A 57,643-nucleotide genomic window follows, 5' to 3' on the forward strand; every position below is an offset into this window, starting at 1 on the left:
AACATCCCAAAGTTACAAAGTAAAAGTATAAAAAGAATACCTTCCAAATAAAAAAGCCCTCCAAAATCTGGAAGGCTTTTCTGTTATCTTGAACCTGCAAAAATTATTTTGCGTGTTTAGCGTATTTCGTTTTGAATTTGTCGATACGTCCTGCAGTATCAATCAATTTAGACTTACCTGTGTAGAAAGGGTGAGATGTTCTTGAAATCTCCATTTTTACAACCGGATATTCAACTCCTTCGTGAATGATTGTTTCTTTTGTTTCTGCTGTAGATTTAGTAATGAAAACATCGTCATTTGACATGTCTTTGAAAGCAACTAATCTGTAATTCTCTGGGTGAATTCCTTTTTTCATCTTATTTGATTTTTTATTCAATTGGCTATAAGCTGTTCTGAAGCTTTTCGTATTGAAAAGGTATAAACCTCTTATAACTTTTTAATTTTTAAACTTTTATTGTTTTGAGTCTGCAAATTTACAATTATTTTTTAATCTGCAAATCTTTATTGCTCTTTTTTTTCCGGCATTCCACATTGATTTTTATCCCACTGTAATTACGGATTTCTTATATTTGTAGATTAATTCTTAAAAACAGATAAAATGGGCGAAATTACATCTCCTGCCAAGTCAGCAGTTCAATATGGAGTATTTTTTGGAGTAATTATGGTTTTAGAATTTGTCATCCTGTACATAATCGGGATAGATACTATAACAAATCCAGCGGTCGGGATTGTAATCAACCTGCTTAATTTTTTCGTATTGCCTATTCTGTTCATTACTCTTGCCTGCAATAATTTCAAGAAAAACATAAACAACGGAGTTATTTCTTTTAGCCAATGTCTAAAAGCCGGAGTAACAACTGCTTTCATTGCAGCATTAATTTATGCCATTTTTACGGTTATCTTTAATCTTATTTTTCCGGAATTCACACAGGAAATGCTGGAAAAGACAAGAACAATGATGACAGAAACAAATCCAAACATGTCACAAGAACAGCTGGATATGGCTTTATCATGGTCAGAAAAATTCTCAAGCCCATTTATAGTGGTTCCTTTTACATTGGCCTTTTATTCTTTTGTAGGGTTTATATATTCACTAATTATTGGTGCCATTTTAAAAAACGATAGACCGCAAGGTTATTAATAAATGAATCTATCCATTATTATACCTCTTCTCAACGAAGAAGAGTCCTTAAAAGAATTACAGCAGTGGATTGAAAAAGTCATGACTGCCAATAATTTTTCCTATGAAGTCATATTCATAGATGATGGCAGTACCGATAATTCCTGGTCAATTATTGAAGGACTGTCACAACAAAATCCAAACATAAAGGGAATCCGTTTTTTGAGAAACTACGGAAAATCTCAGGCATTGCATGCCGGCTTTGCCAAAGCTCAGGGCGATGTTATCATAACTATGGATGCCGATTTACAAGACAGTCCGGATGAAATTCCGGAATTGTACTCCATGATTGTTAACCAGAAATACGACCTGGTTTCGGGCTGGAAGAAAAAACGCTTTGACTCAGTCGTATCTAAAAACCTACCGTCAAAATTATTCAATTGGGCCGCACGGAAAACTTCCGGAGTTCAGCTAAACGATTTTAATTGCGGGTTAAAGGCCTACAAAAATGTAGTTGTCAAAAACATAGAGGTCTCCGGCGAAATGCACCGCTATATCCCGGTATTGGCGAAAAACGCCGGGTTTGCGAAAATTGGAGAGAAAATCGTAGTACACCAGGCCCGAAAATACGGCTCTACAAAATTTGGAATGGAGCGGTTCATTAACGGTTTCCTGGATTTGATTACTATCTGGTTTCTTTCCCGCTTTGGAAAAAGACCAATGCACCTGTTTGGCGCCTGGGGCGTCCTAATGTTTATCATCGGGTTCTTATCTGCCGGCTACATCGGATTCATGAAGCTTTACAGATTATATGACAAACAGACCACCATATTAGTTACAGACAACCCGTGGTTTTATATCGCCCTGACGACCATGATTATAGGAACCCAGTTGTTCCTTGCCGGTTTTTTGGGAGAAATCATCCTCAGAACTAAAAATAACGAAGAACGATATAAAGTTTCTAAAGAAATAAATCTTTAAATTTAAAGTTCAATTTAAATTTTAAATCCGAAATGCACATCGAACAGCATATATTAGACAAAGTAAATGTTTGGCTATCGCCAATTTTTGACGAAAAGACACATAAGGAAATTACCGAAATGATGACTTCTTCCCCAAAAGAACTGGAAGAAAGTTTCTATAAGAATCTCGAATTCGGAACCGGAGGCATGAGAGGAATTATGGGTGTGGGAACCAATCGTATCAACAAATACACACTTGGAAAAAACACTCAGGGAATTTCGGATTACATGAAAAAAGTATTTCCCGGTGAACACCTTAAAGTAGCCATTGCTTACGATTGCCGCCATAATAGCGACACGCTTGCAAAAGTTGTAGCCGATGTTTTTTCTGCTAACGGAATCAAAGTATACCTGTTTTCAGAATTACGCCCTACGCCTGAATTGTCTTTCGCCGTAAAACACCTGAAGTGCCATGCCGGTATTGTCCTTACGGCTTCTCATAACCCGCCTGAATACAACGGCTACAAAGTATACTGGCAAGACGGCGGCCAATTGGTTCCGCCTCAAGATGCTGAAATCATACAGGTTATTGAAGACCTGGGTTATGACCAGATTAATTTCCAGGCTAACGAAAAGCTGATTGAATATGTCGATAAAAAAATTGACGAGGCTTTTATCCATTCAACCATTGAAAATGCCAGTTTCAATACGCCTGCCGAAGCTAAAAAGAACCTGAATGTTGTCTATACTTCATTACATGGGACTTCCATAAAATTGATTCCTGAAGTTTTATCAAAAGCAGGCTATACTAATGTCAATATTGTTCCGGAACAGGCCGTTCCAGACGGAAACTTCCCTACCGTAAAGTCTCCAAACCCGGAAGAACCGGAAGCATTGACCATGGCTTTGGCTTTGGCTGACAAGCTGAATGCTGATATTGTTGTGGGAACCGACCCTGATTCTGACCGCCTTGGTGTTGCTGTTCGTGACAATGATGGCAAAATGGTTCTTTTGAACGGAAACCAGACTATGGTACTGATGACTGCCTATCTGTTACAACAATGGGAAAAGGCAGGTAAGATTACCGGAAAAGAATTTATTGGCTCTACTATTGTTTCTACTCCAATGATGCTGGAACTGGCTTCTGCCTATAATGTAGAATGCAAAGTAGGATTAACCGGATTCAAATGGATAGCCAAAATGATTAAGGACTTCCCGAACCAGAAATTTATTGGTGGCGGTGAAGAAAGTTTCGGATTTATGGTGGGCGATGCCGTTCGTGATAAAGATGCTGTTGCAGCCACATTATTGGTTTGCGAAATTGCAGCACAGGCAAAAGTCAATGGAAGTTCACTTTATAAAGAATTACTAAACCTGTATGTAGACTTCGGGTTTTATAAAGAATACCTGATTTCCATCACCAAAAAAGGAATTGAAGGTGCGGCAGAAATCCAGACCATGATGTTTGAATTACGACAAAATCCTTTAAAAGAAATCAACGGCCAAAGAGTGCTGATGGTTGAAGATTACCAGAATTCAACCGCTTTAAATTTATTTACGGGCGAAACCGAAGAATTAAAAGTCCCGAAATCAAACGTTTTGATTTATTATCTGGAAGACGGAACAAAAATATGTGCCAGACCAAGCGGTACGGAGCCTAAAATAAAATTCTATTTCAGCGTAAACGAGCCTTTGGATGCTGTTGAACACGCCAAAGAAGTCGAAAAAAATCTTGACCAAAAAATAAAAAATATTGTTGCTGAAATGCAATTGCAATAATTTCAAGCAAATCCAATTCGATGAGCAATTTTAAAAAAATAATTCCCTTTGTCCTGCCTTATAAAAAATATGCCTATCTGAACATATTTTTTAATATTCTATACGCCCTTTTCAGCACACTGTCATTTATCTCACTGATTCCGATGATGCAGGTACTTTTTGACCAGACAAAGAGAAATACAACCAAGCCGGAATTTGAAAGCATTTTCAAAATAACCGACTACCTTGAAAGCTACATGAGCTATAAAATCACAACATTGACAGACAATCATGGCGTGCAGACTACGCTTGCTTTTATGGTAGCAATTATCATCTCCATATTCCTGCTGAAAAACCTGTTTGATTATCTGGCCATGTTTTTCATCACTTTCCTAAGAAACGGGATTTTAAAGGACATAAGGAATGCCATGTATAAAAAAACACTTGAACTGCCACTTTCTTTTTTCTCCGAAAAACGTAAAGGAGACGTAATTTCAAGAATTTCGGGCGATGTTTATGAAGTACAGACTTCTTTCCTATCCATATTGGAACTCATCGTTAAAGAACCTCTTACGATAGTTTTTACGATTGTGGCCATGTTCACAATAAGCACCAAGCTTACAATATTCGTATTTGTTTTCATCCCTATTTCAGGCTATATCATTTCAATTATTGGTAAACAGCTCAAGAAAAAATCTACCCGTGCACAGGAAGAACAAGGCGTGTTTCTTTCTACGGTAGAAGAAACATTAGGAGGATTAAAAGTCGTGAAAGGCTATAATGCAGAGAAATACTTTAATAATGTTTTTCAGAAATCAACTTCCCGGTTTTTTAATCTGTCCAACAATATAGGTAACAGGCAAAATCTGGCATCTCCTGTAAGTGAATTTATGGGGATTACAGTAATTGCCGTTTTGTTATGGTATGGCGGAAACATGGTGCTTATTGACAAAACATTAGAAGGCGCAGCTTTTATTGCTTATATGGGATTGGCATACAACATCCTTACACCTGCAAAAGCCATTTCTAAAGCTTCCTACAGCATCAAACGAGGAAATGCGGCAGCCGAACGTGTTATGGAAATCCTGGAACAGGAAAATACAATTACGGACATTCCGAATGCAGTAGAAAAAGAATCCTTTGAAGAACATATCGATATAAAAAATATCAACTTCAGGTATGAAGAAGAAAACGTTCTGAAAAACTTTTCTTTAGAGGTACAAAAAGGGCAAACCGTAGCTTTGGTCGGGCAATCCGGCAGCGGAAAAAGTACGATTGCCAATCTTCTGACACGTTTCTATGATGTTCAGGAAGGTGAAATAAAAATTGACGACACCAACATCAAAGATTTAAAATTAAATTCTTTAAGAGGCCTGATGGGCCTGGTGACTCAGGACAGCATCTTATTTAACGATACTATAAAAAACAACATCCTGTTAGGCAAACAGGACGCTACTGATGAAGAAATCATCACCGCCCTGAAAATTGCCAATGCCTACGAATTCGTAAAAGACCTGCCAAACGGCATCAATACAAACGTGGGAGACAGCGGTAACAAATTGTCTGGCGGACAAAAACAACGATTGAGCATAGCACGTGCTGTCCTGAAAAATCCGCCAATCATGATTCTGGACGAAGCAACTTCTGCTTTGGATACAGAAAGCGAAAGACTGGTTCAGGTAGCCCTGGAAAATATGATGCAGAACAGGACATCGATTGTTATTGCCCATAGATTGTCAACCATCCAAAAAGCAGACAAAATTGTGGTAATGCAAAAAGGTGAAATCGTAGAACAGGGAAACCACGACGAATTGCTTGCCAGAAACGGAGTGTATAAAAAACTCGTAATGATGCAATCATTCGAATAAAAAGCCAAAAACATGTATCAGAACAATCCAAATATCAGTCTTCCGGAAAATCTCGACACCGTAGTCTGGAAATATTTGGATTTGTCAAAATTCCTCGACCTTCTTTTATCGAGAAAGCTCTTCATGTCACGGTCGGATAAATTTGAAGACCAGTATGAAGGTACATTCAGCGAACCAACTTTTGAAGAAATCCGGAAGATTTCAGAGAACAATCCGGAGTTTTTGGATGCCTACAAAACACAGCGAAAGAATGTGGTCATTAGCAGCTGGCATATCAATGAATACGAGTCTTTTGCCATGTGGCAGATTTTCACCCAAAACAGTGAAGGACTTGCAATACAATCTACTATTCGAAGAATACAGGAATCTTTGCATTTAGAGAAACAATATGTTCAGCATATCGGGGAAGTCAATTACATTGATTACAAAAAAGAATACATTCCTTTTAACGATGACTTCTTCCCTTTTCTCTTCAAGCGAAAAAGTTTCCAATACGAAAGAGAAGTTCGGATTATTTCCAATCTTTCTTCCCACAACCTGACTATAAATGAAGGTGTAAAGATTGATATAGACATCAATAAAATGATTGAAAAGATATACATTCACCCGAAGTCCGAAAACTGGTATAAAAATCTTGTCATCCAATTGGTAGGCCAGCTTGGCTTTGATTTTACTATTGAAAAATCCGATTTGGAAAGCGACATATTAATCTAAAAAAAATCCCCGGACAATTCCGGGGATTTTTTTAGGCTCCGTTTCCGTTTCCTATCGGATCGTATTTTTCGGTTTTCCAGTCCGGAGAAAGCAGCTCTACATAATAGTAATGTACTGCATCGTTCTTATCAAAGGCTCCGTTCTTATTAATATCTTCTATGGTTCTGTAATAAAGCCTGTTCTGGGCTTCAACTATATTCCAATCAATCAGTTCCTGGTAATCTTCAGAAAGTTTCTGGAAATGCTTGCCGTTAATTTCGCTGATGTAAAGACATTTGATATCGTTTGCATCTAATTTTCCATCCTTATTCGTATCCATATCGACTAACGAATACACCAGAATCTGCTTTTTGGTTTTATCAGAAATCGTGTTCAGGAAAGTCACGGTCTGCATCTGTATTTTTTTATCCGTTAGCGGTTTCAGCGCTGTAGAATCGATATGCTGGAATTTCAGGTTTTCAAAATATCCCGTAAGCTCAAACCTATTGTAATTGGAAATGGCATAGCTCACTGAATTGGTCTTGCTTGAACCATACGTCCTTGAGTTCCCGTCATACACTCGCACATCGCCAATAGCATGAATAAGGTATTTTGTGCCCTCCATGTGAATTGGAAGGTCGGCAATTTTTATTTGCGAAGAATCCGGCTTGGTCACCACTTTTTCCGGCTTTGAGTCATAAATTACCTTTGGAGTTTCCTCCTTTTCTTTACAACTGGCCAAACAGGCCACTGCCGCTACGAGTATATAGGTTTGAAATTTTCTCATTTCATCAGCTTAAAAGTCATTCAAATATAAAGATAAAACTTCAGAATTTCAATTTATAATCTTGCAGTAAGCTTAACATTGAAAACCCTCGTTGTCATATAGTTCGGAATTCCGTACTGAACCTTAGTATAAACATCTCTCACCCAGGTATTTGTTATCGCGTTTTGGTTATTAAACATGTTGAATATTTCAAAACCAAGCGACAAGTCCTTAAAGCGTTTTAACCAGTGCCCGTCAGGTCTTAACTCATTTTTTTCTGTGAAAACATAAGAAAATCCTACATCTGCCCTGCGGTAATCACGAAGGCGGCTCTGGTATACATACGGGTCAGCATACGAAGGTGAACCACCCGGCAGACCTGTGTTGTACACCAAATTCAGATATAACTTGAGGTTAGGAATATTTTTTACATAATCCTGGAACAGTATCCCAAACTTCAATCTCTGGTCTGTTGGCCTGGCAATATAACCCCGGTTGTTGATGTTTTCTTCCGTTTTCATATATCCGAAGCTGAACCAGGATTCTGTGCCCGGAACAAACTCTCCATTCAATCGAGCATCAAAACCGGCTGCATAGGCTTTGGCATCATTATTTGCACTATAACGAATCCTTACGTTATCAAGCGTATAGGTATTTACATCCGACATCGATTTATAATAGGCCTCTGTAACCAATTTAAACGGTCGTTGCCACATCTGAAAGCTATAGTCGTTGCTCAATACAACATGGATGGACTGCTGTGCCTTAACGTCCGGATTTACTTTTCCGTCAGCACCGCGAAGCTCTCTGTAAAATGGCGGCTGGTGGTACAACCCTCCGGAAAGACGGAACACCATATCGCTATCCCAATCCGGCTTGATGGCAAACTGACCTCTAGGACTGAAAGTTGTTTGGTTTTTTCCATCCAGATTATCACCAGACACTTGCCAGTTATGGGCTCTTACCCCAAAATTATACCATACATCATGGCTTCCGATAAGGCTCTTTTTGCTCCATTGTACATATCCGGAAAGCCTGTCGATTTTTGTAAAGTTCAATGCCCTTACGTTTTGATATGGAACCAATGGACCTGTATACGGAGTATAAGGCTGGTCACGGATTGGCAGGTCAATAACCGGCGGATTTAATGAAAATCCTGCCGAGTCAATCACTTCCCATTCTACTATTCTGTCACGAATGTCTTCACGGGTATATTTGAAACCCCATTCTATTTTATTTTCTTTGATATTGTGGAATCCTTTTACTTCTGCATTCACAATCAGGGCATCCAGGTCATTTCTGGCATGGTTTAACTGCGAACCTATTTCCTGCGTATATACGATATTTCCAAGACTTCCGGAACCAATGTTAGTATCCAATTCTCCAAAGCTGTAATCAGCCTTAATATCAAAATATTCCTGCTCCTGTGTCAGATAGGCCGATGCGATAAATTTCAACGTAAAATCTTCGCTTGCCTTGTAGGTTGTTTTTAAAGCCCCGAAATAGGTTTCATATCTGTCCTTTTCCTGTCCTTCATAAAAAACCAGCAATGCTTTCGGGTCATCAATCGTTCCGAAATTGGTCTGTCTGGTCAGAGGTTCATAGTTATAACGGTTCTGCGAGATATTTCCAAGAAAACTCCATTCCCATTTGTTATTTGGATTGAATGTCACATTGGTTTGTATATCGGCAAAAGTAGGTCTGAAATTCGTTTCCGTTTCCTGGCTGTTTACCAAAAGGCTGTTGTCTCTGTATCGCACTCCGGTAATGGCAGCCCATTTTTGATTTTTAGAAGCCGTTTCTACCATTAAACTTCCACCCAATAAACTTGCTTCAAGAGAAGCTCCAAAACTTTTTGGTCTTCTGTAGGTAATATCCAATACAGAAGATAATTTATCTCCATACTTGGCCTGAAATCCTCCGGCAGAAAAGTCAACATTCTGAATCATGTCGGTATTCGTAAAACTCAAACCTTCCTGCTGACCTGAACGTATCAAAAACGGACGGTACACTTCCACCTCATTTACATACACCAGGTTTTCATCATAGTTTCCTCCTCTTACGTTGTAGCCACTACTCAAATCGCTGTTGTTGTTTACTCCGGGAAGTGTTTTCAAAAGGTTTTCCACACCTGCGTTGGCACCGGGAATTAATTTGATGTCTCTTGGAGAAATATTGGTAATTCCTTCAATTCTTTTTCGGTTATCATAGATTTCAACAACACCAATCATTTCGATTTTTTTGCTCAATACCGGATTGAATTCAAAATCTTCATTAGGCTTCAGCTCAATATCCAAAGAGGCACTTTTGTTTGAAAGGTGGGAGAAAATAATTGTAATTTTTTGATTGGCCGGGACGGTCAGAATATAAAATCCATTTTTATTAGAAGTAGCAGATGTATTCTTATAGCTGATATCCGCATCCTCAACCGGTTGGTTGTTTTCATCTAAAATAACACCCTTAATTCTGGCAGTTTGTGCAAATGCGGCGACGCTTATAAAGAAAAAAAGAACTGCAGCTAAATTTTTTGTTTTCAAATTATACTTTTTTATTGTTGTTGACTTCTAAAAAAATGCGACTCAAAGGTAGCAGAATTTCCCATATTATCAGACACAACTATTTTTAAATCATTTCTTCCTTCGTCAGAAATATTGTCTTCAAAATTATAGGAAAGTTTTCTGGTTTTGTAATCGTATTCCAACAGAATCCATTTTCCGTTCAGATATCCGTTATATTCTGCTATACCGGACATATTATCCGAAATATAGATTTCCAAAAATGGCTGCTTACTAATCCATTTTCCTTCAACAAAATTAGGATTGCTGATTTTGGGAGCAATCGTGTCCTTTGCTAAAACGAATTGCCCTAAATCTTTAGTATATGTTGTAAAAACATTTCCTTTTCTTGTGGTTTTATTAAACCCGAGTCGTTTGCCTTGTTTTGACGCTATAAACATCTTTGACTTATCAGCTTCGGATGAAACCTTATCCTCAAACGTAATGGTCATATTGTTATGTACCGGAACGGTTTCGTTGTGAAGGTACAGTATGGAATCTTTTACATCAAAATCAATATAAAAATCTTCATAGAAAGTACCGGCAGGAATAAAAACCGTTACATTATCCTTAGTATAGCTGTTGTCTTTTCTTGACTTTAAAAGAAACCCGGAACGTTTTTCTTCTTTAGCTACTTTTACCGGCAATGCAGAATATTCAATCGGGATATTGATGACGCTTTTGTTTTTATTAAAATCTGAAACTTCCACCTGAAAATTCTGATACAGGTTTGGAACAACATCAATCATCCCATAGGTATTGTTAGAAGTAATAATACTTAAAAGATAAGGTTCTACCATAAAGAGCTTCTGTACGCGCTGTCCGGTTCTCTTGTATCTTGGATAATCAATCAGCGCGTTAATGTAACGACCTTCGTCAAAAGCAAAAGTATCAAACTGATAGCCGAAGAAAGGTTTTCCATTGCACAAACCTTCCACTTTAAATACGCCATTTTTGTTATAGCTGTTATCAAAAAGGTCATAAGTATTGACACCAAATCCTATTTTTCCTTTAGCCATAAGCTTCTCGGCAATATAACTTCCGTCTTTTTGTTGCGAAAGGTTGATTTCGATAGGTTTTTGTATCTGGTTAACACTGGAACTGTCGCCAATAGGATAAACGACCAGGCTGTTGATAACCGGCGGTTTTGTATCTTTTATCTGTATATCAAATCCAAAAAGCATCGGATTGATTATTTTTTCGGTTTTGGAATCCCGAAATTCAAAATGCAGGTGCGGCCCACCAGAGCCACCGGAATTTCCGGACAATGCAATTATATCACCTTTTTTCACCACAAGCTCATTTTCTGCAGGAAACATTTCTACTTCAAACGATTTTTGTTCATACTGCTTCTTTTTGATATAGGCTTCAATTACAGGAGACGCTTTTTGAAGATGCCCGTAAACCGTGGTATAGCCATTAGGATGTGTGATATATATTGCTTTCCCGTAGCCCCAGGTAGAGATTTTAATACGCGATACGTACCCGTCTGCCGCCGCATATACATTCAATCCTTCTTTTTGCTGTGTTTTAAAATCAAGACCCGTATGAAAGTGATTTCCTCTTAATTCTCCAAAAGTCCCGGATAAATAAAGCGGTATGTCCAAAGGCGAACGGAAATAATCTTTTGGATAGTCATTCTGGCCAAAAATCGAAATTGTAAACAGTAAAAATAACAGGCTAAATCGCATAGTAAAGGTTTTTGCTAATATAAAAAAAAGACTAATTAAACCGGGAAGAAAAACCGAAAATTATAACTCCCTACTTCACAAATTATTACATGAAAAGCTACAGTAAAAAAGAGAATTTAAGGAAAAATATTGCAATATTTAATTAGGAATAGTAACTTTGTAAATTATGTAATGAATATTGACCCCGATGAGTGAAATTGCGCAAATCATTGATACTCTTGAAAGCAGGCTTGAAAAACTTATCGCAAAAATTGAGGGTTTGGAAAAAACATCGCGTGAATTGCAGCAGGAATTGGATAGAGCCGCAGTCGTGATGCAGAAGCAATCGAAAGAGATTGAGACATTAAAAACGCAGCAGGAGACGCTCAGAATGGCGAATTCATTACTAGGCAGTGAAGAAAATAAAAGAGATACAAAGCTTAAGATAAATTCATTAATCCGTGAAATTGATTACTGTATAGCACAGCTTTCTGATTAATAATTATGGACGAAAAGCTTAAAATTAAAATATCAATCGCAGACAGGGTCTATCCTTTAACAGTAGACATGTCACAGGAAGAAGGACTGCGAAGCGCTTCTAAAAAGATTGATATGATGATAAAGCAATTCGAAGAAAATTATGCTGTTCGTGACAAACAGGATGTTTTGGCCATGTGTGCCCTGCAATTCGCATCGCAATTGGAGCAAAAACAGATTGATTCTTCAGCAGACAATGTTGAGGCCAATGAAAGACTGAAAAAGATTAATGACCTGCTAGCAAGTTATCTCGACAAATAAATAAAAAGACGTTCTTTAACATAGACTAAAAATACTGCCTACATTAGTTCATATTTGATAAACTCAACACTAACAAATTAGAATGAGCAAATCGTCGCTACTAAAGCAAGCTGCCCCGAGCAGATCCTTGAACAGCGAGTTAGCTCAAAACTTGTCTTAACGAGTTTATACAAGCAACCTAATGTAGGCTTTTTTTATATATAAACATTCAACAAACATGGACAGTACATTAGTTATAATTATTTCAGGAATCGTAGGCATCGCGGTAGGTTTTGCAGTTGCAAAAATCATGGAGAGGAGCAACGTTTCCAACTTAATAAAAAATGCCAAAAAAGAAGCCGCATCTATTTTAAAGGATGCCAAAGCAGAAGCAGAAACCAACAAACAGCACAAAATACTGCAAGCAAAAGAAAAATTTATTGAACTTAAGGCAGAGCACGAACAGGTGATTCTGGCAAGAGACAAGAAAATAGCAGAAGCAGAAAAAAGAACAAGAGACAAGGAATCTCAGGTTTCTAACGAGTTGGCAAAAACTAAAAAAGCGACAGAAGACCTTGAGGCAAAAATCAACGATTATTCTAACAGAATCGAGACGCTTGAGAAGAGACAGGCCGAAGTAGACCGTCTGCACAAAAGCCAGGTAGAGCAATTGGAAGTTATTTCCGGATTATCTGCCGAAGAAGCCAAAAACCAATTGGTTGAAAGCCTTAGAGCAGAAGCCAAAAGTGGTGCCATGTCTTATATTCAGGAAACCCTTGAAGAGGCTAAGCTTACCGCACAGCAGGAAGCTAAAAAAATCATTATTAATACTATCCAAAGAGTGGGTACAGAAGAAGCGGTGGAAAACTGCGTTTCTGTCTTCAACATTGAGTCTGATGACGTAAAAGGTAGAATTATTGGCCGTGAAGGTAGAAACATCAGGGCTTTGGAAGCTGCTACCGGAGTTGAAATTATTGTTGACGATACTCCAGAAGCCATCATCCTTTCCTGCTTTGACCCTGTTCGTAGAGAAATTGCCCGTTTGGCATTACATAAATTAGTAACCGACGGCCGTATTCACCCGGCAAGAATCGAAGAAGTTGTTGCTAAAACAGCCAAACAGATTGACGATGAAATTATTGAAGTTGGTAAACGTACCGTAATTGACTTAGGAATCCACGGATTGCACCCTGAATTGATTAAAGTTGTAGGTAGAATGAAATACCGTTCTTCTTACGGTCAAAACCTGTTGCAACACTCCCGCGAGGTTTCCAAACTTTGTGGAATCATGGCAGCAGAATTGGGCTTGAACGTAAAACTGGCAAAAAGAGCCGGATTATTACACGATATAGGGAAAGTGCCGGATACGGAAAGCGACCTTCCACACGCTTTATTGGGTATGCAGTGGGCTGAAAAATATGGCGAGAAAGAAGAAGTATGCAATGCTATTGGAGCCCACCACGATGAAATCGAGATGAAATCGCTTCTATCTCCTATCGTTCAGGTTTGTGACGCTATTTCAGGAGCCAGACCTGGAGCAAGAAGACAGGTTCTTGATTCCTACATCCAGAGATTGAAAGACCTTGAAGATATTGCTTACGGTTTCCAGGGAGTAAAGAGTGCTTATGCCATTCAGGCTGGTAGAGAACTTCGTGTTATTGTAGAAAGCGAAAAAGTTTCTGACGATAATGCAGCCAACCTGTCTTTCGACATCTCGCAAAAGATTCAGACAGAAATGACCTATCCGGGACAAGTAAAAATTACGGTTATCAGAGAAACCAGAGCCGTAAATATTGCAAAATAAATACAATCAGACATAAAAAAAGCTCCTCATTTGAGGAGCTTTTTTTATAGTATTTAGTTTAAGAATATTCTGCAGATGTCTTCCAGACAGACAGGCTTCAGGAAATAGTCTTTTATTTCATTAGGAAAATCTTTTGCCTTATCCAAATCAAAAGGACTGTTGGAGGAACTCACCATATAGATTACGGTTTCTTTATTCAGCGAACCTTTTATTTTTCGAAACTCTTCCAGAAACTGCCATCCGTCCATAACCGGCATATTGATATCCAAAAGAATCAAATCCGGGAGTGTAGTACCGTTTTTAGAATTTTCCTTCAGGCCTTCTATCGCATCGTGCCCGTTTTCGAAAAATCTTGAGTTGACTTCAATATTATTTCTCTTCAGTAAATTTTTTAATATAAAATGATAAACTTTATCATCATCAACTACAAAAACATCATTAAACTTTTTCATTAAAATATATTTTAAATGCGGTACCTTCTCCCACTTTACTCTTAACTTCTATTTTACCTCCCATAGCCTCGACCTGATTTTTTGTAATGAAAAGGCCAATTCCTCTGGAATCCGGATGCTGGTGAAATGTTTTATACATTCCAAAAAGCGAATCTTTATATTTTTCTAAATCAATACCAAGCCCGTTGTCAGAAATCGTCAATACCTTTTTACCTTTTTCATAAGTAAGCTGGTAGGTAATTTCCAATCTCCTGTCCGGATGGGAATATTTTATTGCATTGGTTGTAAAATTCAAAAGTATGCTTTCCAGATAAGCCGGATTGTAATTGATTTGAACATCATCCGGAATCAGACTGATAATTTTTACGTCATGTTTGTTTATCTTCTCGCTCAAAACATTTAAAGTTCGTTGAAAAAACTCATAAAGATTTAAGTTTTCGCGAGCAATTTTTATTTCGGTGTGTATGTTGACCAATTCATTCAAATGTTCGATTGTTTGGGTCAAATCGTTAGAAATAGTCCTTAAATGCTGTAAGGTTTCTTCCCTTTCACCGGAATCCTGAATATCATCTACCAAATCCAAAAGCATGGTAAAGTTTCCGGCATGCGAGCGCAGGTTATGCGAAACGATATGGGCAAAATTCAAGAGCCTGCTGTTTTGTTCACTCACAATATCCAGTGTCTTTTTCAGCTCGTCTTCCCTCTCCTTCTGTGAAGAAATATCCGTATGCGTCCCTATAATTCTTAACGGCTTGCCTGATTTGTCGCGTTCAATCACTTTACCACGGTCAAGAATCCATTTATAGGTTCCTTTTCTGCCTTTAACCCTATGCAGGTTTTCGTATACATCTGTTATTCCTTTCAGGTGCATGTCGATATCGGTCAGATATTCTTTCTGGTCGTCAGGATGTACTTTAGAAATGCAATTTTCAAAAGAATTAATTCCTTCGGCTTCATCCAAATCCAAAATCTTCATGGATTGTTCGGAATAGAAAACAGTATTGTTTACCAGATTCCAATCCCAGACACCTCCCATAGAAGCTTCCAGTGCAAATTCAAAGCGTTTTTCTGATAATACTAACCTCAACTCCTGTTCCTTATTTGCCGTTATATCGGTAATGCGGCCATAAAACACAACGCTTCCATCTTTCATGGCTTCCGGTTTGGCTGAACCTTTCAGCCAACGGACTCCTTTTTTTGGAAGCTGAACCCTGTATTCATGGTTCCATCTTGTTAATGTATCCCTTGATTTAAGTACTGATTTTAAAAATCCTTTCACATCCTCTTTAAGAATGCGTTCCGTAATGATCGGACCGGCATCGTGCTCCAGAAAGTCTTTGTCAAAACCATAAATTTCCATGGCGGAATGACTTACAAACGGCATGCTGTAAGTGTTGTCTTTCTCAATTTTAAACTGAAAAATCAAATCCGGGATTTCTCTCAGAAGTTTTTCATAAAATTGATTCGAAGTGTACGATTCATTTGAATTAACGTAATTCTCGAACGCCATTAAGGGTTAACATATTGGTTAGGTGCAACAAAAGTATACACCAAAATGTCAAATCTTCCTTAGAAAAACACAAAATCGTTTAACGGTTATTTTCTTGGATGAAATGCATTCATAACATCGGTAAGATGCCTTCTGTCGAGGTGGACATAGATTTCTGTTGTGGTAATTGATTCATGTCCGAGCATGAGTTGAATGGAACGCAGGTCAGCTCCATTTTCAAGAAGATGTGTGGCAAAAGAATGCCTGAAGGTATGCGGACTGATTGTCTTTTTAAGATTTATTTTTACCGCCAGGTCTTTGATTATCGTAAAAACCATCGCCCGGGTAAGCTGTTTACCTCTCCTGTTAAGAAACAGCGTGTCTTCATGTCCTTTTTGAATATCGAGATGTGACCGTACAGTCGTTTTGTATATGTCGATATATTTTTGTGTAAGATTTCCAATAGGCACGAAACGCTGCTTGTCCCCTTTTCCTTTTACTTTTATAAATCCTTCTTCAAAGAACAAATCGGAAATACGCAGCGATATCAATTCTGAAACCCTAAGACCACAGCCATACAGGGTTTCCAACATGGCGCGGTTTCTTTCGCCCTGGTCTGTATTGAGTTCAATGGCACCAATGATTTTATCTATTTCATCTGTAGACAAAGTATCGGGGAGTTTTCGTCCTATTTTGGGGATTTCCACAAGTTCCATCGGATTATCATTTCTGTAATCTTCAAAAATCATATAATTGAAAAAACTCCTTAATCCGGAAATTATCCTGGCTTGCGAACGGGGATTTATGGTTTTGGAAACTTCATAAATAAATTGCTGTATCGTTTCATCAGAAATCGAAACAGGACTTTCATTTATCTGTTTTTCAGATAAATACAAAACCATTTTTTCAATATCAAAAGTATAATTGTCAATCGTATTCTGTGACAATCCTCTTTCAATTTTCAGGAAAGACTGGAAATTTTTAATGTATGTCGCCCAATTTGCCATGTGTCAAAGTTATGTTAATAGTACTATGCTGGCATAATAAATGTCGTAATTTAACATAAGAACTAACAAAAATAATTTAATTATGAAGCTATTAAAAATTATTTCGACTAATGTGTTATTACTTGCCGGGATGGCAACTTATGCGCAAACTACACAATCTTCAGGTTCATTTAATGAGGCAGGATTTGGAGTAAAAGCCGGTTTAAATTATTCTACAGTTACAAAAGGTGATTTTGACGAAGGCCCTGACGCAAGAACCAGTTTTTATGTGGGTGCCATAGCCGAAATTCCGCTTATTGATGATTCCTTCTCTATCCAGCCGGAGGTGATTTATTCGCGACAAGGTTTTGAAAGGGATTATTCCTTTTTAGGAAACAATTATACTGCTGAGTACCAATTGGACTATATTAATGTTCCTATATTGGCAAAGCTTTATATTGTGAAAGGATTTAGTATCGAAGCCGGTCCGCAGTTCGGATTTAAGATTAACGAAAAAATCGACCTGGACAATAACGATGGAAACGCCGGAGAAGAGCTAGACGAGGTCAATGATTTTGACATGAGTTTGGCAGCCGGGCTTACCTTCCAGTTTGACGGAGGTCTATTCATCAACGGTAGATACAACCATAGTTTTAATGAGGTTATAAAGGATACCGATGCAAAAAATTCCGTATTCCAGGTTGGTTTAGGATTTAAATTTTAATCTGACTCAAATTACAAACAAAACAGCCTTTGGGAAAATTTCTCAAAGGCTGTTTCTTTTGAATGCGGGTACAGTTCTAATAAAGTATTTTTCGGGAAATTCGTATTCCCTCTGTTGTAACAACCTGAACAATCAATACCTGGTCTGTTGGAGGCAGGCTTTTGATTACTTTTTCAGAAGCATTGATTTTCTGTCCGTCAAACAATAATCTTCCCTGAATGTCAAAAACTTTTACTCCTTCTATGGTTGCCGTTCCGGAGGTAACAACAACATCCTTATCTTTTTTATAGATTACGATACTTTCCGGATTAAATTCCGGAATTCCCAAAGCCTCATTTCTGTAAACTATCTGGAATCGGTTTTCAAATGTTCCTATCCCTGTCGTAAAGCTGTAAGGCCCTGATTTGAGATTATGGATTGCGTTCTGAAGATTATCTTTCAAGTAAATATCCTGATTGACAAACAGTCCGTCCAGCATATCCAGGCTGATGGTAAAGGCTCCGGCAATGGTAGTTTTGATTCCCAAATTAACCACATCTGAATTATCAAAAGGAAGTGCACGTCCCTGTATTGCCAGTTTTTGTGAATCGTTTATAGAATAAATAGTAACATGATTACCTCCAAAAAGACTACCGTCAAAACCTCTGTCCAAACCATTGGTAGCACCTTCTATATATCCAACCAGTGTCTGGTTAAAAGCACCCTGATTATTTCTAAGATTGAGCCAGAACCTGTTTTTTTCAATTCCTGAATTGGCAGCATTCCGTTTAACAGGATTCATATTTCTGAAGAATCGGTTGTTTTCATCCTGAATTCGCATATCATTGGTAAATCTTGCGGGAAGATTTCCAAGACCTCTCACAAAAAATGCCTGTCCTGAAGCCAAATGTTTCGTTGGTATAGCTCCGTTGAAGTTATCGCTGATTTCAGGATTTAAAGGGTCAGGAGTTGCCGGTGATGTGGCCACACCTCCGGACAAATTGTAAGTTGCATAGTCATTTGCCGTATAATTATAGGTTTGATCACCCGGAACGGCATTACTTGGCGCTGAATTGTGCGTCCACAAATAGATTGTTCCATCCAATGCAGCAACATTGTTTGCATAAGAAAGAAATTCGTCCAAATCTACTGCTGACGGATACGGATTACCTATCAGATTCCACTTATAATCTGCCGGCAAAGTGCTGGTGTTTCCATAAACCGGAATACTGATATCGCCATTATTCGGCACTCCTTGAAAAATGGCCTCGTATTGTACTGCCGATGTAGTAGAAAAACTCTGTGGCGCTCTTACAATATAACCTTTTGCATCTGTCATGGTTACATTTCCATTCATGTGCGTCACCCATGCCTGGCTGACCGGATTCCAGCTGTAATATTTATCTGCCATTGTTGCTGGCGACAAATTATGCAATGTTTGTCCGGCAACAGGAGAAGACCAATATGTAAAATCAAGTCTTTTTACCGGTTGCGTTCTGCGTTTTGACCTGATGATGCCAATATTGGTATTGGTTGTCCCCGCAGTTTGCAGAAGGCTGGCCGTATCTTCCAATGTGAATGTAGCCGCAGGATTTATTCTCACCTGATTTGCAACAGTAACCGTATTGTCTGCATTAATTACCACATTCCCGCTGTTTACCTGAAGCAGGCATCCTGAAATATCGCCTGTTGAGCTATAATTTCCGTTAAAGATTATCTTTTCGGTTCCGGCTACCGGTGCTGTTCCCGAACTCCAGGATGTCCCGTTCCAAATGTTAGAACTTCCGGAAATAACTGCCGTATCGGTTGCCTGACATCCTGAACCGTTTGTTACAGTGGCTGTAAAGGTTTGGGCTGCATCCGGATAGGCATACACCGTTGCAATATTTCCACCTGTGTAAGGAATTGTTAAAGCGGAATCAGTATACAGTCCGGCAATTGGAGTCCATGCTACAGGGGAAGGAACTGAAGTTCCTGTAATTCTGATATCGTCAACATTCCAGCCATAATTCCAGCCAGAATAATACCTGAAGCGGACTCTAAGGTTAGGCTGATTGATATAGGCCGAAAGGTTAATCGTTACTGTGGCAAAATTTGTCGGACTTCCCTGGTCGCTGGTATAGGTTTGTATTGCTGTCCAGACTCCATCTAAATCACCATCCGTATTGACTTCAATAATAGCCTGGTCCGGAGCCTGATAATTATCATAGTCATAATAATGTCTGAAAGTGAGGGCCAATGAGGTATAATTATAAGTACTGATTGCCGCACTCATAGTTAGTGCATTATTTGAAAAACCATTTAAATCATAAGCAGAGTCAATTGCTCCGAAATTGCTTCCAGAACTTATCGTTTCGTAACTGATGTATTGACTTGGACTTTCCTCAATATACCAGTATCCGTTAGCAGAGGAACCATAATCCTGTAACATCATTAACGTGGATGTTGACACTTCAAAGTCTTCGTAGAAAAGCGTATCTGTAGTTCCGGAATTGCTTCCTGTTGCTACCAGTTCAATTACCCCATCGCACAAACTCGCGGCAGCCGGGGTTACAGATGATGAAGGAGCAGGATATACAAAAGCGTTGACAGGAAATCTCGGACTTTCACAAACGCCGTTATAGGCTGTTACATAATAGGTTTTTGTAACACTTAATGATGGTGTCACAAACGAGCCTGTCGGTGTAACCGCAACCGGGCTTCCGCTGCTAATGTATTCATACCACCTGTATTCTGTAGTTCCGGCTCCACCTGTAGCTGTTAAGGTTACTGTTCCCGGTCCGCAGCTTCTTCCCGGAGTAGCCGTAACCGTATGCGAACATGACTGAATTACGGTAATTAGATAATCTTCTACTTCGCCATTGGCGAATGTAGCCTGGCAAGGATTATTATTTGCATTACGAGATAATTTTATTCTGATTCGGGTTGTACCAAGAGTTGCACCGGCCGGTACTGTAACGGTCAGAGTGTAAGTACCGCTTCCAGATGCGGCAATCGGGCCTGTCACAACTTCACCCGTATCACCAAAATCGCCATCCTGATTCCAATCGGCAAAAAGATAAATACCATCATTAACATGTCCGTTAGCAGTTGTCACTCTAATGGTCGAGGTAGCTGTTCCCTGCATTACAGAAGCAATTGAACCCAACCCTGTATAATTAGCATAGTTTGACTGCGTACTCGTATTTGAAAATCCGCCTGAAACAACCCTGGAAATATATTCATTGTTGCTTGTGGATATGGTTGGGCAATAACAAAGTGTAGTAGACACTGAAAGCGGTGTTGAAATCGTAGTATTGCCGCTACAAGTTATTCTTGCCCTATAATATTTATTGGAAGTCTGGCTAGCTATCTGTGTACTGGATGTACCAAGATTTGTCAACCCTGTAGTAAACGAAGCATTATCTGCACTTTGCCATTGATAGGTTATTCCTGTTCCAGTATAGGTAGTTCCAAGGGACAGTGTAAAATTAGTACCAGAACAAACCGGATTTGCAGAGCTTACAGTTGTTGAAGCTGCAGGGGTACCAGAACATACCGGTGGTGGTGTCCATGTGAAAGTTGTCCCTAATGATGGATAAGTATTATTTCTGGTTCTGCAAGCATGCGTGTTTAGTGTTCCAGCTGTCGTATTATTATACCAATCGAGGCCATTTGTCTGTAAAAGCCTGTTATTGAAATCGCCATTGGTTGCACCTCTCAATCCAACCTGAACATTAAAATTAGTATTGGTCGCGGGAGTACAGTTGCCATATCTCATTTCAACAACGTTGGTGGTTTCATACAATCGTATCTGAAAATTAAAATCTCCATTTATTATACCAGCACTGTATCGCCTCGTATTATTCCATTGAACTACAAATACCCTGTTTGGGCTCGAACCGGTAGTTCCATAAACAATGGTTGAACTGTTGGATGTTAAATCTCCTCCTAAGGCGCTAACAGCTCCTGAATAGGCATTTCCCTGTGAAATAGGATTATAATCTGTCGTTCCGGATGCCGTTCCTCCAAAAGTCACATAACCGTTTGAATTTACAGAACATGAAGTATAGCCAGTTCCGTTAAATGTAAAAGTAAATGGAATAGTTACGGAAGCTACATTATCATCCCAACCTGAAGCATGCACTACAGTTGATGTTGGTAGAGAAGTATAAGTGCCGGACGATTGGGAAAAAGTATAAGCACTAACCTGTCCAAAACTTTCATATGCTGTCAGGAAGACAAACAGCATCAAAACCAGCTGAAGAATTTTTGCACGGGGAATGCTTCCAAATTCATCAATTGATAAATTTTTGTAATTATTTTTCATAGTCTAGGGGTTTAACATCGAAATTTATGATAAAACCAAATTGTTTTAACATAAATTCAGACTACGAAAAGTATTTTATGAATAATGACGACTAACTACATTTCCGTATCGTCGAACTACAATATTTGGTTCCTTGTGTTGATAAGTTTTTTTAATTTTTAAGTAAAAAACAACTAAAAAAAGTAATCTTAATCCTACTTTTTAATAATAAAATCATCCAATCAACACAATAGAGCAATAAAAAGTTATATTTTTAATAAAAAATAAGAGCGATTTTCACGTATGAAAACCGCTCTTACAACCTAACCAACCATTAAAAACAAAAATTAATCTTTCATGTATTTTTTATAATTTTCTGTACTGATTCTTGCTTTCAAATCATGCAACAGGCTGTACAATCCGAAGAAAGTCCTGTTGATGTACAAAAAGTGTTTTGACCCACGATTGCCATTCATTTTTCTAAGCTTTGAATCTTTACTGTATTCTTCGCTAAGCTGCGCCATCTCACCAAAAAAGGCTTCGTCAGAGAAATCAAAAGCATCCGTTTGATAAGGTTTTGTAAACAAACGTAAAAGCCTGTTGAATAGTTCTGAAAAATAGGCTACTTCTTCATCCGTATCATCTTTGCGCAAAATCTCCAGCTCATATAATTTCTCAAGGAAAAGCTTTTGATTATCCATAATTTCAGGTCGGGCCAATTCAAAATACGGTATATAAAAATCTTCCGGAACCTGTTTTATGCAACCAAAATCAATCGCTATCAGGTTTCCTTCCTTATCAATTAAAAAATTACCCGGGTGCGGGTCTGCATGAACCTGTCTTAACTGATGCATCTGGAACATATAAAAGTCCCATAAAGCCTGGCCAATGCTATCGCCTTTTGCTCTGTTTTCATTGTGGGCTACAAATTCAGACAAGTGTTCACCGTCCATCCAATCCATCGTAATAATCTTTTTAGAAGACAATTCCGGATAGTATTTCGGGAATTTCAGATTGGCAATCCCGCTACACGCCTCTGCTATGGCAACACCCTGTTTTAATTCCAGTTCATAATCGGTCTCTTCCAACAGCTTGTTTTCGACTTCCTTAAAATAGCGTTCGGAATCCTTACCCTGAAGGTTAAACATCTTGATAGCAAAAGGCTTGACTATAGCCAAATCAGAGCTAATGCTGTCTGCTACGCCCGGATACTGGATTTTTACAGCCAAATTTTTCCCGTTTTTGGTTGCTTTATGGACTTGTCCAATGCTTGCTGCATTTACAGAATCGGCCGTAAAGGAATCGTATATTTCTTCAGGAAACATGCCCAGGTATTTTTTGAACGTCTTTCTGACCAAGGGTGCTGACAAGGGCGGAACTGAAAATTGTGCCAGTGAAAATTTTTCTACATAAGCCCGAGGCATAATATTTTTATCCATGCTTAGCATTTGGGCTACTTTTAAAGCACTGCCTTTTAAGTTTTTCAATCCGTCATAGATATCTTCGGCATTATTTTCATTCAGCTTTTCTTTTGTCAGGGACGGATTGACAATTTTTTCACCATAATAGGCTATATAATTACCTCCCACCTTAATTCCGGTCTTTACCAGCTGGCCTGCTCTTTCAATTTTATTTACGGGTATTTTATCTAATGTCTTCATCTCGTCCTCAACTTATACTCTTTCTTTCCAAATGAACTTGCCCAGGTCAAACAGGCTTTCCAACGGTGTGGTATCCAAAATATCAAAAGTGGCCTTTACGGCTTTCTCAATCATAATATCCGTTTTCTCAAATCCCTTTGACCTGTCGTCCAGCCAAAACTTCAATATGAATAAGAACTGAAGCCAGGCTCCTTCAGAAAACAAAGGTGTCGTGACTTTTTTAATCTTGCTGTCTTTTTCGGTTTCAGCAGATTTTAATATATCTACGATATAATCCTTAAAATGGTTTCGTAGCGATGTCAATTGTTTGAGATTACGAAGCCCTTCTTTATTATCCTTCAGGGCATAATAGACATACGTCCTGTTTAAGGTTAAGATTTCAAAGAATGTAAAATACAGCGACAATAGCTTGTTTCTGTTTTCATAACCTGCATAATTTGTATCCTTATGTAAGGTATTTATAGTATTTTCAAAAAATTTGACCCAGATTGTTTCTTTCAGTGCATCCAGTGAATTAAAGAAGGAATAAAAATCAGCTTCTTCAACGGAGTTTTCTTTGCAAAAAAGATAGACGTTTTTGGGAGCTTCATTTTTTTCGAGAACAGTATTCATATACATTTCAATTAGCTGGTCGTCATCAATTAGCTGTTTTTTTGACTTTGAATTCTTTGCTGTTGCCATGATAAACCTCTTTTTTAGATTGTACTGTAAAGGTACATTTCAATTATTTCTGAAACATATAAACATCTGTTAAATATCTTTCAAAAAATTTGAACTAAAACTCTAGAAATCACTATTGAGAATTTTGTGTCAATTTGAAAAAGTGAATTTCGGTTGTTTTTTTATTTAGCCGCAGATTAGAGTGATTACACAGATTACAGAAGTTTATGTATAGCGAAAGAGCATCCAAAACTGCGGCTTTGCGGCTTTGCGAGCAATTATTTTTACGCCAAAACGCTAAGAAAATCACCGATTTAAACTTTATTTATAGGCACAAAAAAAGGCCATCTTTTCAGACGGCCTTAGCAACTATATTATTGTATAATTTAGTTTTTCACTTCTTTTTGGGCATCCTGTACCATTTTCTCATTTGCCGTAATTGCAAATTCAACACGACGGTTTTGAGACCTTCCTTCAGGTGTATCGTTTGTAGCGATTGGGTCAGCAATTCCTAAACCTGTAGTATTGAATCGGGAAGCATTGATACCTTTGCTAACCAAATAATTCTTTACAGAAGCTGCTCTTTCACCAGATAATTTCAGGTTATAGTCAGCCGGACCAGTACTGTCTGTATATCCGTATATCTGAATGTTAGTATCAGGATAAGAATTAAACACAGTAACCAGTTTATCCAGATTCGCTTTAGCCGTAGCTGTCAGAGTTGATTTATTAGTATCAAAACGCACCGCATTTTCATTTAATGTCAATTTGATTCCTTCTCCTACTCTTTCTACTTCGGCTCCCGGAAGCGCATTATCAATTTCTCTGGCCTGTTTGTCCATCTTGTTCCCAATAACACCTCCAACGGTTCCACCAACAACACCTCCAAGAACAGCTCCTAAAGCAGTATTACCGCCTTTACCTATATTGTTACCCAAAATACCACCAATTACAGCACCTGCAGCAGCACCAATCCCGGCTCCTTTTTGAGTATTATTCATATTTTTTGCAGACTCACAGCCTGTAAAAAACGTACCTATAGCAAATAAACATGCTAATGAATATATTCCAATTCTTTTCATATCGATTATTGTTTTTGGATTAGTTTACTTTTGTGAATTGATATACAACATCTGTCAGTTTTCCTCCTACGTCAATTTTGTCAATCAACTGGAATGAGTTTTCTGACTGGTTAGCTACGCCTAATACATAACCATCTCTAACTCTTTTTGCTTTTTCACCCGCATCAAGAACTTTTAGGACAAATTGTCCGTCTTTGTTGACAAACCACGTAATTGGTGAGCTAAATGCAGGACATCCCATTTTGGTCAATGCCATTTCTCCCTTGTTATTGTTTGAAATGAATTTCCACGTACTTCCTACAAAACATTGCGAATCAGCAAGCTGAAAGGAATTTACCTTAATGTATTCAGAACCGGGATAACTAACAGAACTGATAACCCAGTTTCCTTTAATTGCAACCTGTGAAGACCTATCCGTCTTTGTGTTAGTTATTGATGAAGTTTTACACGATGCAAATAGTAATGCAAAAACTCCAAATAAGATTAATTTTTTCATAGATTGGTATTTTTAAAGTTTATTTACACTACAAATATACAATGGATTGATTTTGAAATGTTAAAATTTCAATTTTATTATCTTAAAATTAACAATTCAGCCAATTTGTCATTTTAATAATATTTGGTATTCTATTTGAAAATAAAAATACCGAAAATAATTAACAATATTAATATCAATAGTTTATGACAACAGGAAAAATTAATGTTTCGGTAGAAAACATTTTCCCGCTTATCAAAAAGTTCTTATACAGCGACCATGAAATTTTCTTACGTGAGTTGGTTTCCAATGCTACAGACGCTACTTTAAAACTAAAGCATCTTGCTAATATTGGCGAGGCAAAAGTGGAATATGGAAATCCGATTATCGAGGTAAAGGTTGACAAGGATGGCAAGAAAATCCATATTATTGACCAGGGCTTGGGTATGACGGCAGAAGAAGTAGAAAAGTACATCAACCAGGTGGCTTTCTCCGGGGCGGAAGAATTTCTTGAAAAATATAAAGATTCTGCCAAAGATTCAGGAATTATTGGACATTTTGGTCTTGGTTTCTATTCTGCATTTATGGTAGCAGAAAAAGTTGAAATCATTACTAAATCCTATAAAGACGAACCGGCAGCTCATTGGACGTGTGACGGAAGTCCTGAATTTACATTGGAACCATCTGACAAAACTTCACGCGGAACCGAAATCATACTGCATATTGCAGAAGATTCTCTCGAATTTCTTGAAGAAGGAAGAATTTCAGGATTGTTGCAGAAATACAACAAATTTATGCCTGTTCCAATCAAATTCGGAACAAAAACTGAAACGCTTCCAAAACCGGAAAATGCTCCGGATGATTATGTAGCCGAAACTGTTGAAGTGGATAACATCATCAATAATCCGAATCCGGCATGGACCAAACAACCGTCTGACCTTACGGATGAAGATTATAAGAATTTCTACAGAGAATTGTATCCGATGCAGTTTGAAGAACCGCTTTTCAATATCCACTTGAATGTTGATTATCCTTTTAACCTGACCGGTATTCTCTATTTCCCAAAAATGACAGGCGACCTGCAGATACAAAAAGACAAAATCCAACTGTATCAGAATCAGGTTTTCGTAACCGACAATGTAGAAGGAATCGTGCCTGAATTCCTGACCATGCTGAAAGGAGTTATCGATTCTCCGGATATCCCGTTAAACGTTTCACGTTCGTACCTGCAAGCTGATGGTGCCGTGAAAAAGATTTCCAATTACATTACCCGAAAAGTAGCCGACAAGCTAAAATCACTTTTCACTGAAAACCGTGAAGATTTTGAGCAAAAATGGAACGATATCAAAATCGTATTGGAATACGGAATGCTGTCTGAGCCTAAGTTTTACGAAAAAGCAGGCGCATTTGCGTTATATCCAACCGTTGACGGCAAATATTATACGCTGGAGGAATTAAAAGAGAAAACTAAAGAAACGCAAACTGACAAAAACGGTAATCTTATCATTTTATATGCTTCTAACACAGACGCACAGCACAGTTATATAGCCGAAGCTCAGGCTAAAGGCTATGAAGTATTGCTTTTGGATTCGCCAATCATTTCACACCTTATCCAAAAATTGGAGGCCGACAATGAAAAGCTGACATTTGCGCGTGTTGATGCCGACCATATTAATAACCTAATCAAGAAAGAAGAAGAAACGATTTCCAAACTTTCTGATGAGGAAAAAGAAAAGCTTAAAACCGAACTGGAGGGCGTTATTTCGGATAAGAAATATTCTATCCAATTGGAAGCGTTAGACAGCCAGTCGGCGCCATTTGTGATTACACAACCTGAATTTCTTCGCCGTATGAAAGAAATGAGCCAGACCGGAGGTGGCGGTATGTTTGGAATGGGCAACATGCCGGAAATGTACAATCTGGTGGTTAACACCAACCATGAATTGGCTTCCAACATATTGAATTCTAAAGACAAGTCACATCAGGAAGCCTTGGTCAAACAAGCACTTGATTTGGCAAAACTGTCTCAAAACCTGCTAAAAGGAGAAGAACTGACCGCTTTTGTAAAGAGAAGCTTTGAGTTGATTAAGTAAGATTTGAGATTTGAGATTGCAGATTTAAGATTTGAGATTTAAGATTGTGGATTTGAGATTGCAGATTTAAGATTGTGGATTTAAGATTTAAGACTGCAGATTTCTGTTTCTCTGAATTTTCTATCATCTATTGTCTCTTCTCTATCATCTGCCACCTGCTATCTGCTATCTGCCATCTTCCACCTGCTACCTAACTTTAAAAAAACCTGCGAGATTTTTGCAGGTTTTTTTATTAATTCCCTATCAATCAATCAATAATCCATAACAATACCGGCTTCTCTGTCTTTTGAAGCTTTTTATCAAGAACTTTCATAAAATCATCCGATACCGCCGGACAGCCCCAACTCAGGGGTGTATATTTCGGAAAGATTTCCGTATTGGAAATGGCACTCCAGGAATGCAGCACAATTATTCTGTCTACTGCATTGCTGTTTGTTTCTTCCAATCCATGCAACCAATATTTTATCTTGATGCCCCAGGTGCTGGAATCTCTCTTCCCTATCTTGTATTTTCCTTTTGATGAGCAATGGCTGTCTTCTATATTGCTGAATTTCGCCTTCTCCCATTTCGTATCATTTGACTGCTCAACATCACAACTTCCATGTGTCACAAGTTTTTCATCACTAATTTTACCGGTTTTGAAATCATAAATGTAAAATCTGTTTTTACCGGAATGAACACTCAGGTCGACCAGAAAATAATAGTCTTCGTTAAATTTCTCTTTTTTACAAAATGCCTTTGCTTCTTTGTGGAATGTCGCATAATCGCGCTTTTTATTGTTCTTAATAGCAGCAGGTCCTTCACCACAACTAATTAAGTATAAGGACACAAACAGGAGGGTTCTTTGAATCATACTATTCTAATGGATTTTAATACAGCTATTGGCTATTACTTATTAACTATAATCCTGTTAAAATAGTATTATTTAATGACAAAAAAGCATTTGCAAAAAAACTATGCCTTATCTTTGCCCGCTTTTTAAAAATGAAAAAATGTTAGGAAATAGAGTACTAAAAGGAGTTCTTCTTGTAGGCTTAGGCGCTACAAGTTATGGAATGCTGGCCACTTTTGTAAAGATGGCTTATGGCGAAGGCTATACAACAGCCGAAGTCACTTCATCGCAGTTTTTGTTCGGAATTATAGGGATACTTCTCATCAATGCTTTTCAAAAATCGAGAAAAGACAATGTGGTGATTAAAGCCTCCAAAAAGAACATCACCCATTTGATGATTGCCGGTACATCTACCGGGTTGACCAGTATCTTTTATTATCTTGCTGTTCGTTACATTCCTGTTTCTATAGGAATCGTATTGCTTATGCAGACCGTCTGGATGGGTGTTCTTTTAGAAATGTTTCTTGAAAAAAAGCTTCCTTCTGCTACAAAGATTGTTGCGGTTGTTATTGTATTGATTGGTACAGCTTTGGCCACAAACCTTATCAATACTGAAGCAGACTTAGACTGGCGCGGAATTGCCTGGGGATTGATGGCTGCGGCATCTTTTACAACTACTATGTTTACGGCTAACAGAATTGCTGTTGGAATTTCATCGGCACAAAGAAGCCTTTATATGCTTTTAGGAGGCGGAATCATTGTACTTACGTTTGCACTGATTACCCAAAACACACCTTTTGACACGAGCATTTTCTTAAAATGGGGAATCGTACTTTCCCTATTTGGAACTATCATACCTCCAATGCTTTTAAATGCAGGATTTCCGCTTACTGGCATTGGATTAGGTAGTATTGTTTCTTCACTCGAACTTCCTGTTTCCGTGCTTATGGCCTTCTTTCTGCTTCATGAAGAAGTCGTATTTCTGCAATGGGTGGGCATTGTACTTATTATCCTGGCCATTGTCATTATGAATGTCAAATTCAGGAAACAAGAATCTTAATTTTTTTTACACTAATAAGAACTGCCCGGATTTCGGGCAGTTTTTTTTTATTGTTTATCAGATTTCCTGCATTCCAAAAACCTTGCTTTATTTTTAAACGTATACAAAAAAATAATTGCATTACTTTGCATTGTCCTGAAAAGGCGCCCCAAAACAAATAATACCGCAAAATACTAATGGGAAAAATATCTCTAAAAACCACTATTGACATAACCTTCATTGTTATTGTCGCTTCTTTTGCAATTCTTGCCTACTCCATTCACAGCCGCTCACAATCTGTAAAGCAAAACAGGATGATTGTCAACCATACGAGCAACATCAACAGCGTTCTTGAAAAAGTGCTTTCCAGCACTATCGATATCGAAACAGGAGCACGCGGCTATACGATTACCGGAGATGAAAACTATCTGGAAGTATACAACCACGGCCATAAAAATCTTGAAATCTGGATTGACTCACTTCGTTCTATGAACGAAACCGATGAATACCAGAGCAAAAAACTTGATACGTTAGAAAAGCTAATCGAATCAAAGCAAAAAGTGAGCGCTATGGTAATCAAGACACGAAGGGAATATGGCATGGAAGAAGCCGCCGCTTTGATTAAAAAAGGCCGCGGTAAAGAAGTTATGGACTCCATAAGAAGGTCAATCCGTGATTATCAAAAACAGGCTGTACTCATCTTATCAGACAATCTTGCCCAGACAGAAGAAAATGTACAGGCACGAAACAACCGTTTCTTCTTGTTTATTTTTGTCACCTTTGGAATACTGATTTTTGCATATATAAAAATCAGGCAAAACACCAAACGCCTACTATTGGATAAAATCATTCAGGAAAATCTGATGGATGAGCTTACCATACAAAACCAACAGCTTAATGATTTCGCCAACATTACTTCACACAATCTTCGTTCGCCGGCTTCAAACATTACAGCTTTGATTGCCACTATTGAAAAGGACAGCCCAATTGAAGAATATAAGACGATTTTTGAAATGCTTAGAAAAGTTGCGCAGAACCTGAACGACTCGCTAAACCAATTGATGGAAGTACTACATATCAAAAAGAATAAAGTTGAAAAAGAACTATTGTCCTTCCAACAGATTTATTCCAAGACAATTGAATCTCTGCAAGGTGAAATACTAAAATCCGGCGCAATTATTAAGGCCGATTTTAAAGAAGTAGCGGAAATAGCCTATTCCAGAATTTATCTGGAAAGCATTTTCCATAACCTTATCAGCAATGCTTTAAAATACAGGGCGCTGGAAAGAACACCGGAAATTACAATTCGTTCTGAAAGGAAAAATAATATTGTTTATCTTTATGTTATCGATAACGGACTTGGAATCGACCTGAACAAAAACGGTCACAAGATTTTTGGCATGAACCAGATTTTCCATAATCACCCGGAAGCCAAGGGCATCGGGCTTTTTATGACGAAAACACAAATTGAAAGCATGAAAGGAAAAATTTCTGTAGCCAGCGAAGTCAATATCGGGACCACATTTACGGTCATGTTTGGAACATAAACTAAAATTGCAGGATATGAATGATATTGTCAATTATTTCTCAACCATTCCTTCACTCCATAGAGGACTTATATTGGTTGGTGGCATTGCAATCTTTTGGATGATTGAAAATGCATTTCCATTATTCCGGTTTAATTATAAAAAATGGAATCATGCGGGAATCAATATCTTTTTCACCCTGACTACCGTAATCGTAAATTTCATTTTGGCTTTTATCCTGCTTCTGGCTTCGGAATGGGCATTGAAAAATAATTTCGGAGTCCTTGAATGGCTGCCGGAACTTCCCTTATGGCTTTACACGTTAATAGGATTATTGCTTCTTGACCTGATAGGGGCTTATCTGGCACATCTTGTGCAGCATAAAACCCGTTGGCTCTGGCATTTTCACCTCATTCATCATACAGATACCTGGGTAGACACAACTACCGCAAACAGGCACCATCCGGGAGAAAGTGTTGTCCGTTTTGTATTTACGGCAGCAGCCGTACTAATAACAGGCGCTCCAATGTGGCTTGCCTTTTTATACCAATCACTCTCAGTTGTGTTTTCCCAATTCAATCATGCCAATATTTCGCTTCCAGAAAAACTTGACAAATACATCAGCTACATTATCGTTTCTCCTAATATGCATAAAGTACACCATCATTATGTGTTGCCTTATACTGACTCTAATTATGGCAATATCTTCTCTATATGGGACAGGCTTTTTGGTACATTTTTGACACTCCCGAAAGAAAAAATTGTTTATGGTGTTGACACTCACATGGAAGCTTCTGAAAACAACCGATTGTCTAATTTAGTAGCTATCCCTTTTCAAAAACACCGGTCACCCCAGATTCTTCCCGAAGAAAAAATTTAAGACCGCTTGAAAAAGTAATTATTTTTTTTATTAATATTGAGTAACAATTAAAAAACGTACAATTACTATTTATCTGAATTAATTTTCATGTAATGAAAAAAGGCAAAAACATTGAGCTGACTCGAGAGGAAAATGAAAAGCTTGTTACCTTGGCTTTGGAAGAAAGAAATCCTTTTGAGATTATTAAAAAAGAGTTAGGATTAGCCGAAAAGGATGTAATCGAAATAATGAAGAAAAGACTTACCGCAGATAAATTTGAGCTGTGGAAGAAAAAAGCAATGGCCAGCAAGCCAAAACCAAAACCGCCAAAGATTGATGATTTTGATGAAGATTTGGACGGAAAATACTACATCAAGAATAAATTTGATTAACATAAATACTTAAAAATATTCCTTCGTGGAATATTTTTTTTTGCCTTTTCTCACAATAAAACAAAAACTAAAATTAATTTTATTTAAGTTTGCATAAACTTTATTAATATTTAATTAAATTAATTTTAGTTTATGACACCAAAACTCCCAATCCATTGCCCCAGTTGCAGTGACTCACTTTCCGTATCACAGTTGAAGTGCGGAAACTGCCAGACTACCGTTTCCGGTAACTATTCACTACCCTTTTATCTTCAGCTTTCTGAAGAGGAGCAGAATTTTATTCTTCAATTTTTTCTTAGCAGCGGCAGCCTTAAAGAAATGGCCGTTCAGATGGGCAATAGCTACCCAACTGTCAGGAACAAACTGGACGATATTATCGAAAAAATAAAAAAACTCAAATCCGGAAACCAATGAAGAAACTCCTACTCAACCCTTTTGAAAAAAATCCTGAAACCAGACTTTTTATTTTTGGGCTGGCAGTCACAGCAATAGGAAGTTATCTGGCCTATCTTTTTAACGGAAGATATGACGGCGTTATAGATTTACATTTTACAAAAAGTGTGACACTTGCTCAGCCATTTATTGACAACCTGATTAATATTGTTTGCTTGTTTGCGACACTTTTTTTTGTGGGAAAGCTCATCAATTCCAAAACCAGGATAATCGATATTGTAAATCCAATTCTTATCTGCCGGATTCCTTTTTACCTGCTGACTTTTTCCAACTTCAGAAATTATATTTCAGATATCTCGGCCAGCCTGCTTGAAAATTTCAATCCAAAAGCAATGCCCAGCGAAATGAACCTGTCTCCCATCAGTATGATAGTGCTTGGTTTTTTCGCCATAATAAGCATACTCTGCCTAATATGGTTTGTAATTCTTCTCTATAACGGATTCAAAATAGCAACCAACAGTAAGACGGGCATGCACAAACTATATTTCGCACTTGCCATTTTAGTGGCAGAAATCATTTCCGGAATTCTTATTTCATTTCTAAACTATTAACATCATGATAAAAAAAATAATCTTCCTAAGCTTTGTCTTATTTTCAACAATGGTCACTTTTTCTCAGGAAAGCAAATTTTCTACAGAAGAAATAAATGTAAATGCTCTTATCCCAGGAACTCTTTATACTCCAAATACCTCTAAAAAAACAGACCTCATCATCCTGATTGCAGGCTCGGGACCTACAGACAGAAATGGCAACCAGCCGGGAGTTTCCAACAACAGTTTAAAATTTTTGGCAGAAGGACTGGCCAAAAATAATTACGCTGTTTACAATTATGACAAAAGGCCTGTTGTTGAAATGCGCTCCGGAGAAATAGACGAATCCAAATTAAGCTTTGACATTTTAATACAGGATGTAAAAGATATCGTTAGCTATTTCAAAGCAAAAAAACAATTCAACAAAATTGTTATTGCCGGACACAGTGAAGGTTCTTTAATTGGCATGAATGCGGCCCTGCCGGATGCAAACGCCTTTATTTCGCTGGCGGGAGCCGGCAGACCTATTGATGAAATTTTGATAGAACAGATTGGCAGCAGAGCGCCCATGCTGAAAGAAGAAACTGCCAAAGGCCTTGAATCTCTCAAAAAAGGACAAACCTTTGAGCTAAAAAACCCAATGCTGGCAAGTCTTTTCAGAGCAAGCGTCCAACCTTATATAATTTCATGGCTGAAACACAATCCGCAGGAAGAAATCAAAAAACTGCAAATACCGATTCTTATTGTCAACGGTACAAAAGACATACAAATTTCGACACAGGATGCTGAATTGCTACACAAAGCCAATCCCAAATCAGAATTAGTTCTTATCCAAAACATGAATCACATTTTCAAAGAAATTAAAGGAGACGATGCCGAAAACATGGCTACCTATACCAATCCGAACCTGCCGGTAATGCCGGAACTTATCGAAAAAATTACTACCTTTCTCAAAAAAATATAATTCTTTCTTAAAAAAAACGGGGAGTCTGTAACAAAAAATCAGTTCGGCGAACCTATTGGGATAAAACAAAAAAATAATGAGAAAAATAATTTATTCACTGGCATTTGCAGCATTGTTATGGAGTTGCAAACCTTCCGAAAATGTAGTATCAGTAACTGCAAAAAATGAAGTACAGGTAGAAATCGACCTTAACGGTATCAAAGACGATAAAGTAATGGTTACGGTTTTACCGCCAGCGATTAAATCCGAAAAAATAACGTACCATATCCCTAAAATAATCCCGGGAACTTATTCTGAAGACGATTACGGTAAATTTTTAGAAAACGTAAAAGCCTATGACGCCAAAGGCAATTCATTGGTAGTTGCTAAAATAGACGACAATTCATGGACTATCAGTGATGCAAAAAAACTTGCAAAACTTACCTATTGGGTAAACGACACTTATGATGTTGAAGGAACACACGATATTTTTTCTCCGGCAGGCAGCAATATTGAAGCGGGAAAAAACATCATGCTGAATACTCATGCCTTTGTGGGCTATTTCAAAGAATTTCTTGACACGCCATATCAGGTAAATATCGCGCATCCTGCGACACTTTGGGGAGCAACATCTATGACAGATACGGATGCTTCAGATACGAAAGACACTTTCACCGTCTCTAAATATTCCGAATTGGTTGAAAACCCGATTATGTATTCCAAACCGGATTATACTACTTTTACCGTAAACGGGATGGAAATACTGATTGCTGTTTATTCTCCAAACGGCATCGTTACCGCTGAAAGCATTACCCCGGAGATGAAAACCATGATGACTGCCCAAAAGAATTTCTTAGGCAAATTCAACTCGACAAAAAAATACAGTGTTCTTATCTATCTGTCTGACACATCCCGAAATGATGCCAAAGGCTTTGGAGCTTTGGAACATCCAACAGCAACAACGGTAGTAATGCCGGAAGCTATGCCAAAAGAACAGTTGGCTGAACAGTTTAAGGACGTTGTTTCGCATGAGTTCTTCCACATTGTAACACCACTCACCATCCATTCTAAAGAAATCCAATTCTTTGATTACAACAAACCAAAGATGTCTGAACATTTATGGATGTATGAAGGCGTAACGGAATATTTTGCAAATCTTTTCCAGGTCAACCAGGATTTAATTACGGAAGACGAATTCTACGAAAGAATGGCTACCAAAATAGCTAACGCTTCAACTATGGATGACACGATGCCATTCACAAAAATGAGTTCAATGGTCTTACAAAAACCATACAAAGACCAATACCAAAACGTTTATGAAAAAGGCGCCCTGATAGCCATGTGCCTTGACATACAGATTCGCGAAGACAGTAACGGACAAAGAGGCATTCTTGACCTGATGCAGAAGCTCTCAAATGAATATGGCACTAAAAAAGCTTTCGACGATTCCGAACTTTTTGACAAAATTGAATCCCTGACTTCTCCAACAGTAAGAAGGTTTCTTGACACTTATGTTGCCGGGCCAACTCCAATTCCTTATGATGTTTATTTTGCAAAAATGGGTGTCACAAAAGGAAAGACTACGGTTGCAGGAAATGCTTTTCTAAAAGGAATGGAACCTAATTTTTCAATCAATCCGGCTACAAAAGAAATTTTTATACTGCCAGGCAGCGGAAATATTGATTTCTATAAGAGCCTTGGCATAAAAGATGGCGATATACTTCTTGAAATCAACGGCACAAAATACAACCTTGACAATGTGTATGACATGATTATGGGCAGTCTGACATGGAAAGAAAATGACCCTATCACGGCAAAAGTAAAACGCAACGGAAAGGAAATCCAATTAAAAGGAGTTATAAAACTTCCAAGTGAAGAAATCGAAGGATATCAGGCTACTGATGCAAGCAAGGCCAAACTAAGAGAAGCCTGGCTGAAAGGATAATCAGTATTCCATAAAACTAATCCCCAATTTAAAATCTAAATTGGGGATTTTTTTATTATTTTGCCGCGAATTAAAATCAGGGGCTGTCAGATAATTGAAACCGCCCGCAAAAACACCAGCAACAATTATGAGAAAAATAGTGTTTGCTTTTGCAGCATTAGCAATGATTTCCTGTAAGGAAGAAAAGAAAGAAGGAAATCTTCATATCAAAGGAAATGTGGAAGGTCTGAAACAAGGTACGCTCTACATTCAAAAAATTGTAGATACGGCATTAGTTGCTGTTGATACGATTGTTATCAAAGGAAATTCGAACTTTGAAAGCCATCTGACTATCGATTCTCCGGAAATGCTTTACCTGTTTTTGGACAGAGGCGAAACCAACAGTATCGATAACAATCTGATGTTTTTTGCCGAACCCGGAAATATGACAATTGACACCAGGCTGGATTCTTTTTTTGCTGCCGCAAAAATAACAGGTTCTGAAAATCAAAAACTGTTTGAAGAGTATCGAAAAATTATGTCAAGATACAAAAACACGCAATTGAGCCTTACAGAAGAGAAGTTAAGAGCCCTACAATTCAACAGAGATGTATCTTCTGATTTTGACAAGAAAAACAGCGATAACCTGAAAAGAAAATATCTGATGGCCATCAACTTTGCCTTGAACAATAAAGACCATGATATAGCTCCTTATATTGCCTTAGCCGACATTTATAATGCCAATATTAAATATCTGGACACTATTGACAAATCCATGTCACCAAAAGTAGCTCAATCCAAATACGGAAAAATGCTTACGAAATTTGTAGCCGACAGAAAACAGGCAGAACAGAAGCAGTAATAAAAAAACGCCTTGAAAATTCAAGGCGTTTTTTTATGATAATTCCAAATCTTTATAAAAACAAAAAACCATCCTTTCGGATGGTTTTTCTAATTGAGCCGATAGAGGGACTCGAACCCACGACCTGCTGATTACAAATCAGCTGCTCTAGCCAGCTGAGCTACACCGGCATCTCAATACGGGTGCAAATATAGTTCTGAATTTTAATTTTCCAAAAAAAATCTGCACTTTTTTTATCTTTTTTTAGACTATAAAGCGTTTATTTTAGCAACCAATTGATTAGCAGTTTGTTCTAATTCTGCATTGATTTGCTTGAAATGTGCTTTTTTGTTTTCTACATTTTTAGCATTCACTTTTGCGATCAAAGAATCAAAAGCAACAATTGCCTCATCAATCAAAGCTTCAGAAGCTTCAGTTGGTTTTCCTGTTGTAGACATTTCCCAGATGTATACTGCTTCAATAATGTCTCCCAATACGTAATTGATGTCTTTCTTTAAATTCCTAACGTTTGCCATTTTTTTAAATTTTAATTTGCGTCTGCAAAATTAAGCATAATCTTTCTATTTGAGGCTATTAAATATAAATTTCTAAAAGTACCGCCTCACCTTCTAAATTATATTCCTGCATTGCGGCTGGCAATAATACTGTATTTCCTTTTTTATAATTCCATTCCATTCCATTGTATTTTATCGTAAAATTACCTTCCATACACATATACACAGTAAACGATTCGTGCTGCTTCTTTATTTCCACCTCACCATCAAGCGGAAAGTAATTGGTAATAAAATAAGGACATGTTACTACCGGATTACTTTTATTTTTTTCCTTAGTATAAGTTCTTTCCGTATCTGTCGTATTATAATTGATGGCATCAAGCGCCAGGTCTATGTGAAGCTCTCTTGATTTTCCTTCGGCATCAACCCTATCCCAATCGTATACTCTATAGGTAATGTCGGAAGTTTGCTGGATTTCCGCAATCACAATTCCGGCTCCAATGGCGTGGATTGTTCCTGTTTCTAAGAAAAAGACATCTCCTTTTTTTACTGGGACTTCCTGTAAGATTGACAATAGCGTCTTATCTTCCAGATTTTTCAAATACTCTTCCCTACTTGACTTCTCTTTAAAACCTACAACAATCCTGGCATTATCATCTGCCTGCATCACATACCACATTTCTGTTTTTCCGAAAGAATTATGGCGCTTTTTGGCAAGCTCATCATTGGGATGCACCTGAATTGAAAGGTCTTCTTTGGCATCAATAAATTTAAACAGTAAAGGGAATTCTGTCCCGAATTTCTTATGCACTGCCTCACCCAGAATTTCTTCCGGAAACTGTGAAATCAATTCTGAAAGTAATTTTCCCTGATATTCTCCTTCTGCAATGCAGCTGATGTCTCCCGGCACTGTGGATAATTCCCAACTTTCGCCGGTACTGTCTGACTGTATTGGCTTATTAAAAACGGTTTTAAGTTTTGTCCCGCCCCAGATTCGTTCTTTTAGTATTGGTTCGAAAACCAGCGGGTATAGTTGTAGACTCATATTTTTTTTGAACAAATTACAGAAATTTACAATCTGGCTTGTACTATTATTTCTGAAATAACTTATATGATTTTTAGTTGGTGCTATTCTCCTTTATAACTCACAAAATTTCGCGGCGTTTCATAAAGAACAACTTCCAAATCCTTATCGGCATCAATTCTTTTCCTGATTTTATTCCATATTATAACCGCAATATTTTCGGCTGTCGGATTCAAATCTGAAAATTCAGGCACATCCAGGTTTAGGTTTTTATGGTCAAAAGGTCTTTCAACCTCTTCGAGAATGATATCGGCTAAATCCTTAATGTCAATCACATAGCCCGTATCAGGATTGATTTTTCCTGTCACGCTAACAATCAATTCATAATTATGCCCATGAAAATTAGGATTGTTGCATTTCCCAAAAACCGAATCGTTTTTCTCATCCGACCAGTCTTTGCGATACAGGCGGTGCGCGGCATTAAAATGGGCTTTTCTACTGACAGTTACTCTCATTTTTGATTTGTGATTTTTGATTTTCAACTTTCAACTTTCGACTTTAAAACTTTCGACTTTAAGACTTTCGACTTTAAGACTTTCACCTTCACAACTTATGCTCTTCTAAAAAGTGATAAAATTCATCAAAAATAATCTTGAACCATACCGTATATTTTTCAGGATGCACCTGCATATCTTCTTTGATTGCATCAATATCCATCCATTTCCAATTTTCTACTTCTTCCGGATTGATGACTGGTTCACCATCAAAATAGCCAACCATTACATGATCCAATTCATGTTCCGTCAATCCATTATCAAAAGGCGCTTTATAGATAAAATGAAACAGTTCTTTCAATTCTGTTGAAAAGCCCATTTCCTCCATAAGCCGGCGGTTTCCTGCCTGGATATTGCTTTCACCTTCACGTTGATGGCTGCAACAGGTGTTGGTCCACAGCAATGGCGAATGGTATTTCTGAGAAGCACGCTGTTGGAGCATTACCTCATTTTTTGAATTCAGTATAAAAATTGAAAAGGCCCTGTGAAGTTCTGCCTTTTCATGAGCTTCCAGCTTTGGCATCAATCCAATCTGCTCATCGCGCTCATTAACCAATATTACTTTTTCTTCTGTCATAATTTTGTGTACTTTACAAAAATACAAAAAAGAAACGTCCTTGTGAAATCAATATGGACCATTAGATTATCTGTATGTTTACCATTTGAGTTTTTCTTTGATAAAAACTAAGCTATTGAAGAACTACCATTTCTAATAAAATAAGGCTTTTTGTATCTTTGGTTCAATGTTCGCTCACAGATACTAAAGCAGAAACAGATTAAAAAAAACGTTTAATAAAGGACAGGCAAAGCATACCTTCGGTACGTGAATTAAAAAACAAATACCGGCTAAGCACAAATTCTGTTCAAAACGGTTACGAACACCTTATCATTCAGGGATTGGTTGAAAGCGTGCCCAAATCAGGATATTATGTGAACCGTCAATTTGGCAAATCTCACGAGCCTGTTAAAACAAACCGTTCGCCCATAATCAGGGATGCTTTATTTGAAAACAGCCTTGCCTCCATTACATCTTTACGGAAAGGACGAAAACTTTCAGAATTTAATGTTGCCGCTCCTGGTGACCTCCTGATTCCACAAAAACTACTATTGCGCACTATGCAGCAGGTCGTAAGAGAACAGGGAGCAAATCTGTTACGATATTATCCTTCAAACGGACTGCCAGATTTAAAAGACGCAATTACAAGGCGTGCTGCCGGATACCAAACCCTTCTCAATCCTGATGAATTGATTGTTACAGACGGCGCATTACAGGCACTGTATATTGCGTTGGCTTCTGTATGTACTGCCGGCGATGTAGTTGCAGTGGAAAGCCCATGTGTCTTTTCTATATTGGAAGTAATCCGGGTACTCCACCTAAAAGTTATAGAAATTCCAATAGACAGAGATAGTGGTTTTGACGTAAACTTTCTTAGAAAAGCATGTGCAAAAAACAAGGTAAGCGCCATACTGCTAACGCCTAATTTCCATAATCCTACAGGTATCCTGCTGACAGATGAGAAAAAAAAGGCGGTACTTTCTGTGGCGCAGGATTATGAAATTGCAGTTATCGAAAATGACATTTATGGCGACCTTAACTTTAACGGAATACGGCCAACCACAATTAAAAGTTTTGATGACAGTGGCCTTGTCATGACCTATTCTTCCTATGCCAAGACTCTTGCTCCCGGCATCAGGCTCGGCTGGCTGTCACCGGGAAAATTTATCCAAAAAGCCGAGCAGATTAAATTTTCTCTGGGCAGTACTGTCTCTCCTATTTATCAGGAAACGGTTAATCGTTTGCTGTCTGCAAGCAGCTATGAGCGCCACCTAAAAGCATTTCGAAAACAGTTGTCTGAAAATGCTGCATTAACTTTAGACCTGCTTTATGATAATTTTCCGGAAGGTACTTCAATAACGGTTCCTGCCGGTGGTTATTCTATCTGGATAAAAATGCCGGAAGCCACAAACATGGATTATTTTTATGCCCAATGTGAAAAAATCGGAATCCGGTTTACACCCGGCTATACCTTTTCGTTTTCGGATACTTTTTCCAACTATTTCAGGGTCGTATTTGCTGATGCCTATACGCCTAAACGAATAGAAGCCATCAAACAGGCCGGACAACTCTCCCGTTAACATCTGTACTCCTGATTATTTCCGATTGTGTACTGATATAAATTTTACATCATCTCTAACTTTGTAAGTCCACAAACAGAAAAAAGAATGGAAATTACAACAAAGTTTATTATCGCGACAGAACAAGGCAGAAACCTGTTAGCTGCTTTAGCAAAAGAAATAGCAACAGAAAAATTCGCGTCATTATTAGAGCCGCAACAACTCGAAGACTATATCGCAAAAAAGTTCGATGACAAAAACCTCATTGCAGAAATGAACAGCATGTCCAACCAATGGCTGGTCGTTTATAAAGGTGATATTCCTGCCGGATATGCTTATATTACTTCCAATGGAAAAAAACCAAAAAACATGGAAAATGTGCGAATGATGCGGATTGCCGATTTTGGAATACTCGAAAAATATAATGATTCGGCTGTCAGGCAGTCACTCCTCGAAAAATGTCTCACTATCAGCAAATCGTATGACGGACTTTGGATTCATGAATATAAAGAAAATCCTCTCATTGCTTTTTTTGAATCTGAAGGGTTTGTAAGGCAGGAAGAACTGGATGAACTTGAAGAATTTGCTTTGGCTTCTGTTTTTTTGGTAAAGGATAAAATGTGATTGTGAAGGGAAAGATAAATTATGCGGATAAAACAGTAAATTGCCGCCATGAAAATTTATTCGGCAATACAAATTGGAGATTATCACTCCAACAATTGTGAAGATTCCCTTTACCTAGGCAAATTCGGAAAAGACAAAATTATCTGTGCGGTTATGGATGGCTGTACCACAGCTATAGACAGCCAGTTTGCATCGCTACTGGTTGGAAAAATACTAAAGAAAATTATAATTGAGAAAGGCTATAAAGACCTGGTCGATAAAAATGAATCAACCCTGACTTTAGAACAGCATTTAAAATCCATCTTAAAAGATTTGTTTTCAGAACTCAAGTCTATCAAAAATCAATTATTATTAGATATTAAAGAGCTTTTAACTACATTGATAATCATGATAGTAGACAAAACTTTAAATACAGGAATTGTTCTCACTATTGGCGACGGTTTTGTAAATATCAACGGAAAAATAACCGAATATGAGCAAGACAACAAGCCTGATTATTTAGGATTTCATATTTCTGAAGACTTTGAAAAATTTTATAGCCTGCAAAATCAAAAAATTGTATTTGATACGATAAACGATATAAGCATCGCTACCGATGGAATTTTTTCATTCACGAAAGTTCATAAAACTTCAAATGAGGAAATTGATGTAATCGATTTTTTAGCACAAAACCGAGAGGGCAATGAAACCGAAGACATGCTAAATCTGAAACTCAAAATTTTAAAGAATGATTTTGGATTAAAGCCAACTGATGATTTTTCAATGATACGGATTTTAAATAGCAAATAAGGAATTACAGCAAAACCAGAATAAAACTTTATGCAATTGTGAACATATTCAATCAGAAACTTTATCTTATAATTGCTATTATTTTAGCAATCTTCTGTCTTACTATCGATTTTCATTCCTTAGGATTAAATAAAACAGTTGGTATGGCGTATGGCATTGATAGTACTGCCAAAATCATATGCCTCGTTTCATTACTACTCTCTTTTATAGGATATTCCATTTTATCATTATTACGTTATCAAACCCAAAAAAAATTATCACTACTCTATCTAAGCAGTATACTGCTTGCTGTTGTCTTAAACTTCATAAAACAAAATGAAATTTCAATTGTTTTTGGCATGCTATCGATAGTTGTTTTTTCCATATCTATTGTTCGCTCCCTAATACACAAAATATAATCCCGTTATCTTAATGACTATCAATCAAGACTAAGATTGCCTATTATAACTTCCTTTGGTTTTATTCTCTCATAAAAATTTGCGTAGTTAAATGACTTCATATATATTTGTAGTCAAATAACTTCATAATGAATTTAAGACGAGACGTTTTTCAGGCCATAGCAGACCCCACCCGAAGGGCAATACTGCTACTATTATCGACCCAATCCATGACCGCCGGGGCAATAGCTTCTAATTTTGATACGGCACGACCAACAGTATCAAAACATTTACAGATACTTACGGAATGCGAACTGCTTCAGCAGGAACAAAATGGTAGGGAAATGTATTACCACCTTAATCCGAACAAGCTAAAAGAAATAGCCGACTTTATCGAACCGTTCCAGAAAATGTGGGATGACAGATTCAACAAACTGGAAAACATCATGAAAACCTACCAATCAAAAAAATAAGAAATGGAACGAAAAACAAAAATCAATGCCGAAGAAGACAAACAGGAATTACAGATTATCCGGGAATTTGACCTGCCTCTGGAACTGCTTTTCAAAGCCTATGAAGAAGAAGATATCGTAGCACAGTGGATGGGAACGAAAGTAGTCAAGCTTGAAAACAAAAAACATGGCAGCTACCAGTTCGAAACATCAGACGCTCAAGGAAATGTAGTCTTTCGGTCTAATGGAACTATCCATGAATTCATTCCGAATCAGAAAATTACCCGCACCTTTGAAATGGAAAATACCCCTTTCCCTGTACAACTTGAATACCTGGAATTTGAAAAACTGACTGATACTACCAGTAAACTTACTATGCATGTCATCTACAAATCTGTGGCTGTAAGAAATCAGATATTGCAGCTTCCTTTTGCACAGGGTATCAATATGGCTCATAACCGACTTCAAGACGTAGTTTCCAATTTAAAATAACAGAACATGGAAAAGAGAAATAAAATTATTTACTGGATTTCGACACTATGGCTGGCATTAGGAATGGTTTCTACCGGAATTGTACAATTATCAGGCGTAAAGGAAGAAACTGAAATGATGGCACATCTGGGTTATCCTGCTTACTTTTTGACCATCATAGGCGTCTGGAAAATTTTGGGCGTCATTGCCGTACTTATTCCTAAATTTACAACACTAAAGGAATGGGCCTATGCAGGTTTCTTTTTCGCCATGTCGGGAGCAATCTTTTCTCACCTTGCGGCTCATGACCCAGTAAAAGATATTCTTCCTGCTTTATTGTTACTGGTACTCACCTTAGTATCCTGGTACTTTAGGCCGTCCAATAGAAAAACAATTACCGTCACATCGTAAAAAATCAAGATATGGATAAAAAGAAATTATCAGCATCACAAAGCGAGACACTAATGGGTATATTAAGAACCCGTTTTGAGAAAAACGCAAACCGCCACAAAGGTTTGAAATGGTCCGACATACAGGCAAAATTAGAAGCCAATCCTGAGAAACTTTGGTCGTTAGACGAAATGGAAGAAACCGGTGGCGAACCCGATGTAGTGGGATTTGATAAAAAAACCGGCGAATATATTTTTTATGACTGCACACCGGAAAGTCCAAAAGGCCGCCGAAGCATTTGCTATGACCCGCAAGCTTTAGAATCCAGAAAAGAACACAAACCCAAAGACAGCGCCATAGCTATGGCAGATGCTATGGGAATCGAAATACTTACAGAAGAACAATATCGCGAACTTCAAAAACTGGGAGAGTTTGACCTCAAAACATCAAGCTGGGTAAAAACGCCTACAGAAATCAGAAAACGTGGCGGCGCTCTCTTTTGTGACAGACGCTACGATACCGTTTTTCTCTATCATAATGGTGCCGAATCGTATTATGCAGCCAGAGGATTCAGGGGGTGTTTAAAGGTATAAAAATTTGTTTTGATAAAGTTGGGTTGGTACCTCAGCAAAATATTTTATAACTTCGTTAAAACCAGAATTTTTGTTTCTACCAACATAAAACAAGAACAATGAATACATCAGAACTTATTACCCTATTTCACAATAACCATATTGAATTGGCTAATTATGTGAATGCACTACCGGACGACCAATTTCTCTATAGCAAAAATGGCAAATGGACAGCCGGACAGCAGCTTAGCCATGTCTATCTTTGCCTGTTGCCTATTTCAAAGGCATTGGCTTCAAAAGAATTCCTTATCCAAAAATTTGGAAAAATCGAACGTCCGCTTTGGGACTATGATACCGTACTGGCCAATTACAAAGTAGCTCTTGCCAATGGCGGAAAAGCTCCAGAAAAATTCCTGCCGGAAGCCGTACAGCCGGAAGCCAAAAAAGAATTAACTGAAGAACTGCGGCAGATTTTGGATTCCATCCAACAACAATTAAGCGGGTATTCTGAAGAAGAACTGGATACGATTGTTATGCCGCATCCTTTATTGGGTATTATGACCGTTCGCGAAATGTTTTATCTCATGGCCTACCATGCTATTCACCACCTGAGACAGACAGAACAAAATCTTCCAGCTTAAAACATCAAAAATATGTTTACAGAAGCGCAAATCAAACATGCCCATAGCAAAGTAAAATCAGGGGCAGACTTCCCTGCCTACATACAAGAAATCATATCCCTGGGCGTAACCTCTTATGATGTATATGTTGCAGACGGTCATTCCGAATATCATGGAGCCAATGAGTATGAAATTACAACTACAGCAAAATATGAAAATCTGTTTGTAGCAGACAGCTGCGATACAATATCCTTTAAAGCAGGCTTAAAATCACACCAACAAGGCCAAACCGATTACAATGCTTTTATAGCCATGAGTGCAAAGTGCGGTATTGAAAAAATGGGTGGTCGATACGCAGAAAATGTCCTGTAGTTATTATGACAAAACCGGAAATGAAATATTGGTAGAACAGATACCCAATAGCAAATAAGAAACCACAAAGCCGAAGCCAACACTTTGGCTTTTTTATTGCCTGATAAACCGGACGTTTAAACAAAGTAAGTTCGGACGTTTGAACAAAGTTCTCCTGCACTAACCGTCCTAATTTTGTCTCAACATAAATCATTAAATTTTATAAAAATGAGACAGAACAATTATCAGGGAGCATTGCAACAGCCAATCGGTTCAGGGTTTGGCGTAACCTCTACAGCATCCGAAGTTATCAAAGGTATCGACCTTACAGGAAAAATCGCAATCGTAACAGGCGGCAACACAGGCATTGGACTTGAAACTGCAAAAGTACTGGCTGGCGCAGGAGCCACCGTAATTATCCCGGCAAGAGATATTGAAAAAGCAAAAAGAAATCTGGAAGGAATATCGAATATAGAGATGGAAGCAATGGATTTGATGGATACCACTTCTATTGATGCTTTTGCCGAAAGATTTTTGGCTTCCGGAAGGCCATTACACTTGCTTATCCATAATGCAGGAATCATGTGGGTACCGCTGCGTTGGGACAATCGCGGCTATGAATCGCAACTGGCTACCAACTATCTCGCCCAATTTCAATTGACGGCCAGACTTTGGCCAGCTCTTAAAAAAGCGCATGGTGCCCGGGTTGTAAATGTTTCTTCACAAGGTCACCAATTCGGAACTTTTGATTTTGACGACCCAAATTTTTTAAATCGTGAATATGAAACCCTGCTAAGTTATGGGCAATCCAAAACAGCCAGTAATTTATTTGCACTGGAACTCGATGAACGCGGCAAAGCATTTGGCATAAGAGCCTATTCGCTCCATCCGGGTTCCATAAACGGAACAGAATTGGCTAGAGAAGCACCCTTAGAATTATTCCAGAAACTAGGTTATTGTGATGCCAACGGAGTCCTATTTCCCGAAGTAGCCGCAGCATTAAAAACCATTCCACAAGGAGCAGCCACAACCGTTTGGTGTGCTACAAGCCCAATGCTCAACACAATTGGAGGCGTATATTGTGAAGATTGCGATATAGCAGATTTAGTTCTGGAAGAAGGAGTAACCAAAGGTGTCAAACCTTATTCTGTTGATGAATTCAATGCCAAACGATTATGGAAACTCAGCGAAACGATGACCGGCATTCTTTTCAATACAGCAGAGTAACAGTCCTAATTACGTTATAAAATGCACAATTCTTTTTATTTTTGTACAACATCGCCATCACAGGCAATACGGCTTCCTATGGAATATCAGGCAAAATACATTACAGACGATATCAAACTTTCCTGTTATGAGGATAAGTTTTTCAAATCGGATATTATGTTTGACCATCATATGCTGGTTTGGTTTATCTCCGGCGAAACCAAAATCGTACAGGCTGATGCGACTTATTATTTCAAAAAAGGCGATATCTTTCTAATTCCAAGAAATCAGCTGGCCACCATTATCAATTATCCAAAAGACGGACAGCCGCACAAAACTGTGGTTATGCATTTGTCTAACGAAAAGCTGCGTGATTTTTATACCGGACTGCCTATTCAGCCAAAAGCGGTAGCATCGCAAAAAATACACAGTTACAGCAATCATCCGCTACTTGAAAGCTGTCTGGCCTCGCTACTTCCTTATTTTAGCATGGAAACACTACCCGAAGATATTGCTTCATTAAAAATCAAGGAAGCCATAAGCATATTACGCACAATAGATAAAGGAATTGATGATGTACTTGCCAACTTTGAAGAGCCCGGAAAAATTGACCTGGCCGGTTATATGGAAAAGAATTTCATGTTTAATCTTCCGTTAGAAAAATTCGGATACCTGACCGGTCGCAGCCTGACTACTTTCAAACGTGATTTTAGCAAAGCATTCCATACCACGCCACAACGTTGGCTTACGCAAAAGCGATTGGAACTGGCACATTACCAATTCATCGAAAAGAAAAAAAAGCCTATCGATGTGTGCTATGAAGTCGGTTTTGAGAATCTGTCGCATTTTTCGCATGCCTTTAAAAAACAGTTTGGCTATTCGCCAACCGAGTTAACAAAACGGCAAAATGCCTGATATTTCTTTACAGGCTCTCTAAAAACTTCCTGTAATCAGGTACGCTCTTTTCAATCCACTCGTCAGTAGCATTGAGTTCTATTCCGTAATAGGCAAAAAAGTAGCGGTAATCTGCTTTGATGTATTCAAAAGTCAGTTCAAAAGGAGCCGTCAGCTCTCGCAAAGTATATTTGTATTTGCCGTCGGCTCTATATTCTTCTTCGTCTACTCCTACAGATAGCACCATTGCTATTTTCTTACCACCCATCTTATAACCGCTTTTACTTCCATAGGCCCAACCATGCGTCAGCACTTCATCCAACCATTTTTTAAACAACGGCGGACAATTGAACCAATAAAACGGAAACTGAAATACGATTTTATCATAGGATTCTATCAGTTTTTGCTCTTTGGCAACATCAATTTTTTCATCAGGATAAGCATCATACAAACGATGTATAAAATAGTGGTCGGGATATTTTTCTAATTCTTCAATCCATCTTTTATTGATAACAGATTCTTTTAGGTTTGGATGTATGACTACGACTAATGTTTTCATTTTTATATTTCCTGAGTTGTAAAACTGACACAAAAATAAAGCACTACACTTAATTCTGTATATTAGCAACCCATTGTAGGATACTATCAAAAAGGTAAGTAATGACTAAAATAAAGGAAACTTCAACCAACTTCGAAAACAAAAAGCTATTGCAAGACGAGTGTCTGGAAGTATATGCTTCCGGAATCATTGGAGGACAATGGACTTTAGCAATATGCTGTTACCTGATTAAGGGAAAACTACGATTCGGCGAATTAAAAAAATGCATGCCAACCATCACAGAACGTATGCTGACCTTGCAATTGCGCAAACTCGAAAAGAATAAAATCATTACCCGCACTGTTTATGCAGAAGTTCCGCCACGGGTTGAATATGAGTTAACTGCTATTGGCTATCAGCTACACACTATAATTGGAGAACTCGAAGATTGGGGAAGAAAACACAAAGAACTGATGAAACAATAAGCCGTTTCCTTTTTATTATATTTATTACTTCTATATCCAATCGAAAATTAAAACACAATGGCAGCAACTTTTTTTGCAACACAGGCTGAATTTAGAAAATGGCTCGAAAAGCACCATAAAAACGAAACCGAGCTTCTGGTCGGTTTCTATAAATTAGACAGTGGAAAGCCATCCATGACCTGGTCAGAATCTGTTGACCAGGCACTCTGTTTTGGATGGATAGACGGAGTACGCAGGTCTATCGACAAAGAAAGTTACTCTATCCGTTTTACACCACGAAAAAAAACCAGCAACTGGAGCGCCATCAACATCAAAAAGATGGAGGAACTTACCAAAGCGGGATTGATGACCGAAGCAGGTCAAAATGCTTTCATTGAAAGAAAAGAAAGCAGGTCAAAGATTTATTCCTATGAAAATGAACCCGTAATTCTGGCTGCCGAATATGAAAATCAATTTAGAAAAAACGCTGCCGCCTGGGATTTTTTTATGAAACAAGCTCCATCCTATAAAAAACTAACCATTCATTGGATTATGAATGCCAAACAGGAAAAGACCAGACAATCCCGACTTGAAAAAGCAATCCACGAAAGCGAACAGCAAAAAAGAGTTTAACAAAAACTGAATTTTACATAATTGCTTTCTCCAGCAAAAGCAACCCTTCACAACTTTTTTCACTATTTCCTATAATTTTTTCGCAACTATTTATTGCACAGTTCTAAAATATGTATTTACTTTGAATTACAAAGTACTTTATAAAAGTCAAAAGTCAAAAGTCAAATCTAAAATCTAAAATCTCTCTTTATGAACAATGTATCATCTCACACAGATTCTTCGGCCTTAAAAAGAAGAATTTTAATTGGAGCAGGAATCGCCACTGCCTTAATACTTTTTTTCCTGATAACCGCAGGCGAACCCAATCCGGAATGGGGAAAATTCTGGAGAATTAAACCGCTTATAATTGTCCCATTGGCAGGTGCTTTTGGTGGCGGATTATTCCATTATGCCAATCAGTTTATCGGTGGTGAGAAAATCTGGACAAGAATCGCAGCTTTCTTAATTGGTGCTATTGCTTTTATCATCGCCCTTTGGATGGGTATGGTATTAGGATTAAACGGTACGTATTGGAACTAATTCATGATTCGACCCACTAAAACAACCTTAAATTAAAATCAAAATGGCAACGAAATCATTTACTGTTATTACTACCCTATCTGTGACAGTAACTTTCATAGCAGTAGTGCTTGGCTTTATTGGTGTTGTGATTTCCGAAATGTATCCGGGTTTTATTATCTTATTTCTTTTGATGCTGATTGCAATTGGTTCAAAGCGGTATGCTAAGAAAAACAGCGACAAGCATAATAACTTTCAGGGGAATTATTATACAATCCTAACTATTCTTAACCTGTTGATAATTCTTGTGACTTTATGGATGAAATTCGTAATCACTCATGACCGTATTCTTCAGGATAGCTGATTTATGGAAGTTATATCTACCGAAAGTTAGCTTTTCAAAAACTTTGCGGCTCTGCGTCTTTGCGAGCAACTATTTCACGCAAAGACGCAGAACCGCAAAACAATAAATTATTTGGGCTTACTATTACGGCTGAAACTCTTTGTCTTCCAAAACAGAAGTGGCGTATTTTATCCAAAGTTCATTTGGGATGGTGCTATCAATAAAATAATCTGGCTGTATTCCTATACCGTCAATGGCCATGCCCGGTATTCTATAGCTCTTAGAAAGGCAATAGCCCAATTGGAATTTCTCATCCGGTGATTTTACAAAATTCATATTTGAAATATCCAGTACTCCAAAAGTACTTGTTCCAAAAAGCTTTACCTTTTTGCTTTGTTTGGCCGCCATTAAAAACTGTTCGTCTGTACTTCCGTTAGCCTCATTGGCAATGATAGCTACCTGTTGCGGAAAAGGCAATACAGCATCCATCTTCTGTATATGCACTTTGTCACCTCCGTTCAGATTCACAAATTTTCCAAGATTGTCGTTAAGTAAAGTAAGTGCAGCGTTTACCTGCATTCTGCTTTTTTCAGACAAGTCCGGCATAGACAAGTAGCTTTCCATCCTTTTGTTGTTTAACGGTGTAGACAAAAGCTCCATACCTACAATGCGTATCGGATTGGTATACAAATAAGGGATAATATTCGCATAACTATCGTCATCGCCACCGGTTCCGTTACGAATATCGATTATCAGGTTTTTAGTACTCTTGATTTCCTTTTCATGAGCCAAAAGCACACTATCAATTACTTTCTTTTGTTCACCGCCAAAAGAAGGAATTCGCAAGTATAAGGTTTCCTCAGAAAGCTTTTCCATAAAAGGCTTGCCCATACTCATTGCTTTTGCATACAGTTGTATGTCTGCATTTTCAGGAAACGTAGGATATTCTCGTTGCAACTGAATCGCAGGGGCCAATTTTATAGCATTTTTACCAATCCAATCCATCTTTTTGAATTTCAAAGGCGAAAAATCTCCCATATAAAAAACACCGGAACCATCTTCATTTATTTCCATTTTTACCTGCTGTGGTTTCCATGCCACGTTGCCCGATTCCAGAATAACTCCTTTATAGCCTTTATCTTTTTTAACAATACCAATTTTATATGACCCTACTTTCCAGATTCCCACTAAATCCTTAGCGTCTTTTGTTGGTTTGCTTCGCAATTCTTTTTCCTTAACAGCCAGTACAGGCCATTGCTTGACATTAGCCGACTGTTGCGTAGTTGCTGTTGCCAAAGCCATAACTCCAAAGTGTCCTTTCCTGAAAAACTTCAACCATTCATTCAGCACCTCCGCACATTCATGGCTTTCTGTTATCGTCTTTACTTTTTGTAAAAAAACAGCATTGTGTTTTTCATACATATCCATTCCTTTTTGCTGGATGGCATAATCAAAACCCGCATCGTTTTTTTCAAAGGTTTCTTTTACCCATTTAAAAGTTTCGGAACAGTCGCAGGTTGTCTGGGCTTTTGCGGTAAAAGCTGCAAAAAGTAAAAAGGAAAACAACGAAATTTTTTGGAGAGTAAGTTTCATAAAAGTTAAGGATTAAATTGCGATTTCTGGTTTAGTTTAAAATCAGATGCAATTTAAAAATTAATTAAATGTCTGTAAGTTATTGTTAAAATAATATTCCCTATTCGGTTCCTGTTTTGCGTCTTTCTGCCTTTGCGAGCAACTGTTTCACGCAAAGGCAGAAAGACGCAAAGTTTTATTTTCCTGAATTCCTAAATACTTGTTTTATAAGAATTTTACGATAGTATAAAACATTTTAATATATTTGGTTTCAAACAATTATGAACCGCCAAACAATTACAAGATGAAACAGATTATTACACTCCTTATCGCTATTTCCACATCAGGCATCTTTGCCCAGGAAAAACTAAATTTTGACAAAAGATATGTTCAGAGCGAAGACCAATGGGTAGTCTTTCCGGCAGACACTCTGGGTTCTTATCCTTTTGGATTTATTTATATTGATTCTGAAGCCGGACTCACATTCAATTATGAAAGTAGCTTTACAATAGACAGTAACGGAAAATTTATCCCGGAAGAAAAAGTACCTACCAGAATAATGAAATACCGTTTAGATCCAAAACAAAACGTTCTTGTGGCGTTTATTCCGGAATCTAAATTCTCCGAACTCCAGATTAAGAAAATTCCGGATTGGCTCAGTATTTATAAAGAAGGTGAAAACTCTGTTGAACAATTATACAAGAAAGGCTATCGTTACAATGCCTGGGGCGAATGCGAAAAAGCTTTGGAATTTCTTGAAAAAGCTAAAAAAACGGATATCGAATACAAAGGCCTTAGGGTGGAACTCGCCTACTCCTATAACTGTTTAGAAAGATATTCTGATGCTATCGAAATTCTGAAAAAAGCCGTAAAAGATGCACCGCTGGATGCTTACACAAATAAGGAATTGATTTATGCCTATGCCAAAAGCGGAAACCTTAAAGAAGCCAAAAACATCTGCCGAAAAATGGTCAGGGATTGTCCCGACAAAACATTCAATGCAGAAATTGCCTTTAATATATTACAAGCCTATTTTATGAAAAAAGACATCGCCAACTTTAATAATTGGCTGGCAGAATCAGGTTGTTATTTATTGAATGATAAAAATCTCAAGGTATATGTAGAAGCAATGAAAGAGGAATTGAAAAAATAAACAATCGGCAATATGAGGAGTTCAATTAAATTCTCCAAAATCTTTAAGAATGAAAACAATTAGAATAGTAATCATAGGTATAGTAATTGCTTTGATAACTTTTTTAATTTTTTATAAGACAGAAAAAATTAACATTGGAGGTATTTGGACATCAAAAGAAATAGTCTTGGATGGTAAGACATTATATCCTGTGAAATCTGATAGTCTTATGCAAGCAAATGCCTTTGACATTATAATAGATGATTGGACAAATTCCTTATACATCTGCAATCAGGACACAATCCGTGCTAATTTTACAATTAAAAAAGACTTAGATAACAAATTAAGAATGAAATTAACATCATCTGAAAGTTCACTAAACGGAAATTTTAGCCTTGAAATGGACACTTTATCTTTGGGGCCTACTGCTTACGATGTTTATGCCAAACTGGAATCTGGCGAGACATTACTATATATCCAACGAACAGTTTATTACCAATCACAAAAACCTCTTTTGCCTCGGCGCGGAACTCCATAAATTTATAACCAATGAAAAAAACACTACTCCCAATCTTTATCCTTATTTCATTTCTATCCAACGCACAAAGCATAGAAGAAAAAATAGCTAAAAAAGCATGCGAATGTGAAGAACAAAAAACTAAAATTGGCGAAGAGGCTTACAGGAGCTGTATTGCCGATATAGTAAAAGAAGCCATTGCTACAGAAGAAGATCCCAAAACCCGGGAAGAAGTAAACACAGTTGAAGGACTCATGGCACTGCTCCCAAAAGTCAAAAGTCTTTTGCCTGAAATTTGCGATAAGGCAAAAGGACAAAAAACAGACGAAAAAAGAAAGCTGTTCTATTCTGATTCAAAAATTGAAAGCGCACAAAATGCTTATATCATTGCGAAAGATTTTATGAGTAAGAACCAATACAAACCTGCCATTGAAAACTTTTTGACAGCAATTAAAAATGACGAAAAATTTGTCCTGGCTTATGATGATTTGGCCGTCTGTTACAGACAACTTGAAAAGTATAACGATGCCATAAAGTATTATAAAAAATCACTCGAAATTTATCCAGAAGGCGACTTTGCCCTAATGAACATTGCCGTTGTCTATTCTTTAAAATCTGATTTTAAAACGGCTATCCAATATTATGAAAAACTCATACAGTTTTATCCGGAAAATGCCGAAGGTTATTTTGGAGCCGGAAAAAACTATCTTTTAGTAAAGAATTACGAAAAAGCACTAAACAATATATTCACAGCACACCGCATCTATACCGAAGAAAACTCCAAATACGCAAAAGACTCTGAAGTCGTTATAGGTGCCATTTACCAAAAACTACAGGAAGAAAACAAAGAAGATTTGTTTAAAAAGATTGCTAAGGAGCATAATATTCAGTTGAATTAATATTTATGAAGAAAATATATCTAATACTTTTAATATTGGTTTCAATTCCAACTTTTTCTCAACAAAAAAGTGAAAAAGAAATTCTGGGATATTCTTGCGGATATTCAGGTGAGCCAACCTCAGTAATTATAAAGTTTGGCGGTCTTCTGTATGAAAAAAAATACAAATCAATTAAGACATTATTATACTCTAAAATTCCTGTAGAAAATTTTCTCGCAGTAGTTATCAGTAAAAAATTAGCCGATAAAAAGAATATCACGTTAACGAAATCCGAAATGGAAAGAATTGACGAGTTATATAAATCAGCAGAAAAAGTTCCAATCTGTGGCGGCTGTACCTACTATAAAGAAATTGAGTTAAAAGAATTGCTGAACTCAAAAAAAGAAGTAAATGGAGTTACGAGTTATTTTTTTGATTAAGAAAACTTAAACCGAGATAGCATACAGGTATGAAGAAACTGAAATACAAGAGAAAACGGCAAAAGCAGAAACAACTGAATGACTGTTAGTATTATTTTCTTGAAAAAAATTATACTTTGAATTAGATTAGTACAAATAGCGGATATTAATTAAAAACATAAGCTATATGACAATACACCTAAAAACGATACTTCTTATGGGACTTTTTTCTTTTTTATTTGGCTGCAAGAACACAGATAAAACACAGCAAACAAACACTCAGGTTAAATTGGAAAACATTACAGCCCGACTTGATCCGGAAGAAGGGTGGCAGGATATTTTTCTCAAAATAACTTCCGATATCAAAACAGACTCATCACATATTTATATTGCCAAAGGACTTTACTTCAATAAAACCGTTGGCGTACAAATTGAGATAAGTTCAGAAATTGGCGCAGGCATAATCAATGGTGAACTTGAAGGAGATTCTGGCTTTGTATCTAATGCTGTCAAACTAACGTCTATCGGGCAAGAAAGTGATGAATTAGTAAAAGCATTGGCTGAATTATACGGCTTTCCAACAAACAAAGGATTTACAAAGGAGACAATTTCAACAACCGCATTTTCACTTAACGAGACACCTGTCAATCTTGACAAAAACGGATATTATAAACTAAAACTATTCTTTGGAGAGGATGATGAAAACTTATACTCAGAGCTATATCTCAATATAAATACGCAGAAAAAAGAAATTGAAATACACGAAAAAGACGAAGAATACAGGGAACCAATTATAAAAGTATGGACAAAATAGTCTGGTTGTTTTTTTGAATAAAAAGACAATAAAACCTTGATAAGCCAAAATAGAGAAAGGTAACTGCAAAATCCCCCAAATAACAAAGCCAATTTAAACAACTATGACAGAACAAACAACAACATTACTTAAATCAAGCCGAAAAAGACGATTTGTAGCATTTATAATCGACCATTTCGTATTAAGTTTCTTAATAGTCTCTCTTTGCTTTCTCGCACTTGGTCCGGATTTTATAGATAAAGCCAGTACAGGTAAAATAATATCCATGCCGCTAATTATGTCTTTAGGATTTCTTATATACTTATTAAAAGACAGTATAAAAGGAATTAGTATTGGAAAATGGGCAATGGGAATTATGGTTCGTGACGAAAATAACCCAACCCAAATACCGTCAATGGGTCGTTTATTTTTGCGGAATTTGCCGTTTATAATCTGGCCTGTTGAATTTATCGTATTGGCAACAAGCGATCAAAAGAAAAGATTGGGTGATAAGATTGCCAAAACAATTGTAGTCAAAAACCCTGATAAGCCAGCACAACTTCCTCGAATTTTAATGCTTATTGGCGTTGGAATTGTCTTTTTTATATTCTTTATCGTTTTTATAGGTAGTACGATGAAAAATTCAGATGCCTATAAAACTGCAATAACCGAAATCGAAAAAAGTGAAGAAATACGAATCCAAACCGGAGGTATTAAAGGCTACGGAATAATGCCAACAGGAAACATTAGTGTATCTAACAATGCAGGACAAGCCCAACTTGAAATCAAAGTGTTAGGAAACACAAATGATATGCATGTAAATGTCTACTTGGAGAAAGAAAACGGACAATGGAAAGTAATTGAAATGCAATAATAAAATAGTTATTAATTGTAATTATTTTTAAAACAGCTAAGCCGCCTAATGGGCGGTTTTGTTATTTCTATTAAATTCATGAAAACATTTTTATTGTTAAAATATGTTTTAAGGGAAACCTTAAAAAAGACAAAACACAAAAATCTAGTTTTGGTAAATAAACGGCATAAAAGCCGAGTAACTCAAAACTAAATTTATGGAAACAAACACCAACAAATCAAAAACAATCTTCAGTGTAATAATTTTTATTGGCATACTCTGGTATTTCTTTGGTGGCGGATTGGAAAAGCATGCTACTAATGAAATGCAGAAAATCGAAAACCAAGTAGCTTTGGATGCAGAACAGCAATATGAAATTGCAAAAAATGGCGGCGACCAAATGCAAACCTATGTACAAGCCGGCATAGTTGCGGCATCTTATTTACAGGCAAAAGACGAAGCCAATTACAATAAGTGGAAAGCGATTGAAAAAGAAGAAGGAAAAAAGGCTGGGATGTTTACAGAATAACACAATCTCTCTACGTTTCAACACTTTATATAAATTGCGATTATTTCATCGGAAAATACGCGCATTTTGTCTAGTATTCTCAAAAACAAGACTAAAATATAACTACAAAGTATATATTTGAAATAAGCAACATCTTAAATCCCCCAATATGAGAAGATTTTTACTTCTGTTACTTCATCTATTATTTCATTCAATATTTTTTAATGTCCTATGAACAGTATTTACAATTAACTGAAGTATTAGAGGTAGAATTAGATAAGATCTGGCCTAGTGAAAATTTTAGAAATAAAAAACCAATGACACATAAAACCGAAAAAGA

61 protein-coding genes, 1 tRNA gene and 1 other RNA gene are annotated in these 57,643 nt (G+C 37.4%); 43 read left to right on the forward strand and 20 right to left on the reverse strand.

Annotated elements, in window-relative coordinates; translation table 11 throughout:
• Positions 1 to 103 precede the first annotated feature (103 nt).
• A complete protein-coding gene (locus ASG38_RS06820) occupies positions 104 to 355 on the reverse strand; it encodes a type B 50S ribosomal protein L31 (RefSeq protein ID WP_056069064.1) in 252 nt (83 codons plus the stop codon).
• 243 nt (positions 356 to 598) lie between these two features.
• On the opposite strand from ASG38_RS06820, the gene ASG38_RS06825 reads away from it, so the two are divergent.
• Genes ASG38_RS06825 through ASG38_RS06845 form a run of 5 tightly spaced genes read left to right on the forward strand, consistent with a single transcriptional unit; the run spans position 599 to position 6,422 of the window.
• On the forward strand, positions 599 to 1,141 hold the full coding sequence (locus ASG38_RS06825; protein WP_056068499.1) for a DUF4199 domain-containing protein: 543 nt from the start codon (positions 599 to 601) through the stop codon (positions 1,139 to 1,141).
• A 3-nt stretch (positions 1,142 to 1,144) separates the two neighbouring features.
• On the forward strand, positions 1,145 to 2,101 hold the full coding sequence (locus ASG38_RS06830) for a glycosyltransferase family 2 protein (protein WP_056068502.1): 957 nt from the start codon (positions 1,145 to 1,147) through the stop codon (positions 2,099 to 2,101).
• A gap of 32 nt (positions 2,102 to 2,133) precedes the next feature.
• Complete coding sequence (locus ASG38_RS06835) at positions 2,134 to 3,861, forward strand: phospho-sugar mutase (RefSeq protein ID WP_056068504.1); 1,728 nt, start codon at positions 2,134 to 2,136, stop codon at positions 3,859 to 3,861.
• Positions 3,862 to 3,881: 20 nt separating this feature from the next.
• Positions 3,882 to 5,708: an ABC transporter ATP-binding protein gene (locus tag ASG38_RS06840; RefSeq protein ID WP_056068505.1), complete on the forward strand. Its 1,827-nt coding sequence runs from the start codon at positions 3,882 to 3,884 to the stop codon at positions 5,706 to 5,708.
• Positions 5,709 to 5,720: 12 nt separating this feature from the next.
• Positions 5,721 to 6,422: a hypothetical protein gene (locus ASG38_RS06845; protein ID WP_056068507.1), complete on the forward strand. Its 702-nt coding sequence runs from the start codon at positions 5,721 to 5,723 to the stop codon at positions 6,420 to 6,422.
• 31 nt (positions 6,423 to 6,453) lie between these two features.
• On the opposite strand, the gene ASG38_RS06850 is transcribed toward ASG38_RS06845, so the two are convergent.
• From ASG38_RS06850 to ASG38_RS06860, 3 genes are read right to left on the reverse strand one after another with little or no spacing between them, the layout of a single operon-like run.
• Positions 6,454 to 7,188 carry a hypothetical protein gene (locus ASG38_RS06850; RefSeq protein WP_056068509.1) on the reverse strand — a complete coding sequence of 245 codons (735 nt, stop codon included), beginning with the start codon at positions 7,186 to 7,188 and terminating at the stop codon, positions 6,454 to 6,456.
• 53 nt (positions 7,189 to 7,241) lie between these two features.
• Positions 7,242 to 9,704, reverse strand: a complete 2,463-nt coding sequence (locus tag ASG38_RS06855) for a carboxypeptidase-like regulatory domain-containing protein (protein ID WP_056068511.1) — start codon at positions 9,702 to 9,704, stop codon at positions 7,242 to 7,244.
• An 11-nt stretch (positions 9,705 to 9,715) separates the two neighbouring features.
• The gene (locus tag ASG38_RS06860; RefSeq protein ID WP_056068513.1) at positions 9,716 to 11,413 is read right to left on the reverse strand and encodes a M23 family metallopeptidase; all 1,698 of its coding nucleotides are present in this window, start codon (positions 11,411 to 11,413) and stop codon (positions 9,716 to 9,718) included.
• Between the two features lie 187 nt (positions 11,414 to 11,600).
• On the opposite strand from ASG38_RS06860, the gene ASG38_RS06865 reads away from it, so the two are divergent.
• The 4 genes from ASG38_RS06865 (at position 11,601) to rny (ending at position 13,973) form a co-directional block, all read left to right on the forward strand.
• Positions 11,601 to 11,891, forward strand: a complete 291-nt coding sequence (locus ASG38_RS06865; RefSeq protein WP_056068515.1) for a hypothetical protein — start codon at positions 11,601 to 11,603, stop codon at positions 11,889 to 11,891.
• 5 nt (positions 11,892 to 11,896) lie between these two features.
• A complete protein-coding gene (locus tag ASG38_RS06870; RefSeq protein WP_056068517.1) occupies positions 11,897 to 12,190 on the forward strand; it encodes a cell division protein ZapA in 294 nt (97 codons plus the stop codon).
• Positions 12,191 to 12,251: 61 nt separating this feature from the next.
• Positions 12,252 to 12,357, forward strand: a non-coding RNA gene (gene ssrS / locus ASG38_RS17395) — 6S RNA.
• A gap of 50 nt (positions 12,358 to 12,407) precedes the next feature.
• Positions 12,408 to 13,973 (forward strand): ribonuclease Y, encoded by a 1,566-nt coding sequence (gene rny / locus ASG38_RS06875; RefSeq protein ID WP_056068518.1) that lies wholly within the window; start codon positions 12,408 to 12,410, stop codon positions 13,971 to 13,973.
• A gap of 53 nt (positions 13,974 to 14,026) precedes the next feature.
• Here the strand turns inward: rny and ASG38_RS06880 are convergent, their stop codons facing one another.
• The 3 genes from ASG38_RS06880 to xerD form a co-directional block, all read right to left on the reverse strand.
• Complete coding sequence (locus tag ASG38_RS06880) at positions 14,027 to 14,425, reverse strand: response regulator (protein WP_056068520.1); 399 nt, start codon at positions 14,423 to 14,425, stop codon at positions 14,027 to 14,029.
• Positions 14,412 to 15,935, reverse strand: coding sequence for a PAS domain-containing protein (locus ASG38_RS06885; protein WP_056068523.1), 1,524 nt, complete (start codon positions 15,933 to 15,935; stop codon positions 14,412 to 14,414). Before ASG38_RS06885 ends, ASG38_RS06880 begins: the two co-directional genes overlap by 14 nt.
• Before the next feature lie 86 nt (positions 15,936 to 16,021).
• Complete coding sequence (xerD, locus tag ASG38_RS06890) at positions 16,022 to 16,921, reverse strand: site-specific tyrosine recombinase XerD (protein WP_056068525.1); 900 nt, start codon at positions 16,919 to 16,921, stop codon at positions 16,022 to 16,024.
• An 82-nt stretch (positions 16,922 to 17,003) separates the two neighbouring features.
• Here xerD and ASG38_RS06895 point away from each other — a divergent pair, with 82 nt between their 5' ends.
• Positions 17,004 to 17,624 carry a porin family protein gene (locus tag ASG38_RS06895; RefSeq protein ID WP_056068527.1) on the forward strand — a complete coding sequence of 207 codons (621 nt, stop codon included), beginning with the start codon at positions 17,004 to 17,006 and terminating at the stop codon, positions 17,622 to 17,624.
• A gap of 76 nt (positions 17,625 to 17,700) precedes the next feature.
• Here ASG38_RS06895 and ASG38_RS06900 read toward each other — a convergent pair whose 3' ends face one another.
• From ASG38_RS06900 to ASG38_RS06920, 5 genes are all read right to left on the reverse strand, one after another.
• Positions 17,701 to 21,912, reverse strand: coding sequence for a GEVED domain-containing protein (locus ASG38_RS06900; protein ID WP_056068529.1), 4,212 nt, complete (start codon positions 21,910 to 21,912; stop codon positions 17,701 to 17,703).
• A 326-nt stretch (positions 21,913 to 22,238) separates the two neighbouring features.
• Positions 22,239 to 23,552, reverse strand: coding sequence for an AarF/ABC1/UbiB kinase family protein (locus ASG38_RS06905; RefSeq protein ID WP_056068530.1), 1,314 nt, complete (start codon positions 23,550 to 23,552; stop codon positions 22,239 to 22,241).
• Between the two features lie 12 nt (positions 23,553 to 23,564).
• Positions 23,565 to 24,233, reverse strand: a complete 669-nt coding sequence (locus ASG38_RS06910; RefSeq protein ID WP_056068532.1) for a TetR family transcriptional regulator C-terminal domain-containing protein — start codon at positions 24,231 to 24,233, stop codon at positions 23,565 to 23,567.
• A 365-nt stretch (positions 24,234 to 24,598) separates the two neighbouring features.
• A complete protein-coding gene (locus ASG38_RS06915) occupies positions 24,599 to 25,294 on the reverse strand; it encodes an OmpA family protein (protein ID WP_056068534.1) in 696 nt (231 codons plus the stop codon).
• A 19-nt stretch (positions 25,295 to 25,313) separates the two neighbouring features.
• Positions 25,314 to 25,790, reverse strand: a complete 477-nt coding sequence (locus ASG38_RS06920) for a lipocalin family protein (RefSeq protein WP_056068536.1) — start codon at positions 25,788 to 25,790, stop codon at positions 25,314 to 25,316.
• Positions 25,791 to 25,975: 185 nt separating this feature from the next.
• On the opposite strand from ASG38_RS06920, the gene htpG reads away from it, so the two are divergent.
• Positions 25,976 to 27,862, forward strand: a complete 1,887-nt coding sequence (gene htpG / locus ASG38_RS06925) for a molecular chaperone HtpG (protein ID WP_056068538.1) — start codon at positions 25,976 to 25,978, stop codon at positions 27,860 to 27,862.
• Positions 27,863 to 28,109: 247 nt separating this feature from the next.
• Here htpG and ASG38_RS06930 read toward each other — a convergent pair whose 3' ends face one another.
• The gene (locus tag ASG38_RS06930) at positions 28,110 to 28,715 is read right to left on the reverse strand and encodes a murein L,D-transpeptidase catalytic domain-containing protein (RefSeq protein ID WP_082482175.1); all 606 of its coding nucleotides are present in this window, start codon (positions 28,713 to 28,715) and stop codon (positions 28,110 to 28,112) included.
• Between the two features lie 139 nt (positions 28,716 to 28,854).
• Here ASG38_RS06930 and ASG38_RS06935 point away from each other — a divergent pair, with 139 nt between their 5' ends.
• From ASG38_RS06935 to ASG38_RS06980, 9 genes are all read left to right on the forward strand, one after another.
• Positions 28,855 to 29,754: a DMT family transporter gene (locus ASG38_RS06935; protein ID WP_056069070.1), complete on the forward strand. Its 900-nt coding sequence runs from the start codon at positions 28,855 to 28,857 to the stop codon at positions 29,752 to 29,754.
• 176 nt (positions 29,755 to 29,930) lie between these two features.
• Positions 29,931 to 31,280 (forward strand): CHASE3 domain-containing protein, encoded by a 1,350-nt coding sequence (locus tag ASG38_RS06945; RefSeq protein WP_082482176.1) that lies wholly within the window; start codon positions 29,931 to 29,933, stop codon positions 31,278 to 31,280.
• Positions 31,281 to 31,296: 16 nt separating this feature from the next.
• Positions 31,297 to 32,139 carry a sterol desaturase family protein gene (locus tag ASG38_RS06950; protein ID WP_056068544.1) on the forward strand — a complete coding sequence of 281 codons (843 nt, stop codon included), beginning with the start codon at positions 31,297 to 31,299 and terminating at the stop codon, positions 32,137 to 32,139.
• Positions 32,140 to 32,231: 92 nt separating this feature from the next.
• Positions 32,232 to 32,510, forward strand: a complete 279-nt coding sequence (locus tag ASG38_RS06955) for a DUF2805 domain-containing protein (protein ID WP_056068546.1) — start codon at positions 32,232 to 32,234, stop codon at positions 32,508 to 32,510.
• A 132-nt stretch (positions 32,511 to 32,642) separates the two neighbouring features.
• The gene (locus ASG38_RS06960; RefSeq protein WP_056068548.1) at positions 32,643 to 32,924 is read left to right on the forward strand and encodes a DUF2089 family protein; all 282 of its coding nucleotides are present in this window, start codon (positions 32,643 to 32,645) and stop codon (positions 32,922 to 32,924) included.
• Complete coding sequence (locus ASG38_RS06965; RefSeq protein ID WP_056068550.1) at positions 32,921 to 33,514, forward strand: hypothetical protein; 594 nt, start codon at positions 32,921 to 32,923, stop codon at positions 33,512 to 33,514. Before ASG38_RS06960 ends, ASG38_RS06965 begins: the two co-directional genes overlap by 4 nt.
• A gap of 4 nt (positions 33,515 to 33,518) precedes the next feature.
• On the forward strand, positions 33,519 to 34,457 hold the full coding sequence (locus tag ASG38_RS06970) for a carboxylesterase (RefSeq protein WP_056068552.1): 939 nt from the start codon (positions 33,519 to 33,521) through the stop codon (positions 34,455 to 34,457).
• Positions 34,458 to 34,533: 76 nt separating this feature from the next.
• Complete coding sequence (locus ASG38_RS06975) at positions 34,534 to 36,381, forward strand: peptidase M61 (protein WP_056068553.1); 1,848 nt, start codon at positions 34,534 to 34,536, stop codon at positions 36,379 to 36,381.
• 127 nt (positions 36,382 to 36,508) lie between these two features.
• Positions 36,509 to 37,222: a DUF4369 domain-containing protein gene (locus ASG38_RS06980; protein WP_056069073.1), complete on the forward strand. Its 714-nt coding sequence runs from the start codon at positions 36,509 to 36,511 to the stop codon at positions 37,220 to 37,222.
• A 96-nt stretch (positions 37,223 to 37,318) separates the two neighbouring features.
• On the opposite strand, the gene ASG38_RS06985 is transcribed toward ASG38_RS06980, so the two are convergent.
• The 5 genes from ASG38_RS06985 to idi all read right to left on the reverse strand — a co-directional run bounded on the left by ASG38_RS06985 (position 37,319) and on the right by idi (position 39,871).
• Positions 37,319 to 37,392, reverse strand: a tRNA-Thr gene (locus ASG38_RS06985).
• 78 nt (positions 37,393 to 37,470) lie between these two features.
• Positions 37,471 to 37,737: a hypothetical protein gene (locus ASG38_RS06990; RefSeq protein WP_056068555.1), complete on the reverse strand. Its 267-nt coding sequence runs from the start codon at positions 37,735 to 37,737 to the stop codon at positions 37,471 to 37,473.
• Between the two features lie 58 nt (positions 37,738 to 37,795).
• Positions 37,796 to 38,761, reverse strand: coding sequence for a type I phosphomannose isomerase catalytic subunit (locus tag ASG38_RS06995; RefSeq protein WP_056068557.1), 966 nt, complete (start codon positions 38,759 to 38,761; stop codon positions 37,796 to 37,798).
• Between the two features lie 83 nt (positions 38,762 to 38,844).
• Complete coding sequence (locus ASG38_RS07000; RefSeq protein ID WP_056069076.1) at positions 38,845 to 39,255, reverse strand: 6-carboxytetrahydropterin synthase; 411 nt, start codon at positions 39,253 to 39,255, stop codon at positions 38,845 to 38,847.
• Positions 39,256 to 39,343: 88 nt separating this feature from the next.
• Positions 39,344 to 39,871, reverse strand: coding sequence for an isopentenyl-diphosphate Delta-isomerase (gene idi, locus ASG38_RS07005; protein ID WP_056068560.1), 528 nt, complete (start codon positions 39,869 to 39,871; stop codon positions 39,344 to 39,346).
• A gap of 353 nt (positions 39,872 to 40,224) precedes the next feature.
• Here idi and ASG38_RS07010 point away from each other — a divergent pair, with 353 nt between their 5' ends.
• The 12 genes from ASG38_RS07010 to ASG38_RS07060 all read left to right on the forward strand — a co-directional run bounded on the left by ASG38_RS07010 (position 40,225) and on the right by ASG38_RS07060 (position 48,176).
• Complete coding sequence (locus ASG38_RS07010) at positions 40,225 to 41,430, forward strand: PLP-dependent aminotransferase family protein (RefSeq protein ID WP_200937031.1); 1,206 nt, start codon at positions 40,225 to 40,227, stop codon at positions 41,428 to 41,430.
• Positions 41,431 to 41,517: 87 nt separating this feature from the next.
• The gene (locus ASG38_RS07015) at positions 41,518 to 42,033 is read left to right on the forward strand and encodes a hypothetical protein (protein ID WP_056068562.1); all 516 of its coding nucleotides are present in this window, start codon (positions 41,518 to 41,520) and stop codon (positions 42,031 to 42,033) included.
• A 48-nt stretch (positions 42,034 to 42,081) separates the two neighbouring features.
• Positions 42,082 to 42,822, forward strand: coding sequence for a protein phosphatase 2C domain-containing protein (locus tag ASG38_RS07020; protein WP_056068564.1), 741 nt, complete (start codon positions 42,082 to 42,084; stop codon positions 42,820 to 42,822).
• Between the two features lie 526 nt (positions 42,823 to 43,348).
• Positions 43,349 to 43,672, forward strand: coding sequence for a helix-turn-helix transcriptional regulator (locus tag ASG38_RS07025; RefSeq protein ID WP_056068566.1), 324 nt, complete (start codon positions 43,349 to 43,351; stop codon positions 43,670 to 43,672).
• Positions 43,673 to 43,675: 3 nt separating this feature from the next.
• On the forward strand, positions 43,676 to 44,143 hold the full coding sequence (locus ASG38_RS07030; RefSeq protein WP_056068568.1) for an SRPBCC domain-containing protein: 468 nt from the start codon (positions 43,676 to 43,678) through the stop codon (positions 44,141 to 44,143).
• A gap of 6 nt (positions 44,144 to 44,149) precedes the next feature.
• Entirely contained in the window at positions 44,150 to 44,533 is a 384-nt protein-coding gene (locus tag ASG38_RS07035; protein WP_056068570.1) for a DoxX family protein, read from the forward strand.
• Positions 44,534 to 44,544: 11 nt separating this feature from the next.
• Entirely contained in the window at positions 44,545 to 45,105 is a 561-nt protein-coding gene (locus ASG38_RS07040) for a DUF4256 domain-containing protein (protein ID WP_056068574.1), read from the forward strand.
• A 98-nt stretch (positions 45,106 to 45,203) separates the two neighbouring features.
• Positions 45,204 to 45,725 (forward strand): DinB family protein, encoded by a 522-nt coding sequence (locus ASG38_RS07045; protein WP_056068576.1) that lies wholly within the window; start codon positions 45,204 to 45,206, stop codon positions 45,723 to 45,725.
• A gap of 12 nt (positions 45,726 to 45,737) precedes the next feature.
• Complete coding sequence (locus tag ASG38_RS07050; RefSeq protein ID WP_255354195.1) at positions 45,738 to 46,076, forward strand: DUF1398 domain-containing protein; 339 nt, start codon at positions 45,738 to 45,740, stop codon at positions 46,074 to 46,076.
• On the forward strand, positions 46,066 to 46,134 hold the full coding sequence (locus ASG38_RS18375) for a hypothetical protein (protein ID WP_255354197.1): 69 nt from the start codon (positions 46,066 to 46,068) through the stop codon (positions 46,132 to 46,134). The genes ASG38_RS07050 and ASG38_RS18375 overlap by 11 nt, the downstream gene beginning before the upstream one ends.
• 149 nt (positions 46,135 to 46,283) lie before the next feature.
• Positions 46,284 to 47,282 carry an SDR family NAD(P)-dependent oxidoreductase gene (locus ASG38_RS07055; RefSeq protein WP_056068577.1) on the forward strand — a complete coding sequence of 333 codons (999 nt, stop codon included), beginning with the start codon at positions 46,284 to 46,286 and terminating at the stop codon, positions 47,280 to 47,282.
• 78 nt (positions 47,283 to 47,360) lie between these two features.
• A complete protein-coding gene (locus ASG38_RS07060) occupies positions 47,361 to 48,176 on the forward strand; it encodes a helix-turn-helix domain-containing protein (RefSeq protein WP_056068579.1) in 816 nt (271 codons plus the stop codon).
• Between the two features lie 7 nt (positions 48,177 to 48,183).
• On the opposite strand, the gene ASG38_RS07065 is transcribed toward ASG38_RS07060, so the two are convergent.
• On the reverse strand, positions 48,184 to 48,714 hold the full coding sequence (locus ASG38_RS07065; RefSeq protein ID WP_056068581.1) for an NAD(P)H-dependent oxidoreductase: 531 nt from the start codon (positions 48,712 to 48,714) through the stop codon (positions 48,184 to 48,186).
• 101 nt (positions 48,715 to 48,815) lie between these two features.
• Here ASG38_RS07065 and ASG38_RS07070 point away from each other — a divergent pair, with 101 nt between their 5' ends.
• The 4 genes from ASG38_RS07070 to ASG38_RS07085 all read left to right on the forward strand — a co-directional run bounded on the left by ASG38_RS07070 (position 48,816) and on the right by ASG38_RS07085 (position 50,652).
• On the forward strand, positions 48,816 to 49,178 hold the full coding sequence (locus ASG38_RS07070; protein WP_056068583.1) for a helix-turn-helix domain-containing protein: 363 nt from the start codon (positions 48,816 to 48,818) through the stop codon (positions 49,176 to 49,178).
• A 57-nt stretch (positions 49,179 to 49,235) separates the two neighbouring features.
• Entirely contained in the window at positions 49,236 to 49,790 is a 555-nt protein-coding gene (locus tag ASG38_RS07075; protein WP_056068585.1) for a YdeI family protein, read from the forward strand.
• 189 nt (positions 49,791 to 49,979) lie between these two features.
• Entirely contained in the window at positions 49,980 to 50,309 is a 330-nt protein-coding gene (locus ASG38_RS07080; protein WP_056068587.1) for a hypothetical protein, read from the forward strand.
• A 43-nt stretch (positions 50,310 to 50,352) separates the two neighbouring features.
• The gene (locus ASG38_RS07085; RefSeq protein ID WP_056068590.1) at positions 50,353 to 50,652 is read left to right on the forward strand and encodes a hypothetical protein; all 300 of its coding nucleotides are present in this window, start codon (positions 50,353 to 50,355) and stop codon (positions 50,650 to 50,652) included.
• Positions 50,653 to 50,775: 123 nt separating this feature from the next.
• On the opposite strand, the gene ASG38_RS07090 is transcribed toward ASG38_RS07085, so the two are convergent.
• Positions 50,776 to 52,224: a S41 family peptidase gene (locus ASG38_RS07090; protein ID WP_056068592.1), complete on the reverse strand. Its 1,449-nt coding sequence runs from the start codon at positions 52,222 to 52,224 to the stop codon at positions 50,776 to 50,778.
• A 283-nt stretch (positions 52,225 to 52,507) separates the two neighbouring features.
• Here ASG38_RS07090 and ASG38_RS07095 point away from each other — a divergent pair, with 283 nt between their 5' ends.
• From ASG38_RS07095 to ASG38_RS07125, 7 genes are all read left to right on the forward strand, one after another.
• Positions 52,508 to 53,356, forward strand: coding sequence for a lipopolysaccharide assembly protein LapB (locus tag ASG38_RS07095; RefSeq protein WP_157486084.1), 849 nt, complete (start codon positions 52,508 to 52,510; stop codon positions 53,354 to 53,356).
• Positions 53,357 to 53,405: 49 nt separating this feature from the next.
• A complete protein-coding gene (locus ASG38_RS07100; protein WP_056068595.1) occupies positions 53,406 to 53,873 on the forward strand; it encodes a hypothetical protein in 468 nt (155 codons plus the stop codon).
• 11 nt (positions 53,874 to 53,884) lie between these two features.
• The gene (locus tag ASG38_RS07105) at positions 53,885 to 54,751 is read left to right on the forward strand and encodes a tetratricopeptide repeat protein (RefSeq protein WP_056068597.1); all 867 of its coding nucleotides are present in this window, start codon (positions 53,885 to 53,887) and stop codon (positions 54,749 to 54,751) included.
• 5 nt (positions 54,752 to 54,756) lie between these two features.
• Positions 54,757 to 55,170, forward strand: a complete 414-nt coding sequence (locus ASG38_RS07110; RefSeq protein ID WP_056068599.1) for a hypothetical protein — start codon at positions 54,757 to 54,759, stop codon at positions 55,168 to 55,170.
• 166 nt (positions 55,171 to 55,336) lie between these two features.
• Entirely contained in the window at positions 55,337 to 55,963 is a 627-nt protein-coding gene (locus ASG38_RS07115) for a hypothetical protein (RefSeq protein WP_056068600.1), read from the forward strand.
• Between the two features lie 103 nt (positions 55,964 to 56,066).
• Complete coding sequence (locus tag ASG38_RS07120) at positions 56,067 to 56,816, forward strand: RDD family protein (protein ID WP_056068603.1); 750 nt, start codon at positions 56,067 to 56,069, stop codon at positions 56,814 to 56,816.
• Between the two features lie 196 nt (positions 56,817 to 57,012).
• Positions 57,013 to 57,324, forward strand: a complete 312-nt coding sequence (locus ASG38_RS07125) for a hypothetical protein (RefSeq protein ID WP_056068604.1) — start codon at positions 57,013 to 57,015, stop codon at positions 57,322 to 57,324.
• Positions 57,325 to 57,643: the final 319 nt, after the last annotated feature.

Source organism: Flavobacterium sp. Leaf359, from assembly GCF_001423985.1.
Classification (GTDB): Bacteria; Bacteroidota; Bacteroidia; order Flavobacteriales; family Flavobacteriaceae; genus Flavobacterium; species Flavobacterium lindanitolerans.

Bases quoted from the DNA above. Each gene is read 5' to 3' on its own strand.
- ASG38_RS07075 (WP_056068585.1), top strand. From the start codon at position 49,236: ATGGCAGCAACTTTTTTTGCAACACAGGCTGAATTTAGAAAATGGCTC.
- ASG38_RS06885 (WP_056068523.1), bottom strand. From the start codon at position 15,935: ATGGCGTTCGAGAATTACGTTAATTCAAATGAATCGTACACTTCGAAT.
- ASG38_RS07120 (WP_056068603.1), top strand. From the start codon at position 56,067: ATGACAGAACAAACAACAACATTACTTAAATCAAGCCGAAAAAGACGA.
- ASG38_RS06900 (WP_056068529.1), bottom strand. From the start codon at position 21,912: ATGAAAAATAATTACAAAAATTTATCAATTGATGAATTTGGAAGCATT.
- ASG38_RS06955 (WP_056068546.1), top strand. From the start codon at position 32,232: ATGAAAAAAGGCAAAAACATTGAGCTGACTCGAGAGGAAAATGAAAAG.
- ASG38_RS07025 (WP_056068566.1), top strand. From the start codon at position 43,349: ATGAATTTAAGACGAGACGTTTTTCAGGCCATAGCAGACCCCACCCGA.
- ASG38_RS06935 (WP_056069070.1), top strand. From the start codon at position 28,855: ATGTTAGGAAATAGAGTACTAAAAGGAGTTCTTCTTGTAGGCTTAGGC.
- ASG38_RS06920 (WP_056068536.1), bottom strand. From the start codon at position 25,790: ATGAAAAAATTAATCTTATTTGGAGTTTTTGCATTACTATTTGCATCG.
- ASG38_RS07045 (WP_056068576.1), top strand. From the start codon at position 45,204: ATGAATACATCAGAACTTATTACCCTATTTCACAATAACCATATTGAA.
- ASG38_RS06945 (WP_082482176.1), top strand. From the start codon at position 29,931: ATGGGAAAAATATCTCTAAAAACCACTATTGACATAACCTTCATTGTT.
- ASG38_RS07040 (WP_056068574.1), top strand. From the start codon at position 44,545: ATGGATAAAAAGAAATTATCAGCATCACAAAGCGAGACACTAATGGGT.
- ASG38_RS06850 (WP_056068509.1), bottom strand. From the start codon at position 7,188: ATGAGAAAATTTCAAACCTATATACTCGTAGCGGCAGTGGCCTGTTTG.
- ASG38_RS07100 (WP_056068595.1), top strand. From the start codon at position 53,406: ATGAAAACAATTAGAATAGTAATCATAGGTATAGTAATTGCTTTGATA.
- ASG38_RS07080 (WP_056068587.1), top strand. From the start codon at position 49,980: ATGAACAATGTATCATCTCACACAGATTCTTCGGCCTTAAAAAGAAGA.
- ASG38_RS06830 (WP_056068502.1), top strand. From the start codon at position 1,145: ATGAATCTATCCATTATTATACCTCTTCTCAACGAAGAAGAGTCCTTA.
- ASG38_RS07065 (WP_056068581.1), bottom strand. From the start codon at position 48,714: ATGAAAACATTAGTCGTAGTCATACATCCAAACCTAAAAGAATCTGTT.
- ASG38_RS07030 (WP_056068568.1), top strand. From the start codon at position 43,676: ATGGAACGAAAAACAAAAATCAATGCCGAAGAAGACAAACAGGAATTA.
- ASG38_RS06880 (WP_056068520.1), bottom strand. From the start codon at position 14,425: ATGAAAAAGTTTAATGATGTTTTTGTAGTTGATGATGATAAAGTTTAT.
- ASG38_RS06905 (WP_056068530.1), bottom strand. From the start codon at position 23,552: ATGAAGACATTAGATAAAATACCCGTAAATAAAATTGAAAGAGCAGGC.
- ASG38_RS07070 (WP_056068583.1), top strand. From the start codon at position 48,816: ATGACTAAAATAAAGGAAACTTCAACCAACTTCGAAAACAAAAAGCTA.
- ASG38_RS07050 (WP_255354195.1), top strand. From the start codon at position 45,738: ATGTTTACAGAAGCGCAAATCAAACATGCCCATAGCAAAGTAAAATCA.
- ASG38_RS06840 (WP_056068505.1), top strand. From the start codon at position 3,882: ATGAGCAATTTTAAAAAAATAATTCCCTTTGTCCTGCCTTATAAAAAA.
- ASG38_RS06845 (WP_056068507.1), top strand. From the start codon at position 5,721: ATGTATCAGAACAATCCAAATATCAGTCTTCCGGAAAATCTCGACACC.
- ASG38_RS07085 (WP_056068590.1), top strand. From the start codon at position 50,353: ATGGCAACGAAATCATTTACTGTTATTACTACCCTATCTGTGACAGTA.
- ASG38_RS07090 (WP_056068592.1), bottom strand. From the start codon at position 52,224: ATGAAACTTACTCTCCAAAAAATTTCGTTGTTTTCCTTTTTACTTTTT.
- ASG38_RS06995 (WP_056068557.1), bottom strand. From the start codon at position 38,761: ATGAGTCTACAACTATACCCGCTGGTTTTCGAACCAATACTAAAAGAA.
- ASG38_RS06950 (WP_056068544.1), top strand. From the start codon at position 31,297: ATGAATGATATTGTCAATTATTTCTCAACCATTCCTTCACTCCATAGA.
- rny (WP_056068518.1), top strand. From the start codon at position 12,408: ATGGACAGTACATTAGTTATAATTATTTCAGGAATCGTAGGCATCGCG.
- ASG38_RS07015 (WP_056068562.1), top strand. From the start codon at position 41,518: ATGGAAATTACAACAAAGTTTATTATCGCGACAGAACAAGGCAGAAAC.
- ASG38_RS07095 (WP_157486084.1), top strand. From the start codon at position 52,508: ATGAAACAGATTATTACACTCCTTATCGCTATTTCCACATCAGGCATC.
- ASG38_RS07115 (WP_056068600.1), top strand. From the start codon at position 55,337: ATGACAATACACCTAAAAACGATACTTCTTATGGGACTTTTTTCTTTT.
- ASG38_RS06915 (WP_056068534.1), bottom strand. From the start codon at position 25,294: ATGAAAAGAATTGGAATATATTCATTAGCATGTTTATTTGCTATAGGT.
- ASG38_RS06895 (WP_056068527.1), top strand. From the start codon at position 17,004: ATGAAGCTATTAAAAATTATTTCGACTAATGTGTTATTACTTGCCGGG.
- ASG38_RS06825 (WP_056068499.1), top strand. From the start codon at position 599: ATGGGCGAAATTACATCTCCTGCCAAGTCAGCAGTTCAATATGGAGTA.
- ASG38_RS07020 (WP_056068564.1), top strand. From the start codon at position 42,082: ATGAAAATTTATTCGGCAATACAAATTGGAGATTATCACTCCAACAAT.
- ASG38_RS06865 (WP_056068515.1), top strand. From the start codon at position 11,601: ATGAGTGAAATTGCGCAAATCATTGATACTCTTGAAAGCAGGCTTGAA.
- ASG38_RS06860 (WP_056068513.1), bottom strand. From the start codon at position 11,413: ATGCGATTTAGCCTGTTATTTTTACTGTTTACAATTTCGATTTTTGGC.
- ASG38_RS07035 (WP_056068570.1), top strand. From the start codon at position 44,150: ATGGAAAAGAGAAATAAAATTATTTACTGGATTTCGACACTATGGCTG.
- ASG38_RS06910 (WP_056068532.1), bottom strand. From the start codon at position 24,233: ATGGCAACAGCAAAGAATTCAAAGTCAAAAAAACAGCTAATTGATGAC.
- ASG38_RS06965 (WP_056068550.1), top strand. From the start codon at position 32,921: ATGAAGAAACTCCTACTCAACCCTTTTGAAAAAAATCCTGAAACCAGA.
- ASG38_RS07105 (WP_056068597.1), top strand. From the start codon at position 53,885: ATGAAAAAAACACTACTCCCAATCTTTATCCTTATTTCATTTCTATCC.
- htpG (WP_056068538.1), top strand. From the start codon at position 25,976: ATGACAACAGGAAAAATTAATGTTTCGGTAGAAAACATTTTCCCGCTT.
- ASG38_RS06870 (WP_056068517.1), top strand. From the start codon at position 11,897: ATGGACGAAAAGCTTAAAATTAAAATATCAATCGCAGACAGGGTCTAT.
- ASG38_RS07125 (WP_056068604.1), top strand. From the start codon at position 57,013: ATGGAAACAAACACCAACAAATCAAAAACAATCTTCAGTGTAATAATT.
- idi (WP_056068560.1), bottom strand. From the start codon at position 39,871: ATGACAGAAGAAAAAGTAATATTGGTTAATGAGCGCGATGAGCAGATT.
- ASG38_RS07000 (WP_056069076.1), bottom strand. From the start codon at position 39,255: ATGAGAGTAACTGTCAGTAGAAAAGCCCATTTTAATGCCGCGCACCGC.
- ASG38_RS06970 (WP_056068552.1), top strand. From the start codon at position 33,519: ATGATAAAAAAAATAATCTTCCTAAGCTTTGTCTTATTTTCAACAATG.
- ASG38_RS07055 (WP_056068577.1), top strand. From the start codon at position 46,284: ATGAGACAGAACAATTATCAGGGAGCATTGCAACAGCCAATCGGTTCA.
- ASG38_RS06820 (WP_056069064.1), bottom strand. From the start codon at position 355: ATGAAAAAAGGAATTCACCCAGAGAATTACAGATTAGTTGCTTTCAAA.
- ASG38_RS06835 (WP_056068504.1), top strand. From the start codon at position 2,134: ATGCACATCGAACAGCATATATTAGACAAAGTAAATGTTTGGCTATCG.
- ASG38_RS06990 (WP_056068555.1), bottom strand. From the start codon at position 37,737: ATGGCAAACGTTAGGAATTTAAAGAAAGACATCAATTACGTATTGGGA.
- ASG38_RS07060 (WP_056068579.1), top strand. From the start codon at position 47,361: ATGGAATATCAGGCAAAATACATTACAGACGATATCAAACTTTCCTGT.
- xerD (WP_056068525.1), bottom strand. From the start codon at position 16,921: ATGGCAAATTGGGCGACATACATTAAAAATTTCCAGTCTTTCCTGAAA.
- ASG38_RS07110 (WP_056068599.1), top strand. From the start codon at position 54,757: ATGAAGAAAATATATCTAATACTTTTAATATTGGTTTCAATTCCAACT.
- ASG38_RS06930 (WP_082482175.1), bottom strand. From the start codon at position 28,715: ATGATTCAAAGAACCCTCCTGTTTGTGTCCTTATACTTAATTAGTTGT.
- ASG38_RS06975 (WP_056068553.1), top strand. From the start codon at position 34,534: ATGAGAAAAATAATTTATTCACTGGCATTTGCAGCATTGTTATGGAGT.
- ASG38_RS06960 (WP_056068548.1), top strand. From the start codon at position 32,643: ATGACACCAAAACTCCCAATCCATTGCCCCAGTTGCAGTGACTCACTT.
- ASG38_RS06980 (WP_056069073.1), top strand. From the start codon at position 36,509: ATGAGAAAAATAGTGTTTGCTTTTGCAGCATTAGCAATGATTTCCTGT.